We start from the raw sequence: 57,671 nt of genomic DNA, 5'->3' as shown, positions 1-57,671 counted from the left end.
CCTGCCCGCAGGCAGTTCATTTTATTATGCTCCTTTACCCATTTGCCCGCGAGCCAGAAGGTGAGCGCCATTGCGACGTGATTCACCAGTGTAAACCAGCCAAGCACGAGAAAGTCTTGCCGGGCTTTCCATAAGTACACATTCACGAAGGTACCGGACAATGCATTAGCAACAGCACACAAGCCATGAACCGTTAACAGCAGACGCGATTGAGAGGTCAATGGTTCCTTTTTCTGAGAGGGAGAAGTGGAGTTGGTATGCTTGCCCCGGTAATTCCATGAAGGCCGTTTTTCCGAACTCCGCACCCATTTTTGTGGAAAATCCTTAGTTCCAGAATGCATATGTATCCACCTGTAATTGAGAGATATGACGTCCTAAGTTAACCTTCCCCATTCCCCCATAAAACATGACCGAATGACAAAAAGAGGGAATTCCTCGACACCGAAGCGCCCTGAATTCCCTTTTATAGATTGATGATTTTCAGTTAACTTTTGCCATGCTCTTTCAATAGTTGTATCATAGCATTTCTGTCATCATCCGCTAAAATATAATCTATTTTAAAACAGGACGGACATACGTATACTTTCGATGTATGGGATGGTTTCAACAAAGGCTGTTTAAGCTTGGAGGGGACAACCGGCGTATAACCAGGCTCCATTGTTTGAGTACCGGCAAACAGCATCAGACTATGGCAGGACGAGCATTCGGGAGCCTCTTCCTGTGTATCCATAACCCGCTGAACACCTTCTTCGTAATCATCGAAGGTATCCGCCTCCATGTCCTCCAAATCATCGTCATCTATATCTTCTTCATCCAATTCCTCTTCATCTTCGTCATATAAGAGCTGCTCCCCGTCCGACTTCACTTTCAGAGATACGCTGCGGTATTCACCAAGCTCATTATAGCAATGAGGACACGTGTCCTCCGGCCCGATCTCAGGGTCCCACACGATCTCGGTTTGGCACCAAGGGCACAGATGGTCAAGCTGCGTCATCATCATTCCTCCGGTTTCTTCATACTAATACTACTAATACTTACTATGCGTGATTAATAAAATAATAGATCCCTGCGCCTAAAAAAACAAGCGCCAAAGCAAATAAGGTTCCCCACAAATATTTCATGCTATGCCTCCCGGGCTGTCTGCAAACCAATTACGAAACACTGGCGCCAATGACATAAGAAATCGAAATCGAAATAATCATTGAAAGAAAACCGACGGCTTTATTATCCTTTTGGATCTCATCATCAATTTTAAAATACGGAGTCAGAAATTCAAAAATAAAATACGCAACCATCAATAAAATAAAGCCGTATCCAGCCCATAGTAAAGAATGAAGAATAGAATCGTTATTTAAGATTGCAAAACGAAAGAGGTTGCATATCCCAAATATTTTACCCCCGGTTGCCATTGCCACGGATAAATTACCCTTTTTAATTTCTTCCCAGTCTTTGTACTTTGTAACCAGCTCGAATATAGCCAAAAATACAACCAAGGCTACAACAGCCACTGAAAAGAATGCCAATGTCTCGATATACGGATTGCTTAACAACACATCCACCTCTTCATTCATCGTATAAACCTCACCCTCATAGACAAGTAGTCTGGCGATTGGATTCTCTTCCCATTATAACGGATGAAGAGACTGTGGCAAAAGCCCCAGCCTCCTTAAGCAACTCCATATTAAATTTAAAGTTCTTTCTTTGCTTGCAACTTGGCTCTGAGAGCGGCCATCTCATCATCAAGACCGTCACTTTTATTTAATTGATTCAGTTCGTCATCCAGGCTGCGATCCTTGGAACGAAGCTCATTGCTAGCTTCCGCTTCTGCTTCCATTTGCAGTACCTTTTCCGACATGCGGTCAAAGCCTCTTGAAGCATTATCGACACCAAATCCGGACATTGCTTGATTGATTTGCTTTTGAGCTTTTGCTGCTTCTGCACGTGCTACCAACAAATCCTTTTTATTCTTCATTTTGGTAAGCTCGTCTTTCATTTCACTCAGCTGATTGCGAAGACGGTCCGCATTACCTTTGGCAATATCGTATTGCTTCTTCATTTCATCAAAACGAATTTGATGTTCTTTCTTATCCTGCAACGCTCTGCGGGCCAAATCCTCATTGCCTTGCTCCAAAGCCTTCAACGCTTGCTCTTCACGCTTCGTTACCATTTCACTTGATTCTTCAAACTGTTGTTTGAATTTCTTCTCAACGGCGATTTGCTTAGCTACCGCAACCTCGGCCTCGTTGATGTCCTCTTCCATATCACGTAAAAACTGGTTAAGCATCTTAACTGGATCTTCAGCTTTGTCCAGCAAATCATTGATCGAAGCCGCTGTTAAATCACGCAATCTTTTAAAAATTCCCATTGTTTATTTCCTCCCATGATTTATTAATTTTATAATAACATCAGAATTAAACCTTTTCGAGAAGCTTGTATTATTTCTGATGTTTCAAGAAAAAACTTTCATATAAATTGAGGGAACTGCATTAACAATGATGTGGATGTTTTTCATACTATACATACGTATAAAAAGAAAAGGAGTTTCAGAGCGTCTCAAAAATTTTTTGTCATTTTAGCTCAGCTACTGTTACCCCCATACCGCCTTCGTGGTAACTGCCGATTCGATAGCTCTTGACATGCTTATGCTTACGCAGAAATTCCTGGATACCCGTTCGTAATACGCCCGTTCCTTTTCCATGAATAATGTACACATTGCCGAAATTCGCCAAATACGATTCATCAAGGAAACGGTCGACTTCTATCATGGCTTCCTCCAGATTAGCACCGCGCAGATCAAGCTCCATTCGCGCGTTCTCATCTCGCGTCCGCTTCAAGCTGGCAGCTACCTGCTGCTTCTTGGGCGCTGGGGCTGCTTTAATCAGCTCAAGATCGGCCAATTGCACCTTCATCTTCATAATGCCAAGCTGTACGGTTGCTTCAAGGTCACCTACTAATTCTACAATGTGGCCTTTTTGGCGCAAGTTCGTCACCAATACTTCATCGCCCGCTTGCAGCTTATCAGGCTTGCTGGAGCCGCTCTTTACCGTAGCTTTTTTCTTTCTTAGCTCCGGTGCTGCTTGATCCAATCTTCGTTTCGCATCACTTAAGTGGTGATCCTTAACGCCAAGAACCGCTTCACGCTGCATACGCCTCAGCTCAGCGATGATCTCATCGGCCTCGCGGCGCGCCTTGGCCACCGCCTCTTGCGCTTCGCGCTCAGCCTTCTCGAACAGCTTGTCGCGCTGTTCCTCGAAGCGCTGCTGCTGCGCCTCCAGCTGGGCGCGCAAGGTCGCTACCTCGCGGCGCTGCTGCTCGGCGGTGTTCCTCTCGGCTTCTGCGATAAGCCGATTCTCCTCAAGCGTGGCGATCATCGATTCCACGCGCTGCTCCTCTTCGCCGACCTGCCCGCGGGCATGGTCGATGATGGATTTCGCGAGCCCGAGACGCTCGGCGATGGCAAATGCGTTGCTTCGCCCAGGAACGCCTACAAGCAGGCGGTAAGTAGGGCTCAACGTTTGCACATCGAACTCCATGCTCGCGTTAATGATGCCTTGACGATCGAAGGCATAAGCTTTCAGCTCGCTGTAATGAGTGGTTGCAACAATTCTGCAGCCCATCCTGTGTATGTACTCCAACAGAGCGATAGCAAGCGCGGAGCCTTCAGCCGGATCGGTTCCTGCTCCGAGCTCATCCATCAGCACCAAACTTTTCGGAGTCATATCTCTAAGAATGCTAATAATGTTGGTCATATGGCTTGAGAATGTACTTAAGCTTTGCTCAATACTTTGCTCGTCTCCAATATCCGCATAGATGGCATCAAAAACACAAAGCTGGCTGCCTTCCTCCGCGGATACAAACAGTCCTGACATAGCCATTAGAGAAAGTAAGCCAATCGTCTTGAGGGATACGGTCTTCCCCCCTGTATTAGGGCCGGTAACAATTATAGTTGTATAATTATTTCCCAGCTCAATATCTAGAGGCACTACCTTATCTGCAGCAATAAGCGGATGACGGCCGCGCTTTATCTTAATGAATCCACGGTCATTCAGCATAGGCAACGTTGCTTTCATCTCATGAGCAAGCCCGGCCTTGGCAAATGTGAAATCCAGCTCAGCCAAAACATCCAGACTCCCAAACAGCTCGTCAGCCACCTCAGCGACCAAAGCAGTCAGTATTTGCAGGATCTTCTCGATCTCCCGCTCCTCCTTAAGCTTCAGCTCGCGCACTCTGTTATTCAATTGGACAACCTGCTCGGGTTCAATGAACAGCGTTGCTCCTGAAGCAGACTGATCATGAATCATCCCGCCGAAATGGCCGCGGTATTCCTGTTTTACGGGTATGACATAACGGTCATTCCGAATCGTAACCAAATTATCCTGCAGCATCTTTTGAATCGATGGAGTGCGGACCATTTGCTCCAGCCGTTCACGTGCCCGAGTTTCGCTGCCGCGAAGCTCTTGACGAATCCGCGCAAGCTCAGCGCTCGCTGAGTCGACTACTTGGGCGTTATCGTCGATGCACAGCTTAATTTTATCCTCAGTAGTCTTTAGATCAGCTATCGACTCCGTAAGTGCGATCAGCAGCGGAATCGAGTACTCCTCATGTACGGTTTCTAGAAACCGTTTTAAGCGGCGGCCACCCGAGATCGTATTGGCTATATCAAACAGCTCAGCCGGATTCAGCATGCCCCCGATTCTGGCGCGGTGTACAGCTGCTGTAATATCCCGAATGCCGCCAAATGGCGCACTGCCTTTGAGCCTGTTTACATTTACGGCTTCATCCGTAGCCTTCAGGCGTTCCTTAACCTCTACAAAATCCCCGCTGGGCAATAGTTTTTCCAGGCGAGCCTTGCCTAAGCTTGTCGCCGCATGATGGGCGCATTTATGTAAAATGGCGGAGAAATCCAATGTCTTTAATATTTTGCTGTTCAATTCCGCTTCCTGCCTTTCTTTCCTATACACAGGATATTCGCTTAGCAACTAAAGCTTAATGCCAATATACCTGATATTGTAAAAACTTCTCTCTATTATATTATATCCAAGACAAGAGGGATTAGCTAATTTTCAAATAAAGTCATTTTCGCCCTGCAGCGACCAAATAATGGTCTACATAAGCAGTTTTCACAAGGAACATAATATGATGTGCACCGATTAAACGATGTCGAACACATTGACGAACAAAAGCCAATATAACGTGCTGCGGATCACGATCCGCTATTCCCAAAAGGAGGTATCAGCGATGCATTTGATTGGACATTTAATCCGGTTTATCGTATCTGCTTTGGTGCTAATGTTTGTGAGCTTTATCGTTCCGGCTTTTGAAGTTGGCGGTTTCTGGAGTGCCTTTTTCTTGGCATTGGTCATTGCAGTTGCCGCTTGGGTCATTGAGGGTATATTCGGCAAACGAATTACACCATTCGGCCGCGGAATTGTAGGTTTCATTACAAGCGCGGTCATCATCTGGCTTGCACAATTTATAGTCAGCGGTGTTACGACAAGTATTATTGGTGCGCTGCTGGCGGCACTGGTCATCGGGATAATTGATTTGTTCATCCCAGTCAAAACTCCCTTTGAACAAGGCCTCTCCGGTCACGAGAAACGCAATTAATCGCGTGCTTGTGGATGGACAGCGAAAAAATCAGCCTGCGGGATCATCTCGCAAGGCTGATTTTTTTGTATAGGTAGCGTTGTACATACAATCCGACAATTGTCCATGATTAATCGCATAGTGCTGGTTTTTGTTCGTAAATACATCATTTTTTTGTCACCTTATTGTCACTGCAAACCCTGCGCAGATCATGTAAGATTGCGTTATAAAATAAATTTATTTTTATAACGGAGGGTTATTTGATGAAAAAATTAATCGTATTAGCCATGGCTGTATGTTTGGTGTTCGCGATTTCCGCTTGCGGTAAAAAAGAAGAGGCAAAAGCGCCAACCGCTCCTGCTGGAGCAGCAGGCGGTGCAAGCTCCGCGGCTTCGCAAGATTTAAAGCTCGTTGCATCGAATTTCAAATTTGACCAAGCTGAATACAAAGTAAAAAAAGGCCAGGATATCAAAGTTACCCTGGAGAACAAAGAAGGAATGCATGGCGTTGAAATTAAAGGCTTGAGCGTTAAGCTTGACGGCAACACCAAGACAGCAACCTTCAAAGCCGACAAAGAAGGCACTTATGACATCATTTGCTCCGTCCCTTGCGGTCAAGGACACATGACTATGAAATCCAAGCTGATTGTTGAAAGCTAAGCTAAGCCTAACCAATCCATGTAATTACATAAGCCGACTATCCCTCAAGCTTGCAGCAGGGAAGTCGGCTTTTTTTGTGCGAATAAGAGTTCAACACCATTATTTCTTAAGAAAGTTCCCAAACAATTTCCTCTAATTGCATCCCTCGGGAGCCCTTTCGATAAGAACTCGCCAAATGCTGAAGAGCTGCTACGCAATCATCTACGAAGATTAATGGAATGTCTTGAGGCGGATCAGGTTGATCGTTTTGCCAAAGTGACGCCGCGGCACCTTTTAGAATGGCCTCTTTAACGTAATCATGCCCGTTTTTCAGCCTGACAATGGGCACAAACAAAGACCCCGCTTCAATAGTTCTTGAATCTATAGAAACGCCTTGAACCACTGTTTCTAAAAATGAGTCCTCCAAGCCTTCTCCGAAACACATTTCTTCTACTTGCCGAAGAGTACGTTGTATCACATTACTTCCCTCCCTAATTTCAAATGAATGTATTCATATATATATGATAGCTATTATAAAATTCGGTTAGTTTCACGATAGGTGCTATGGCTTCATTTTGCAGAAAAACTCAAAATAAAAAAACGGTTTTGTTCGCGAATCATTTCGCATAAAACCGTTTTTCCATTAACAATGGCTACTATATGGATGATATGGACTGTATAATGCCCTCAACCTTACTACTACACATTTTTCTTGTTCCACAGCTCATGAAGCTTATCCGTGACAGAAGGCAATGCGTTCAAAATATACGGGGCCGTTGTGGATCCCTTCAACAAGCGTTGTGCCGTATCATTCGGAATAACGGTCATTACTTGTACAGCAATAATTACAAGCAGCACTGCTTCAGCGAAGCCTAACAAACCGCCGCTCCATTTGTTAAACATTTTGATTCCCGGTGTCAATGCTATCCAGTTCAGTACCCGCCCGACTATGCTTAGTGCCAGCTTTACCCCGAAAAGCAGCAGAGCAAACGCAATGGCATTGTACATATAAGCATCCAGGTTAAGTCCTTTGACAAGAAACTCATATTTCTTGTAGGTCTCATATGAAGGCAAAGACAGCACCCCGGCAATCCAAGGTGCTGCATCGCGATAAAAGGCAAATGCCACAACATAAGCGATAAATAAACCTGCGACGGATACTAGCTGACTGACTAACCCACGGTAATACCCTAACATGGTGCCAGCTACCGTTAAAACAACGGCCGCCCAATCCAATCCGTTCATGCTGCTTCCTCACTTATGCCTTTATTCTATTCCTTTTCTACAAGCTCAATCCATTCGTTATATTCGGTCTGCAGCTTTTCATATTCGGATTTCAGTTCCCCGAGCTCCGTGAAAATCCGTTCAGCACGCTCTTGATGGCTCATGTATTCATTTTGCAGTGAATGATGCTGTTGAGTCTGTTCATCATATTTGTCCTGCAGCTCATTATATAGCTCTATTTGCAGCAGCAATTCTTCTTGCTGGCTTGTAAACTGACGGCGGATCTTCTCGGCCTCTCCGGATAATTCGTCCGTACGGGTCTGCCATTGTCTGGACTGCTGCTCCAAGAGTTCAATTCGTTCCTGTTGTTCCTCCTGAAGCTTATCCAATGCTTGGTTATGCTCCAATTGTTCGAGATATTCACGCTCAAGCGCTGCATATTGACCAGTACCTTGCTGCAGTTGAGCTTCAAGCGCTGCTGCTGCTTCCCCTTGCCCTTGAAGCTGTTCTTGCAGCGAATGGCAACGTTCTTCCAGCTTCATTATTGCTTCGCGGCTCTGACCCTCCTGCTGCTTTAAACTGGCTTGCAGTTCGGTAAACTGGCCTTCAAGCTCGCTGTAGAGCTCCTCTTGAAGTTCCAACTCTTCGCGTTGTCCATTCAATTGACTACGCTGCTCCTCGATCTGCTTGGTCAGTTCATCGCTGCGGCGCTGCCATTGACCGACAGTATCCTGCAGCTGCTGCTGATAAGCTTGCTGCTCACGGAATTGCGACAGTAATCCGCGCTGTTCCTCTTGCATAGTCGTAAGCTGCTGCTGCTGTTCTACAAGCCGTTCTCCACGCTGACGCAGCTCCTGCTCTAGAAGGGCATAGCGCTCATCCCGCTCGCGAAGTGCTTGTGCGCTTTGAGCATACTGCTCCTGAAGCTGCTTTTCTAGACTTTCATGCTGCGACTGCAGCTCATCTTGCAGCTCCTGCAGCAGCTGAGCCTCCTCCAACGCGCTATCCAGCTGACGCTGCTGCTCAGCGAATTGCCCGCGCTGCACTTCTAGCTGAGCCTGCAATTGAGCTGCAACTGCTTCATTTTGCATCCGTTGCTGCTCCAGTCGCTCCTGCTGCTCCATTAACGCTAGCTCGCTCGCTTCACGCTCTTCCGCCAGCTGTCGCTCCAGACGTTCTTGCAGCTCACGCTGCTCTCGCGCGCTTTGTTCGCGCACCTGCGCCAGCTGCTGCTCCAGTCGCTCCTGCTGCTCCATTAACGCTAGCTCGCTCGCTTCGCGCTCTTCCGCCAGTTGTCGCTCCAAATGTGCTTGCAGCTCGCGCTGCTCTTGCGCGCTTTGCTCGCGCACTTGCGCCAGCTGCTGTTCCAAGCTCTCTTGCTTCTCCTGCAGCGCTAGCTCGTTCGCTTCACGCTCTTCCGCCAGCTGTCGCTCCAGACGTTCTTGCAGCTCACGCTGCTGTTGCACGCTTTGCTCACGCACCTGCGCCAGTTGCTGCTCCAGACGCTCCTGCTGCTCCATTAGCGCTAGCTCGCTCGACTCGCGTTCTTCCGCCAGCTGTCGCTCCAGACGCTCTTGCTGCTCGCGCTGCTCTTGCACGCTTTGTTCGCGCACCTGTGCCAGTTGCTGCTCCAGTCGCTCCTGCTGCTCCATTTGCACCAGTTCGCTCGCTTCGCGCTCCTCCGCAAGCTGTCGCTCCAGATGTGCTTGCAGCTCACGCTGCTCTTGCGCGCTTTGTTCGCGCACTTGCGCCAGCTGCTGCTCCAGACGCTCCTGCTGCTCCATTTGCGCTAGCTCGCTCGACTCGCGCTCTTCCGCAAGCTGTCGCTCCAGACGTGCTTGCAGCTCGCGCTGCTCTTGCACGCTTTGTTCGCGCACTTGCGCCAGCTGCTGCTCCAGACGCTCCTGCTGCTCCATTTGCGCTAGCTCGCTTGCTTCGCGCTCTTCCGCAAGCTGTCGCTCCAGACGCTCTTGAAGCTCGCGCTGCTCTTGCGCGCTTTGCTCTCGCACTTGGGCCAGTTGCTGCTCCAGACGCTCCTGCTGCTCCATTAACGCTAGCTCGCTCGCTTCGCGATCTTCCGCCAGCTGTCGCTCCAGACGCTCTTGAAGCTCGCGCTGCTCTTGCGCGCTTTGCTCTCGCACTTGGGCCAGTTGCTGCTCCAGACGCTCCTGCTGCTCCATTAACGCTAGCTCGCTCGCTTCGCGATCTTCCGCCAGCTGTCGCTCCAAACGCTCTTGAAGCTCGCGCTGCTCTTGCACGCTTTGCTCGCGCACCTGCGCCAACTGCTGCTCCAGTCGCTCCTGCTGCTCCATTAACGCTAGCTCGCTTGCTTCGCGCTCTTCCGCCAGCTGTCGCTCCAGACGCTCCTGCAGCTCACGCTGCTCTTGCACGCTTTGCTCGCGCACTTGCGCCAGCTGCTGCTCCAGACGCTCCTGCTGCTCCATTAACGCTAGCTCGCTCGCTTCGCGATCTTCCGCCAGCTGTCGCTCCAGACGCTCTTGCTGCTCACGCTGCTCTCGCACGCTTTGCTCGCGCACTTGCGCCAGCTGCTGCTCCAGACGCTCCTGCTGCTCCATTAACGCTAGCTCGCTCGCTTCGCGATCTTCCGCCAGCTGTCGCTCCAGACGCTCTTGCTGCTCACGCTGCTCTCGCACGCTTTGCTCGCGCACTTGCGCCAGCTGCTGCTCCAGACGCTCCTGCTGCTCCATTAGCGCTAGCTCGCTTGCTTCGCGCTCTTCCGCCAACTGTCGCTCCAGTCGCTCTTGCAGCTCGCGCTGCTCTTGCACGCTTTGCTCGCGCAACTGTGCCAGTTGCTGCTCCAGACGCTCCTGCTGCTCCATTAGCACTAACTCGCTCACTTCGCGCTCCTCCGCAAGCTGTCGCTCTAGACGCTCTTGCAGCTCACGCTGCTCTTCCACGCTTTGCTCGCGCACCTGCGCCAACTGCTGCTCCAAACTCTCTTGCTTCTCTAGTAGCGCTAACTCGCTCGACTCGCGCTCTTCCGCCAGCTGTCGCTCCAGACGCTCTTGCAACTCACGCTGCTCCTGCAGCGCTAGCTCGTTTTTCGCTCTTTCCTGCTCCAGACGCTCTTGCAAAAGACGTCCTTCCTCAGCCTGATGGCCGAGCTGTACCTGCAGCTGCCGCTTCTGTTCATGCTGCTCTTGCAGCTGCTCCTCACTTGCACGACCACGATCCTGCTCTTGTTTAAGCTCAACCTGGAGCTCATTGTATAGTTCAAGCTGCAATTCATACTCTTGCAGGTGTTCGCGTACTTGATCCTGCAGTTGATCGTTCTGCAGACTCAGCTCCTCCAGCTGCTGCTGTCGGCTGTTGCAAAGAGCTTCCAGTTCCTGCACCTCGCCTTGCTGTTCCTCCAACTGGGACCGTAAGGTTTGCAGCTGTCCTTGTTCCTGCTGCAGCTGCTGTTCTAACTTCCGTTGTGCTTCCCCTTGTTTATTCAGTTGGCTTTGCTTCTCTTCCAATTGGCCGCGCAGGCTGCGCTGCTCCTTCAACTGCTGCTCAATCCGCTGATCCTGCTGTTTCTTCTCCTCGGACTGCTTCACCAATCGCTGTTCCAATGCAGCTGATCGCTCTGTTCCCGCCGCAAGCTCCGCTTCCTGTAACTTGTTCAGCTCCTGAAGCTCAGCGGCTTCCTTCTGTACAGCCTGCAGCTGTTCTACAGCTTGACTGCGGTTCTCTCGCTCGGTTCGATAATTCGCTTCCAACCGCTCCTGCTGCTGCTTCGATTGAATCGCAGCCTCGCGAAGCTTTTCCACCTCTGCTTTCACTTGCTTCTTCTCAGTTTCCAGACCTTGGCTTACTGATTCCAATTGCTGTATTCGTCCCTGCTCGCCTACCAACTGCTGCTGAAGCAGCGTATGCTGTTCTTGGAGCTTGCTGAGCTCCTCTCGGGATTGCTCCAGCTGCCGCTGTTTATCAAGAGATTGCTCCAGCTCCTCCTGCATTTTAAAATAATCACTAGCCATATGTACCGCCGCTAACACAGCAATCTTCGGCGTATCCAATCGCGGGGATCCCGCGGCAATTTTATGCATTTGTTCATTGACTTGCGCAGCTACCCGCTTCATATATGTAACGTTCGTCTGGGCAACCAGCTTATATTGGCTGCCAAATATATCTACCGTCATCCGGATTTTGTCTTCACTCACCTGTAAGCTCTCCTTTCGGACTTAACTTAATTCCCCTAAAGAGGTATAAACATCCTTACCAGCCTTTCGGCAATCTTCCCTGTTTCTAAAAAAAAACGATCTTTCTAAATTCATTTTAAGTAAAGTAAAGACGGCATAGTCCTATTGCTTTTCAGGAAATCCTTATACAAGGATAACATCTGCTATGTCCTTGGGGACAAGCACGTTTGTGTCAAGGTAAAGCGAAGGAAAGGTTTAAAACTTATACTTTCCAGCCACCCAAAAAAGCGGTCCCTCGTATCTCATGTTAATTCGATACGTTGAACCGCTTTTCCTGCTATTAAAGGCGTACTTTTGTTCAAATTCCAGAGACATTCTTACTATAAACTATTTACGCAACTCAGCTGCAAAAGTCTTCTCTAATGCATCAACGACCTTGGCATGCAATTCGCTTACCTCTTCATCCGTCAACGTACGTTCAGGAGTCCGGTAAACCAAAGAAAGAGCTACGCTTTTTTTATCAGCACCCAAACGATCTCCTGTGTAAATATCGAATACCTGGATGGATTCAAGCAGTTCAGCGGCAACTTCGCTTACTTTGGCAGTCAAATCACCGACCTGCACTTCGCGATTAACAACAACGGCAATGTCACGTCCTATAGACGGGTAACGAGGCAATTGCTTGTAAGTAATTTGCTCATCCGCATGTTCTGCCAGCACGGTGAATTCAACCTCTAATACGTACGTATCAGCCAAATCCTTCTGCTGTTGAAGTGTAGGATGAAGCTGCCCAAGCGTTCCAATTACTTTGGTACCTTCAGCCGTTGTCAAAGTGATATGTGCTGTACGTCCCGGATGGAGGCCTTCCGGCTGAGCTACTGTATATCCAACAGTGCCTGACAGCCCAAGATAGCTGATCAAGCTCTCAAATGCACCTTTTAAATCATAGAAATCGACATCTCTTGATTTACCGGCCCAATGAGTTTCCTGACGTTTACCGGTCAAAAGTATAGCCAACATCAAGCGCTCATCTGGCAAATGTGAAAGCGATGCTTCCTCCGTTACGAATACTTTGCCAATTTCAAATACTGCAACATCGTTTGTATTACGATTCCGGTTATACGAAGCCGCATCCAGCAAATGAGGGATAAGACTCGTACGCAATGTGCTGCGATCCTCACTCATAGGCATAGCAAGCGCCACCGGTTTAGCTTCTTTATAGGCGCCAGGGAAATCAACAATCTGCTGAGGATGTGTAAATGAATACGTAATTGCCTCATACAACCCACTGCCGGTAAGCAGATTGCGAGCCAGACGGCGAATCGTCTGCTCTTTATTAAGCGCTCCAGGTGTTGTTACACCTGACATAAGTGTTGTAGGAATATTATCGTAGCCATATAGACGCGCTACTTCCTCTATTAAATCAACTGTTCTTGTGATATCGCCACGACGGCTCGGTACATGAACCGTGAATAGATCGCCGTTAGCATCAGAAGTAAAACTTAAACGGTCAAAAATACTTTTCACCTGTTCAACAGTCAGTTCTGTACCCAAGTAATCATTGATACGTCCAACGGACAAATCAATCTTTACCGGTTGATGCTTCTGAGTCGTTGCTTCAACCGTTCCCACCGCTACCTGTCCGCCTGCGTACTCGCTAATAAGCGAAGCCGCACGATTCAATGCCGGCAGGACAGCCTCAGGATTAACTTCCTTCTCGAAACGCAAGGAAGCTTCCGAACGAAGCCCAAGCTGACGTGATGTTTTGCGCACTGTGCCGCCGTCAAATTTAGCTGATTCCAGTAAAATACGAGTTGTACTATCCGTAACCTCGGAGTTTTCCCCACCCATTACGCCTGCTATTGCTACCGGTTTAGTACCGTCAGTAATCAGAAGCATGTGGGATTCTAATGTACGCTCAACACCATCTAACGTTATAAGCTTCTCACCCTGCTTCGCCATACGAACGTCGATATGCCCATTGGAGAGCTTATCAGCGTCAAACGCGTGAAGCGGCTGACCATATTCAAGCATCACATAGTTTGTGATATCGACAATGTTGTTAATCGGGCGAATGCCTGCCGCCATCAGGCGGTTCTGCATCCATAGTGGCGATGTCCCAATGCTTACACCTTCAATCAATCGTGCAGCATAGTGAGAGCATTGCTCCTCCGCTGTAATTTCGACAGAGATGCGGCTGGATGCTTGAACAGCAGAAGCGCTGCCGGCAATACCCTGCTCTGAATCAGGAAGCTTCACAGGACGTCCAAGAATAGCACCGATTTCGTAAGCTGCACCCAGCATGCTTAAGCAATCGGACCGGTTCGGCGTCAAATCCAGATCCATTACATGATCGTTTATGGCAAGCACATCCAGGATCGGCTCCCCAACCTTGGTATCCGCCGGCAGTACCAGTATACCTTCTTGAATTTCCTTCGGCAGTAGCTTATCATTCAAGCCGAGCTCCTTGGCTGAGCAGATCATTCCCTGCGATTCCACACCACGCAGCTTCGCCCGCTTAATGTTCAAGCCGTCCGGCAGCTTCGCTCCAACGATAGCTACAGGCACTTTTTGCCCTGCATCCACATTTTTTGCCCCGCATACGATTTGCAAATCTTCTGCTTGGCCCACATCCACCGTACACACGCTCAGCTTATCCGCATCCGGATGCTTTTCACGCGTTTTCACGTAGCCGACGTACACGCCCTCCACGCCCTTGTTACGGTCCTCCACAAAATCTACTTCAATACCGCTGCGCGTTAGCTTTTCCGCTAGCTCTGCGGCTGTATATCCACTCACGTCCACATATTGGGACAACCATTGATATGATACTTTCATGTCCGCTCACGCTCCTCTCTTTTACAGATGTACAAATTGCTTCAAGAATCGAAGGTCGTTCGTATAAAAATGTCTAATGTCCTCAACGTCATACTTCAGCATCGCAATCCGTTCGACTCCCATTCCAAAAGCAAAGCCGCTATATTCCTCCGGATCATAGCCGGCCATTTCCAATACACGTGGATGCACCATTCCGGAACCTAGAATTTCCAGCCAACCGGTTTGCTTGCAAACTCTGCATCCCGCACCGCCGCACATCGCACAGGTCACATCAACCTCAGCGCTTGGCTCCGTAAAAGGGAAAAAGCTTGGGCGCATCCGAATTTGCGTCTGCTTGCCGAACAGCTCTTGTACGAACTGCAGCAAAGTTCCCTTCAAATCGCTCATACGAATATTCCGGTCGATTACAAGACCTTCAATCTGTGTAAACATATGGCTGTGAGTCGCATCATCATCATCGCGGCGGTATACACGTCCCGGACAAATGATTTTAACCGGCACCTCGCCTTTCATTTTCTCCATCGTCCGCACTTGTACGGGTGAAGTATGGGTGCGCAGCAAAATATCTTCCGTCACATAAAAGGAATCCTGCATATCTCTCGCCGGATGATTTTTCGGCAGATTCAAAGCTTCAAAGTTATAATAGTCCTGCTCAACCTCTGGCCCCTCTGCCACGGTATAGCCCATACCTACAAAAATATCTTCAATCTGTTGAATTACCTTGCTGATAGGATGCACGGCACCAAGACCCGCCGGTCTGCCTGGAAGGGTTACGTCGATCGTTTCCGCACGAAGCCGGGCCTCGGTTTCCGCCTTCAGGTACTCGGCTTGCTTGCTCTCAATAACCGCTTCGATGGCTCCACGCACATCATTCGCCACTTGGCCGATAACTGGGCGCTCCTCGGCGCTTAATGCTCCCATACCTCGCAGAACCTCGGTTAACGGTCCTTTCTTGCCTAAATATTTGACCCTCATGTCGTTCAATTGCTGTTGGTTCGTTACTTGCGCCAGCTCCTGCAGCGCCTCTGCTTTTAAAGCCTCTAAACGCTCTTTCATGATTCTTCTCCTCCTTCGAGTTTTGCCTTGGCAAAACTTTCTTCGTAAGCCTTATCGAGCTTTACTTTTACCAAGCTTTTTTCGTAAGCGGTATTTGTGTGCGACACAACGAACGCAAAAAAGACTTCCCCCATCCCGGATCAGGGACGAAAAAGTCGTGGTACCACCCTAGTTTCGAAAAGCCCCGCGTTTCCTTGCAGACCGGCAATTCCCCGGAATACAAGCAACAGTCGATACCTCTCGCTTCATTAAACATAACGGTTCACGCATGTGATGCGGCCGGTTCCCTCTACTTGCCGCGGATTTCACCGTACGGGTTCAAAGGTCTGCTCAGGAGCGAACTTCGGCAGCCTGTTTCTGTAGAACCGCTCTCAATCTCCGGCGGCTCCTCCCTGTATAGAGGCACTGCTTACTCTTCTCCGTCAACGCATTTCATTGTATGTAAGTATTAGCATATTATATGCAAATTCGATTAAAGATGCAAGCCAGGCAGTCCAGATACGGAAAGTACGCCTTGGAGAAATGGGTATTTGAAGCAGGGACAATCGAACAGACCAATTGGTCGAATGTAACGTATAGTGTCTTATACCCAATCAAAGGAGCTGAAGAAAATGGCTTTTTGTCCAGATTGCCCTACCAAAACTATTTTTGACCCACCGGTGACTATGTATGAGAATCACTTTCATCCTCAACTTGTTGAAGTCATTCATCCTATTGAGATCATTAACCAGCATCATTGCGTGCCTCATTACGAGCATATCTACACCGCTACCTCCAAAGACGTAATGTGCAGCGTATCCTCCGTCAAACAGAAAAAAAATCGTGCCGGCAAAAAAGTTGGCATATCACAGCGCAAAAACAAAAGAGGCTAATAAACTCTAAAAATCATACTAAAAACCTCCGTCAAAAATACTTTTGACGGAGGCGGCTTTCAAATATCAGCTTACTTGGGATCCAACACACCGATATCGGCAATTGGATAATAGCGAAACATCACTTTACCTACCAGCTTGTCCTTGCTCACAAATGGGGTCGGCCATAAGTGCGAGTCAAGACTGTCATTGCGATTATCGCCCAAGAAAAAATATTGATCCTCCGGCACTTGAACCGGACCAAAGCTGTATTTGATCGGTTCCTTTACATAAGCTTCCTCTATGATCTGTCCGTTACGGATTAGCTTACCCTGCTTGATTTCAATTGTATCTCCCGGCAGCCCTATCAACCGTTTAACAAATCGCTCCTCTTCATGGCCGGGAAGCGGAGGATAGAAGACAACAACATCACCGAATTGAAAATTGGTTAGACCTACCATTTTCTCTACCAGAATCTTGTCTTCGAGCTGAATAGTCGGCAGCATGGAACCGGTCGGCACGGTCATCCCTTGTGCTATATACGTATTGAAAGTGAAGCTTATCGCTATAGTTATCGCCAGAGTCGGCACCCATTCTTTGATCCATCGTTTTACTCGCTGCACAATACTCCCATCCCTTCGCCTGATCCTTATGTATACCTTACAAGATTCAGACAAAGGAAATATTAATAAAACATAAATTTTGTATATAAGGTTTATTTGGGGGCTGCAGCTGCCGATTTATTTTCCACCGTTACATATTCCTTTGTTCTTGTTTCACCGATTTTCCATTCAACAGCAACCTGTTCTGTGTCCTTCCAATTTTTAATAGCTCCTTTATCGACGAAGGTCAGCGGCTGGCCTAATTTGAACAAAGACGGTTCAGTAACAGGCAATGCTTTAGGTTCCTGGTCTTTATGATAGATGGTTGCCGTAACTTCTTCCATAGTTTGTTCAGTTATTGTTGTTTGCATGGACAGGATCTCGTCAAGCGCGTCTCCGTTAGTCACATATTGGATTTTTACCCTCCAATGCTCGGACTGACCCTCCAGCACTGCAGGACTTGCTCCTGTCTTGTCTATTTTCTTAGTACAAGCCGTTAACCCAGTGACAGCAGCGGTTAGTGCCAGCATCAAAATAATGATTTGTTTTCGCATTGTTGAACTACCTCCTAAGCCTTCGAAAAGCTCATTTCATCTTTTCTACTTCATAATTTGCATATTTAATCAGCATTTTATCCCAAAACTAATAGGCAATCAAGAAATTGGCTTTTTTGACTTCATGGAAATAATATCGTTAAAATATAGGAGAACACATATGATCATGGGAGGGATTCGATTTGAAATACCGGCGGTTAGGAACAACGAATTTGAAAGTATCCATCATTGGTGTTGGCACCTGGCAATTCGGAGGAGAATGGGGCAAGCAATTTCTTCAGCAAGAGGCCAATGCTATTTTGGATCAAGCCCAAGCTTCAGGCATTAATCTGATTGATACGGCGGAATGCTATGGGGACCATGTTTCAGAAGCGCTGATCGGTAATTATATTTCTCGAAAACGCCGTGAGGATTGGGTTATTGCAACCAAGTTCGGACATCACTTCAATGAAAATTTCAGCCGTAACCAGCTATGGTCCACCTCTGATGTGCTTAAGCAGCTTGAGGATTCGTTAAAGGCTCTGCGAACCGACTATATAGATGTGTATCAATTTCATTCCGGCTCAGATGAAGCTTTTGATAACGATGAGTTATGGACGGTGCTGGATAAACAGGTTCAAGCGGGAAAAATCAGGCACTTGGGCACTTCAATCGGCAGCAACGATAACCTGCACCAAACCGCGGCCTCAACCAAAGTTAACTCACAGGTCATCCAAGTCGTCTATAATCGACTGGACCGAAAGCCGGAGGAACGTGTATTCCCGTCCTGCCAGGAGCAGGATCTGGGTGTGCTGGCACGCGTGCCTTTAGCCAGCGGTTATTTGAGCGGCAAGTATAAGCCGGGAGCTGTATTCGCGGAAAATGACGTGCGCAATAACCATGACCGTGAACAGACGCTGCGTAAGCTTGAGGAAGTGTCGCATATTCGCGAGAACGAGGTGCCGGAAGGCGTCGATATGGCGACCTGGGCATTAGCGTGGTGCCTCAAGCACCCGGCAGTGACAGCCGTTATTCCAGGCTGCAAAAGCCCGGAGCAAGTGATCAGCAATGCAGCAGCGGCAGCCTATATTTCCGATTTACATCCTCAAAGCTGGAAAGAATGATCCATTATTCGCGATTATTTCCAAAGCATGATAATCCATGTTTTTCAGTAGCACCGTCCATGTAATTCGTCAACTTATCGAGGTATGCTAGTCGGAGAAGTCACTAACGGAGCTTATGCTCGACTCCGCAGCCAAGATAAGAAAGGTATTGAGAACCGATGAAGCTTTCAACCCGCATCTACCTGGACGCCGCATTGCAAAACATGAAAAGCGTATTCTTCTTCACCTTTTTGCAGGTATTAATCGCACGTTTAGGTGCAACCAATTTCCAAATAGCTTTGTCTAATTCACTTCCGCCTCTGTTCTGTGCATTGTCGTTAGCGTTTCTAACGCGACAGCTGCCGGTTACCAGAGGTGTTTTTCTTACAGGCGGTTATATCCGTCAGTTTGCATTTTTGTGCATGGCCTTTTCCGTCCTGCTTCCCAATCCAATCCCTTACTTGTTGTTTTTCTGGTCCGTCAATGCGGTATCCGTCATGGTGTCGGATGCTCAGAAGCCTGCTCTTATGCGCAGATGGGTGTCTCCCAATGATTTCTCGAAAATATTCAGTAACAATAAAATTATCGGGATCGTTATCGTCACTATCGGAAGCTTTACAATCGGGCATTTTCTTGATGCCTATAATTGGATGTTTCCAAAAAACTATGTATTTTCGATGCTAATCGGATGCTTATCCACATTTGCCGGAATGTCCCTTATGGCTGAGCTGGCTCCCAAAGAAAAACAACCGATCAAGCTTACCTGGGTACGTCCCTTTCAAGAATGTGACCGTAAAACGTGGTGGCTCGGGCTTAACAATGCGGGAATAGCCATGGTAGCTCCGCTGCTCGTCATTTATCATGTCAACGTATTGAAATTAAGCAATTCGCAGATCGCTTATTTTGTAGTCATAGCAGGTGTTGTATCGACACTGCTGCTGCCAGTTGCCCGCATGCTCATGGATCGCTTCGGCATGATGAAGGTATATGGAATAGCCATTATCGGCATGGCGCTTGCTTTACTGCCCTATGGATTTATCCATTCGTTCTGGCTGCTGCTCGTTATCCAAGGCTGGGTTGGAGTTTGCCTTGCCGTCAATGAAGTCGCTTCTCAAACCATTATGATGCGGGAAGCTGCCAAACACCGGAAAGAGATGGTCTACTTCTCTGACTTTCAGCTCGTTATGAATGCTGGTAACGGGATCGGAGCGCTCCTGTCCGGAGCACTGCTTGCCTTCTTGCCGATATGGGGCTGCTTTGTCCTCATTGCCATTACACGAGTTTTATTCTTCTTCAGCTACCGCTCGGCTGAAACCTCGGAGGCAGAAGATGTCGCGGCTGCTCACCAAAGCGTACAGCAAGGAAGCCCGGCACAATCAGCCAAAAGCTAATAAGGAAAACCATCCGGATAATCTGAATCCATACGTTGATGCATGGGGAGGAAATCCGTTGTCCTGACAACTAGCTGTGCTGCATCCACGTAAGTGGAAGCCCATAGCGGAAGGACTTGTTCCTTTACCCACCTTGGAAAGCACAAAAACAGAGAGATAACGGAACAGCCCATTCCGTTATCTCTCTGTTTTGTACATAATACTGATCATTCGCCCCAAATAGCGGAATTCCGACTTCCGCTATCACTTTAAATTGAAGGCGAGAGATTGAATAAAGGAACTTTAAGTTCCGTTCAAATCCTCGAGAGCCCCTGGCAGCTTCACCGCTCGCTAACCGTATAAATAGCCCCCAGACATAATACGTTTAAGCTCTTAAACTCTCATGTAAGTAAAGCGGTGAGCCTTTAGTGCCGTTTATAGAACGGCCATAGCTTAAGTGTTAGTACAGCCTTATTTGCTTCTGATAGACGGTCTCGTCATCATTGCTGTCCATAACACGAACCTCGATATCCCAATAGCCAGGATACGGCAGGTAGGCACCGCGCGCTTTGTACATGTGCTTTTTCATGTTATAAGATTCTTCATAAGCTTTCTCTTCTTCCGTAGTGAAGCTAAGCGGAACCTCTATGGGCGCAATTTCCGGTGTACCCTCGTTTCGCAGCTTGAGCAATACCTGCTTCGGCTTACCCAGCTTCTCCGGAAGCCACACCTTAACTGTAATGTCATTGATTCCTGGTACATTCGGTGTAATTTCTGTGGTCATGTGAATTTTCTCACCCATCACATGCCAATATAGCGGCGCGTTCGCCGGGAGCGGTGTCAGATAAGTAAATATACCGACAATACAAGCGATCAGAAGCGCTAAAACCGCATCAATCCGAAGCAGGTACGAAACCTTCTCGATGGTGCGCTTACGGTACAGGATACGCAGAGTCAGCCCGGTTAACATGACAAGCAGCACGAGGGCGCTTTTGACCAAAAGCATTTTACCCCACTGGGTTTCTACCAAATAGGCGATATCCGGCAGGAAAATCAGAACTATAAAAACACCGGATACGATCAATAGAGCCATTGAAGCCAGAGCAGCCGATGAAAACCGCAGAAAAAATACTTTCGCATCCTCTTTGCTACGGCGCCAAAGCACAAGCAGCATTAGTAAACCACCCATCCATATAGCCGCTGCTGCCATGTGGACCACATCAAGCATTATTGTTTGTGATTGAGGTGCAAAAGCAGCGGCATGGCCATTCAAGCTTTTAAACAGCCATAAAAGAACAACCCACAGCATATCCATCCATGTATTCCGATAAAGTACGATAAAACCAAGCAATGACAGTACAAGGCTGCTCAGCCATATGTACCCGATCCCCGTTGATGTAAACAGTGCTGCCATTGCTTCAGGGCCACCGTCTCCGACCATTGCGTAAATATGTGTAAACATGAACAACAGAAAAGCAATCAGGTAACCGCGCTGCAGCTGTACAGCCCAGCCTTCGAGCACAGGACGAACATTCCCGATATTTCTTAGACCAAAACGCAGCCATAGCACCCAGCCAGTAAACAGCAGCATTGTCACATAATAGAGAATACGGGACAAATAATTAACGATGTCCAAAATCCCCATTTCCTTGGATAGCCCTTGAGAATGCATATGCTCCATATTGGAAGGAACCATGCCTGGCTGTTGACTTAAGCTCTGTCCTACAGCAAATATATAGGTTCCTTCAACGGGATGACCGTCCGCAGAAATCACATGATAAGTTACTATGTAATTGCCTGTTTCCAGCTTGGGCAGCTCCAATTCCAACACCATTCGGTTTGCGTTGAGCTTGGCTTTGCTAGCAGTAACTGGCTTTTGCTTGGAGTCAAAAACCTTGATGTAATAAACCCCGTCCTCGAGCCTTTCATTAAAGGTTAGAATGACGCTTGGGGGGGCTTGCTGCAGCTCGGCATTGGCAGCCGGGACCGCATTCGTCAGGCTCGTATGGGCATAAGCTTGCTGCGGTGCTATTCCCCCTAAACACAACGAGAATACAAGTACAACCAGCAGAAAGACGCATAAGCTGTTCCATGAAAGCTTTCGTTGTTGTTTCGATGCTATGATTGCTATTGCGCTAGCCATTATGTCTATAAACCTCCTCCATCGTCTCCAGGCTATTCTTCAGTTAGCTTCCTTCTTCCTGCGAACCCATCATGAAGCCCGTGATAATGAGCGACACTTTCCTCGCCTTGACGCCAACAAAGCAGTACCTCCTGACCGTTTAACAAGGCCGGAAAATCTATCAGTCCTGAATCGATATCCTTTAATTGAACTCCTTTGAGCTCAAAGCTGCTAAGCAATGTATTTCCTTCCAGCTGCAGAAAATCCATTTCACACTCCAATGTAAAATAAGGATCACTGCCTTCCGGCAAGCCCCCTTGTTTTTGATGATAATCCTTCAGCTGGTGAAGCTCTTCATATTTATCACGGTATTGCTTCTTGATGCCTTGCAGTTTCTCCAGCTCCAGCTTCACCAAAGGCAGCAATGCGTTCGCTTCCGCCAAAGTAAAATAAATTTTCATACGGTTCTCCTCCGTTTTCGATCCGGTCTACTTGTCATGATTGTGACTGTGAGTGTGTGTATGATGATGTGCATGATCATGAACAGCAGCCTGCTCCTGTCCATCCACGTGCGTTACTGACAGCTCGGCATAGCTAACCCCTTTGAGCACCTGAATGCGCTGTTGAAGCTCGCGCAGTCTTCTAACAACGCCTCTTACTACAATAACCTCCAAGCATTGATGAGGATTCAGATGGATATGCATAGTGGAGTTAATCTCAGAATGATAGTCATGCTGCAGCTCCGTCAGAACAATAGGCAGATCGCTTACATGATGATCGTATACCATTACAATAGTTCCTGCCGCTAATTGCTCGGATACGATATGGGACGGTGCAAGCAGCGCTCTGCGCACCAAATCCCTGACCGCCTCGGAGCGATTGTCATATCCTTGATCAACAATTAAGGCATCGAACTGCTCAATCAGTGATTGCGGCATCGATATGCCGAACCTGACGAGTGATTCCTTCTCGGTCATTGTGCTCTCCCCTTTTCCGCTAACCATTTCTTCTTGCCCTAAATGTAGCACATTAGGAAGTACCAATCCAAGTTATTCACATATATGTAAAAAAGGCGCTGGAAATATGAGAGTTTCGAAGAGTGCTGCTTTTATAAAATTAAAAAAAGAGCTCCTTCCATCACGCAATGTGATAAGAAGTGCTCATTTTTGGAATCCTGTTAATCAATCCTTGACTGAGCCCTGCATCAGACCGGAAATAAACTGCCTGCTGAACAGAGTGAATACAATAACCAGAGGAACCGTCGCCATTAGTGTAGCAGCCATAACCATCGAATAGTCAGTGCTGTACACCCCGTTCATCGAGGCGATCAGCATTTGAATGGTGAATTTATTTTGTACCGAAATTACAACCAGCGGCCACAAGTAATCGTTCCAGGAGCCCAGAAAGGTAATGATGCCCAGCGTCGCCAGAGCAGGCCGTAAAATCGGCAGCGCAATGCGCCAGTACAGGTCGAACGTGTTGCAGCCGTCAATACGTCCGGCATTGATCAATTCGTCATGGATGACGGATTGAGAATACTGCCTCATCCAAAATATGCCGAACGCGCTTGCCGCTCCCGGTATTATCAATGCCTTCAGCTCATTAATCCAACCCAGCTTCTGCATGATGATAAACTGCGGGATCAGTCCCAACTGCTGCGGTACCATCATCGTGAGCAGCAAAAACATAAAGAGCGGGCCTTTGGCCGGAAAAGGGAATTTCGCAAACGCAAAGCCCGCCATCGAACAAAAGAAGAGTACGATTAACGTATGCAGCCCCGCCACAGTCAATGTATTGAAAAAGGATTGAAAGAAGTCGACTTTATTCAACACTTTACCGATATTGATGAGCAACTGGTCACTCGGCATCACGCGTGGCGGAAATCGGAACATATCTGACGTTGTGGCCGTAGACATTACAAGCAGCCAGTAGAACGGAAATAATGAAATCAGCGAGCCTGCGCACATGCCCGTGTATACGAAAAAGGTTCCCAGCCGAAAGGAAAACCTCGAAGTTATAGAAGGAGTTCTCAAGGCAGCTGACGCTTTGGATGCTGTAGAAGCCATCAGATCCCCTCCCCTCTGGAAACGAACTTCCAATTCAAGAATGAAAATACGGCAATAATCAGGAATAACATCCACGCTATCGCCGAAGCATAGCCGAACAAATGATTTCCGAACGCCTGATTATATAAGTAAAGCACGAGTGTAAGTCCGCCCTTCGTTGCACCGCCCGAAAGACCTACCAGTATGGCCGGCTCCGTGAACAGCTGCATGCCGCCAATCGTTGACAAAATAACGGTAAACAAAATAATCGGGCGCAGCAGCGGCAACGTGATATAAAAAAATTGCTGCGGCCTGCTCGCTCCATCAATCGTTGCAGCCTCGTACAGATCGCCCGATATACTTTGCAGCCCCGCTAAATAAATAATGGCGTTGTAGCCTGTCCATCGCCAAATCACCATGAGCGATATGGCCACCTTGACCCAGAACGTATCGTTGATCCAATCGATTGTGGGCAGTCCAATTGCGGAAAATAACCCGTTAAGCAACCCGAACTGTGCTCCGAAAAATGAACCGAAAATGATCGAAACCGCGACAATCGATGTAATATTCGGCAGAAAAAAGATGGCCCGGAACGTATTTTTAAACCTCATGAACGAAGCGTTTAACAAGAACGCAACTACAAGCGCCAAAAACAATTGAGGCAGCGTTGACAGAAACCAGATGATGAATGTGTTCCCTACCGAGTTCCAAAAATCCGGGTCATCCGTCAGCAGATTGCGGAAGTTGCGCAGCCCTACAAACTCCATCTGCCCCAGGCCGTCCCAGGCATGAAAAGCCAAATATAACGAAAACAAAATCGGAAACAGGCCAAATACAATAAACAACAAATAAAAAGGCGATATCATCAGATAAGGAGCCGCGTATTGTTTTAAAGCCTTCATCATTCACACCTCCTTAGTGTAAGAAAAGCTTCTGATCGAAGCCCTTTCGAGGAAGATACATTCGTGACTAAGTTGTAGCTTTTCTTGCAATATCAGACTTGTTCAGCTCTGCTGAAAATGTATAAAGTCTGATATTATAAAAAAGAAAGCAGAGTGAGCGTTGCAGGTGTTCCTGCACCTCACCCTGCCCTTAAGCAGCATTCATTTGCCGCTCAGTTACTTATTTTTCAGCTTAGCTTTGGCTTTCTCGATAAGCGCTGCAAATTCTTTATCAGGGTCCTTGCTCTTATCGACTGTAACAGCCTGCATCCCATCGCTTAATATCGTCTCAACCGTTTGATAATCCGGTCCTTTCCGTTGTACCTTAACCTCCTTGGCAACTTCCGAGAACAGAACGCCAAGCTTCTGGTTACCCCAGAACTCATATCCCTGCTCTGTAATCGCCTTGTCGCCGTAAACGGACGGAGCAGAAGGGAAGTTGCCTGACAGCTTGAACACTTCCAGCTGCTGTTGGGGTGAAATTAACCAGCTGATTGCCGTGTAAGCTTCTTTCGCATATTTCCCTTGCTTCGGAACGGTTAAGAAAGAGCCTCCCATGTTTCCTGTGCCTTCCGGTATTTTAGCGGCGCGCCATTTTCCTTTTGTATCAGGAGCCCGAGTTTCCACATGGCCACGTCCCCAGGCCGCCGATATATAAGTCCCGATTTTGCCGGAATTCAGTGCAGCAGAATATTCCTGCAGCGCATTTTTTTGGTCAAAAGAGCCGGCAATACCCATTTGATGCGCTTTTTTATAATATTCCAAAGCCTTTTTTACTTGAGCGTTTGTATCAATAATCAGCTTGTCGTCTTTGTCAAAGTAAAGCTCGTTGCCCTGGTCGCGGATTGCACCGTACAGTTCATACGGATTCGATAAAATATTAGTGCCCGTCTTCTCCTTAAGCACCTTGCCGGCTGCAAGGAAATCATCCCAGTTTTTAATTTTAGCTGCCACATCATTCGGTTCAAAAGGAAGTCCTGCTTGCTGGAATAGATCCTGACGGTAGTACAAGACCATCGGTCCGATATCCGTAGGTAAACCTAATTGCTTATCTCCAACCATGGATTGCTTCCATTTCCATTCCAAGTAATCTTTAGCAAGACCTTTGGCTCCGAATTCGTTCAAATCATAAAACTTATCGGGATATTTCAAAAACTGATCAATCTGCGAAATATCGATCATGGCGATATCCGGAGCACCCGACCCAGCCGACAACGCAGTCAGCAGCTTGCTGTGGGAATCTTCCCATTTATAAATTTGCGGAATAATCTCGATGTTCGGGTGTGTTTTGTTGAATTCAGGAATAATTTTTTCAAACGAAGCCCCTTGCCAAAACCACATTTGTAATTGAACCTTTTTGCCATCATTACTTTTTGCAGTCCCATCAGCCGACTTGGCAGCATCCCCTCCACCCATTCCACATGCGCTTAGAAGCAAAACAAGCGATAATAACACCAGAAAAAATGACTTTCCATTCTGCAGACTTTTCATCGATAGCGCTCCTTTCAATAGTCGGCCCTCTAAGAAAGCCCTTACATTTATTATAGGATGCGGTCTGTTTACGAGTATAGGTGACCATTCTTAGATTTCTTGCAGTATTGTTAGGAACTTACCGAGGCTGTCCGATAGTCGTTGGGCGACATGCCTTCCACCGTTTTAAACATGCGGCTGAAATATGCCGGATCCTTATAACCTGACAGCTCGCATATCTCGTACATTTTAAGATGTGTTTCCCGCAGCAGCCGCTTAGCTTGGGTTAGGCGATATTGCGTTAAGTATTGGGAATAAGTCAATCCTGTCTCCTGATGAAATAGATTGCTTAAATAATTGGCATTCACTTGGTAAGTTTGAGAAAAATCAGCAAGCTGGGCCCCGCCGGCATATTCATTGTGGACGTAGGCAAGCAGCGCCCGAACAATCGGGGCAATGGTTTCTCCGGTTTCCGTTCGTCTGGACAATTCCGTAAAGCCTAAGCTGATCATGCTGCGGATATACATCAGGCTGAGATCTTTGATTTCCGTTGCATAACCGCCGTAGCCGCTTTTAACTGGAAGACGCAGCTTTTCACTAATCCAGACGGCCGTCTCCTTCACCTGTCGATCCCAAGCTTCCTTATCAAAATTATCCGTAAATAAGACAACCGTAATGAGCCGGTCCTCAAGACAAACTACAGCCGATCCCAGCCTGCTAAAAGCCTCATACGCGCAGCTGCGGATAAAATACCGTACGCTGGCTTCGCCAAGCGATTGCAGTTCCTTCGTGGAAAAGGAAACGAGCACTATTTTATCGTAAGAAGGAATTAAATTCTCATCAAAGGTTGGAAGCGGTACATCGTGCAGCAAATCATGGATACGCTTCTCCAGCAGAGCTTGATTGCGAATTACTTTTACTTGCCGATCCTCCCGGCGCTGCCGGTATTTCATGTAAGCTGCGGCGTGGATCTCCTCGAGCTTTTTCTTGGAAAGCGGCTTCAGCAAATATTCCGTCACTTGATGCTGTACAGCCAGCAGCGCATATTCAAACTCCGCATGTCCAGTCAGCACATACACGTCGGTTTCCGGGTACTGCGCACGAATACGGGCTGCAAGCTGAAGCCCATCCACACCCGGCATACGAATGTCGGTTATAACTAATTGAATCTCATGCTGCTCCAGCAGCTTGATCGCTTCAAAGCCATCCTCAGCTTCGAATACCGTACTGACGCCCTCCATCATCGAAAGCACTCTGCAAACCGACATCCGCACATTCGGCTCATCATCCACGACAAGTGTACAAAACATGATTCACTCTCCTTTTGCTTGCTCATGAATTTGTTGGAGGACTGAAGTCCAGGCACGAACAGGATCCATACCTTCCCCTTCTACCCTGCGCAGTCCGTCTCTCACTATTCGGTCAATACGGCTGAAGTCCATTTCTTCATACTCGGCCTTATAACGAAGCGCTGAATATGAATACAATTGTCCCACTGGAGCATTATGGAAAAAAGGATCGCGGACATCAAGAAAGCTTGCCGACGCATACGATTCGGGGGTTGACGGAAAATTACCGTTTGCCATAAAATTGCTCAACTGCTGTTGAGGCGCTGTCAACCATAATGCAAGCTCATATGCCTCTTTCGGATAACGGCTCGACTTGGGGACTGACAGGAAGCTGCCCTGCCAATTGGAGGACTGGCCTGGAGCACGGGCCAGATCCCATTTGCCGCTTGTTGCCGGCGCATTCTTCTTCATCGCTCCATGCACCCAAGACGGAGCCAATACAGCGGCAAATTGCCCGGATACAGCTCCCTCTGCCCATGCCGGAGTTTGGGAGGGCAATCCTGCATTCAAGCCAAGCTTATGAAAGCGTACGGCCCGGTCCCAAGCTTCTTTCATACGTGTATTCATCGCTATATGACCCGAAACCTGTGCAGAAAATGGCGAATCCTCAAACTGGTTCATATAGGTGGAATAAACATTTGATAAATTATCGAATAAAAACACCCCGGTTTTCTCTTTCAACAGCAGCCCGGCCCTCTCAAAATCATCCCAGCTGCCAAACGCACTGCTTACCTCTGACCGCTCATAAGGCAAGCCTGCCGCTTGAAACAAATCGTGACGATACGCCAAAGCAACAGGGCCAATGTCGGCAGGCATTCCGTATAGAAATGTACCATCCTTGCTTTCCGCTTGACGCCACTTCCATTCCAGATAATGAATCCTCTCGTCCCCAAAGTCATACATGTTGTAAAAATACATCGGGAACCGTTTTAACTGGTTCAATTGTGAAACGTCCAACAAAACAATGTCAGGAGCATCGCTTCTGGTTGCGAATGAGGTTTTCAAGCTTGGCACCATATCATCGAATTGAGCGATAGTTACTTCGACATCGATATTATGATGGCTCAATACGTAGGCTTTAATGGATGTTTCAAGTCCACTGCCCGGCCATAGCCAGACACGGAGCGTTGTTGCAGGTGCCGCTGACTTCACGTTAGGAAGCGCAAGCTGCGGCGTACATCCGGTTAAAGCCATAAGAAGCGTCAGCAAGAGCATGACAGGAACAAAGCTATGGAAGCTACGCAGCGCCATCCCCTCCTTTACCTTCATTTCTGACCGAATCATGCCCGCTCGCATGGAGCGGTAGTGTCAATACGACACGCAAGCCTCCAACCGGGCTCTGCGACAGAGTCAAACCATAGGGCAGACCGAAGAAAGCCCGGATTTGCTTATGCAAATTTGTAAGACCGATGCCTCCGCCCTTTTCTTCCAGCAGATGCTCCGCATGAATCCGTGCTTCCAGAGCTCTCCATGCAGGCTCATCCATACCCTCACCATTATCCTCTACAGAGCAATACAGCATGTTGTTACTGCTGTATAAATGGACTCGGATGTACCAATGCCCCCCTGCCTTCCTCTCCAGCCCATGGTGGAACGCATTCTCAACAAGCGGCTGCAGCACCAGGCGGATCACCTGCTGATCCTCTAAGCCTGGCTCGATCTCCATATCCACGCTGAATTTCTCCCCATACCGCGAACGCTGGAGCAACAGATAGCGTTCCAGTTGGGCCAGGTCCTCCCGAAGCGTCACCAGCTCCGAGGACGGGTGAACGCTGTAACGAAGCAGATCGCTTAGCGCAAGAGTCATTTCCTGCGCTGCATCGTAGCGCTTATCTTCGATCGTCCAATAAATCAGATTCAGTGAGTTGTACAAGAAATGTGGACGGAATTGCGCCTTCAAAGCTACAAGCTGCGCACGCTGCTCACTTATTTGCTGTTCGGATAAACGTTCTATAACCTCTTCGAGCTGATTCACCATCCGGTTATAGTTATCATACAGAAATGAAATTTCACGGCTGGCAAACCGCTTTTTTATAGGGAGAATACGTTCAAGGCCTATGCGGTTCATTCCGCCTGCCAAATGTCGGATAGGCTTCGTCAAGCTCCACGTAAAATAAGCTACTAGTATAAGCGCTATCACAATGCCAACCGCAATCGTCAGCAGGGCATTGATCCAGATTTGTGCAGCGTCACCGTATACAGCCTCCCGCTTGAAGTAAGCTATAGTCGTCCAGCCGCTGTAAGAGGATGTGGCATAAGTCACATACATTCGCTCACGTTCTTCCCGTGTTGTCCATTCGAAGAACGGCTGCGCATTGCCCCCAAACTTCGCAAACAATCCTTGATCGGCCGCTGTCCCAATCTCGCGGTGCTCGGTTGAATAAACGATATTGCCCGAGGAATCCATCACTTGAACTTTCCGTTCGATACGCTGCCCCGTTTCTCCGATAATCCTGTTAATTTTTTCAACCGGAAAAACGACGAATTGATCGCCTATCACTTTCAAATCACGCTGATCCTTCAATTTTCTAGCCCCGATGATCGCCGGAATTTCCCCGTCCCGCCAAGCGGGTCCGTAAACCCAGAGCATACGGCCATCCATTCGGTCAACTTTGCCAAACCAGGTAACAGACCCCAGTTCATCATAGTTGCGCCAAAACAATTGCAGTGACTCATTCGAAGCGTAGGCAACTCCGTTAAGCCCAAACAAATGAATCAGCATATCATTTGCAATATAACGCACTTTCTCCGCCATGTACCTGTTAAGCCCGATTGTATCTGTAGCATCAGGAATGCCGGATGTCCCGGTTAATGTTTTTTGCACTCTTTCATCAAACGCCATCATTTGTGAAAATTGATCGTACTGTCGAAGCAATACATCGATTTTGGCTGAAAGCTGTTCCACCGATTCCTGGGTATACCCTGCAGACCGGTTCAGTACCATTTGAGAGGCGAGACGGTAGTTAAATATGTTAGTAAGAGCTATCACCAACACGGCTATAACGAACATACCGGCCAACAGCTGGACAAATATCGGCAGCGGACGGCGAAACATAGATGCTCACTCCTTTTCCGGTTATCTGGGTACAACAACAAACCAAACTTTTTATTGGAATAAATGGAAATTAATAGCGTACGAAAACAATTAATTCGCTCCTGTCAGCATGTATTCCTTCTTTTGTTTCTCACCTGTTGGCAGCTGTAGATTTGTCTTCAAATGACAAGTTAAAGGCAGTAGGTCTAATCACCTATTTTTTGTTTCTACGTCATTTTGTCACTTTTATAGTCATCTCTCGTTTTTATTCAAAAACCCTGTATTACTTCGTGAATGCTTCATTTTTGACGTTTTGAAATCGCTTCCATAACTCTTTTCTGTCGAAAATTAATAGATTGACAGGCACCATATATTGAGGTAAATTCTTCTTACGGCTTTATCGGCAACTAGATATTGTGGAATCACACATTCCTCACGTCAAATTTTGTCATTAGTAGTTTAATAGGGTGATCAACACAAGCCCCGTGCGGCCTCACAACCAATATTGAGGATATTATGTAACAAATCGCACTTTACTTCTAAGTCAGAAACTCCCTATTTACTAATAGACGCTATCTGCATATTGTGTGTTACATACGACAAGTCAGCAATGTCCTTGTGTTCGCATTAATGTTTAGTTCAACCCGAGAAAACAGGTATCAAACTCCGCATTGCTGCAAACCATCAATGGTTATTGGCATGTGCCTGCAAGGACAGGGGCGGCATGCTTTTTCATTTTATGCGGAACTAGATTTTGTTTATCCCATCTTTGCTCGAAAAGGAGTAGGTAGTAGGATGATTATTGTTAAAAGAGACGGTACTAAGGAAGAACTCGTATTTTCGAAAATGAAAAAGGTAATTGACTTTGCTAGTGAAGCTTATCCTGAGTGCGATCCGCTTGAGCTGGAAACCGCTCTGCTTCCGTTGTTCCGCAATGGCATTACCACAAAAGAAATTCAACGTCTATTAATCCAGGTTGCTGTTGAAAAAACCAGCGTGGAACAACCTACTTGGCAATACGTTGCCGCTAAGCTGCTCGCCTACGATTTATATAAAGAAGCCCGTACAAACCGTAAATACGGCCACTTCGGTTATGGGGACTTGTATTCCCTCGTTACGTATTTAACCGATATGGGATTATACGGCAAGTACATTCTGGAGCATTACTCTCGTGAAGAAATACAGGAGCTTGGAGCCTATATCAAGCCCGAGCGCGATTACCTGTTGAATTATATCGGACTCAAAACCTTATCGGATCGCTATTTGATCCGCGGCGTTGATAAAGAAGTGCTGGAGCTTCCGCAAGAGCTATTTATGGGCGTTGCTATGCATCTGGCTATGAAAGAAGCGGATAAGCTGAAATGGGCCAAGCAATTCTATGATGTCCTCAGCAAGCTGGAGATGACAGTAGCAACACCTACTCTTGCCAATGCCCGCAAACCGCTGCATCAATTGTCCAGCTGCTTCATCGATACTGTACCTGATAATCTATGGGGCATTTACAATGTAGACCAAAGCTTCGCGCAGGTATCCAAGCATGGAGGCGGCATGGGAATTTACGTTGGGAAAGTACGCAGCCGCGGCTCCAACATTCGTGGTTACAAAGGCGTAGCCGGTGGCGTTGTGCCTTGGATCAAAAACTACAACAATACCGCTATTGCGGTTGACCAATTGGGAGTCCGCTCCGGTGCAGTAGCCGTTTATCTGGATGTATGGCACAAGGATATTCTTGATTTCTTGAATCTCAAAACAAACAACGGTGACGATCGCATGAAGGCGCATGACATCTTCCCCGGCGTGTGCATACCCGATCTGTTCATGAAGACGGCTCAAGAAAGAGGCACCTGGTACTTATTCGATCCGCATGAGGTCCGTAAGGTCAAAGGCTATTCCATTGAGGACAGCTGGGGTGAAGAATGGGAAAGCCGTTACTGGGATTGCGTGAATGACGATAAGATTTCCAAGGATGAAATTCCGGCTATCGATATTATGAAGCGGATCATGACAAGCTCGTTCGAAACGGGCACACCGTTCCTATTCTTCCGCGATACCGTGAACCGTGCAAACCCGAACAAACATGCCGGAATGATTTATTGCTCCAACCTGTGCACAGAAATTTGCCAGAATATGAGCGCAACCGAGCTTGTTGAATCCAACCATGAAGACGGCATTATAACGAATCAAGTGAAGAGCGGTGACTTTGTTGTCTGCAACCTGTCCTCAACGAATCTTGGGCGTGTTTATACCAAAGAAGATATTGAACGGGTTGTTACCACACAAATCCGGATGATGGATAACGTTATCGATCTCAATTATTATCCAATCCCGCAAGCCGAAATTACTAATAAAAAATACCGTGCAGTCGGACTCGGTTCCAGCGGTTATCATCAAATGCTTGCACAGCTTAAAATTTTGTGGGAAACCGACGATCACATTGCCAAAGCGGATGAAGTGTATGAATGGATGAACTATTACGCGATCAAGGCCTCCATGGAAATCGCCAAAGAAAAAGGCGCCTTCCGAGTGTTCGAAGGCAGTGAATGGCAAACAGGCGCTTATTTCGAAGCCCGCGGCTATGATAGCCCGGAATGGCTCGAGCTCAAGGAGCAGGTTGCCAAGCACGGTGTGCGTAACGGCTGGTTGTTCGCTATCGCCCCTACTGCATCCACTTCATTGATCGCTGGTTCGACTGCCGGTATCGATCCAATCTTCAACAAGTTTTTCGTAGAAGAGAAGAAAAATGCCGTGATTCCGCAAACGGCTCCGAATCTTAATGCCGATACCATGTGGTACTACAAGGAAGCTCATCGTATTGATCAGCTTTGGAGCATTAAGGCTGCCGGTGCTCGCCAGCGCCATATCGATCAGGCTCAATCATTCAACTTATACATCACGCCAGAGCTGTCCGCCAAGGAATTCCTTGAGCTGTATATGGCCGCTTGGGAAAACGGCTTGAAAACCGTTTACTACGTTCGTAATAAAAGCCTTGAGATAGAAGATTGTGTAAGCTGCTCCGCTTAATGGCATACTAATTTTTGTCTGAGCTTGATCCAGAAGAGGTATGGTCTAGAGGGTCTAGACTTGGTAGTTGAAGTCCTTCCGGCGGCGTTATATTACGCCGCCAAAGCAGCAGCGAAGCGAACTGCTCATGTTTAAGGTTTAATGTTTGATCTTTAAATGGTTGCATCTATTAGAAGTAGAGCGTGTACTTACCGACAATTTGCCTTGTGCAAATTGTCGGTAAGTACGTAAGCGGGCCCTTCCACCCAATAAGCTCATAAACCAATGCACCAAACGTTAAGCGTGTAGGAGGAAGACAGGGCGCAAGCCCAAGTCATTCCTCCTACAGACGCGATCCGAACAACAAAAAGTAACTCCCAAACAACGGGGGTCCAGGGGGCAGCGCCCCATGGGGTCCCCCTTGCAGGGGGATTTAGGGGGTAGTCCCATGGACTTAAACAAGAAAAAGCTTTTCAACGAACACGGTGACCGTGACTGGGGAAAACGCCGCATGATTGGCGGAAACACAACAAACCTAATCGAGCTGAACAACGTCAAATATGACTGGGCCACAAAGATGTACCGGACGATGATGAACAACTTCTGGATTCCTGAGGAAATCCCTTTGGCTCAAGATGCTAAGGATTATAAGTTTCTTTCGCCGCATGAACGTCAAAGCTATGATAAGATTATCAGCTTTCTGATTTTTCTCGATTCTCTGCAGACCTCCAATCTGCCGAATATTAACGAATATATTACAGCTCCAGAGGTTAATCTTTGCTTAACCGTACAAACCTTCCAGGAAGCCGTTCACAGCCAAAGCTATTCTTATATTTTGGACAGTGTATGCTCTGCCGAAGTTCGTGATGAAATATACAATCAATGGCGAGAAGACAAGCACTTGCTGCGCCGCAACCGGTTTATAACCGACTTGTATGAAAGCTTTATCGAAGAGCCGACAACGCAAAATTTATTAAAAGCGATTATGGCCAATTACATATTGGAAGGCATCTACTTCTACAGCGGCTTCAGCTTCTTCTATGCACTTGGACGCCAAGGCAAAATGCTTGGAACGGTATCGGAGATAAAATATATTCAGCGGGATGAGCTGACCCATCTAGCTTTATTCCAAAATATTTTCCGCGAAATTCGCAAAGAAAATCCGGAGCTGTTCACCGAAGAGCTTGTTGAAGATCTGCGTAATATGATGAAAACGGCTGTTGAGCATGAAATAGAGTGGGGCCAATATATTACCGACAATCAGATCAATGGTCTTAGCAATGAGATTATCGAGCAATACATTAAATACTTGTCCAATGAGCGTATGCGCAAGCTTGGTCTTGACATCCTGTACCCAGAGATTGAAGATCATCCAATGAAATGGGTTGAAAGCTTCAGCAACATGAATAGTATGAAAACCGACTTTTTCGAACAAAAAGTAACGAACTACAGTAAATCCTCCAGCTTAAACTGGGACGATCTATAGTTCTTAAGCCATAATATACGTAAAAAAGGGGCTGTCCCAAAAGTCATTTTGAGACAACCCCTCCACCATTTTATCCTGAATAGATGGTAGCAAAAGAGCCCTCAATTCCACTTTAATAGTTGAAGGCTTTTTTGCATATTCTTGGGTATTCTTAGTGATGAATAAGATGAGATCGCTTTCCAGCGCGTGCTAATCGCTGATATCGGGTTCGTGGTACATGGCTCATGGTTCGGTTACGGCATTGCATGGCAGTCTTGCGCACTCTGTGCAATTATCAGGAAAATATCAAGTTAGTTACTCCGAAAATAGCGTTCCAAGCCTTATAGCTGGAATTTCTCATGCTAATTCTACGTATTTTGGCTGATATCCACCATATCACCTCTATTAGAGTTAGTTTTTTTTTTCCAGTTAGATGGATTTCAGGCGATATCCACGCTGGATTAGCGTTACAATTTCCATCTATTTCTTTTCCTTCCGCAGCGGCCCCGACAAATCCTGGTCTCCTCTAGATTGAAAGCAGCCTTTGAACATCGCTTCTCGCCCCATCCCTTAAGCAACATCCAAAAAGCGGCCGAACTCATTTATGGATTTTCAAACCCTCACTCTGAGGGGAATTTCCCTACAAAAAAGACGCTTCCATTTCCGCTTACATGGTGGTTTTGGAGGCGCATTTGTTCATAATTTGGAACTGATTCATTCATTGATACCCTTTTGGGACAGCCTCTTTTTTCTGTTCTGCGTATAAGAACAAACTCGTACATTTGTGCGTGATCCCCATTAAGCGGCAGATCACTCGCTTAGGGGAAGAGAGATGCGCTATTTCAATGTGTAAACGTTATTTTTCAAGTGAAACGGAACTAGGATCACTTATTTACTTAAAATACGGCATTTTCAGCTTATTAAATAGGGAATAGCGTATCGTAGTTCCGTGACTTGATGAATTTAGATCGGATACAAGATAATAGCGAATTGACGTTCCACTAGTAAGTTAACAAAAAAAAGAGACCGACTTTATCGATCCCCTGCTTCTCGTAGTACTTGGTTACTTGCTAAGCTCAAGAATTCTCTCCTCCAAATGCTTTGGCTCCACAACATTTATGATCTCTGTGACGTTCCCTTTTTTGTCAATTAGAAAGCTGGTCGGAATCGCTCTGTACTGATACAAATCCTGGCTTCGTCCCTGATAGTCCAGGAGCACTGGAAACTTGAAATCAAACTCCTTAACCATCTTCCTCGCATCCGCCAATTCATCCTGCGACGTTACATTAACCGCATAAATGTCGAAGCGATCGCTGTATTGATCGTACAGCCTCTTTAAATCCGGCGCTTCCTCCCGGCAGGGGACGCACCACGATGCCCAGAAGTTCAAAAGCAGAGGCTTTTCGCGCTCTCCCCCTACTTTGTAGGTTTGACCGTCCAAAGCAGGCAGCTCAAGCAATGGAGCCGCAAGCCCTGGCTGTGGACCCACACCTGCTGGCCTGGCGGCCCTTTCCTGGCGTATTGAGATCGTCTGAAAAACGGCCAAACCGGCGAGCACAACTAACACTCCCATGATGATCCAATTACGCTTCATAGCTAGCAGCTTCCTCCAATACCCGGCAATGCCTTCAACTGAATGCCATGCGGCTGCGCCCCAACCTTAATATGCTCGACGACCTCTTGTTTGATGGTATCGATTACAATCACCTCATCGGAACCGCTTAGCGTCACATAAGCTTTGGTCTGTTGGCGGTTATAGGAAATATGCCTCGCACCGGCCAAGCCGTTAATCGTCTTGAGTGTTTTACCATTGGTTAGATCAACAAAGCTGACAGCATTGCCTTCCATGCTTGTTACAATTGCGGTTAGTCCATCTTCAGAAACGGCAACATCAGTAGCTCCCTGTGCCACATTGATTTTACTCAACAGCTTCCCGTCAGCGGTATTGTATACCTCCAACGCATTATCTCCGGCGGTCGGGACATATAATTTCTTCCCATCATCACTGAGCCTGATGGCACGCGGTATTTTTCCAGTCGGAATGGTCATCATGACTTGTTTGCTTTTTACATTCACGACATATACTTTATGATTCTCATGGTCGCTCACGTACAGCTTATCTCCAAATAATACGAGGTAATTGGTTTTGGCACCTTGACCTAAATCAATGGTTCCAGCTTCCTTGCCCTCCTTCGTATCCACAAGGTAAACAAATTGGTCGGCAACAGCAGCAACATACAGCATTTTGTTATCGGGTGAGAGGACCATACCATGGGGCATCGGACCAACCGGCACTTCCTTCTCAACCTTTAGAGTTTGTGTATTGATAAAAGAAATGGTGCTGCTCATCATATTCGCAGCATAGGCTTCACGCATCGTTGTAGAAAACACGATTGTCGATGGCGCCTCGGCAAGTGGAATACTGCCAACCACCTTGCTCGATACCACATCAATCACGGAAAGCTTGTTCTCTTTTTCACTCGGCACATAGAATTGAACGCTCGTTAATTTACCGGCAGCGGATTGCGAATTATTCGCATTATCCCCGCCAGCCCCTGCTTTTGACTGCAAGCGCTGAGCAGCCTCTTGTTTGGTCTCCATCGCACAGCCGCTCATAACTACAGATAGGGAAACGGCGAGCATTATTAGTTTTTTGGCATCTAACATTTGCAGGCTCTCCTCACAACTTTAAAAAGTTCACAAAATTAATCATTGTAAATCAATCGGAATTAATGATATTATACAGGGTATAAAGCTTTGAAATCAAGAAAACATTTCATCTTGGGGGAAATCATATGAAAAAAACATTCATTCTCATTCCATTACTTGCATTAACGCTTGTCACCGCTGCATGTGGTCAGAAACAATCGGCCACTCCAGCATCAACACCACCGGCCTCTAACGCCGCCAAACCAGAAGCCGCTGCTGCAGCCATCAAGGCCACCGATCCATATCCTAACGCGGCACTGCTTGCTGATGTCAAGTGGACCGAAGAGCATCTGAAGGACGGCAAAGTGAAAATATTCGACACCCGTGCAAAAGGCTATGAACAAGGTCATATTCCAGGTGCATACGCTTTGAACTCCGGTCTATTAAAGGATTCGGCCAATAACTCAATTGCTTCAAAAGAGAAAATCACCGAGCTATTCCAAGGCCTTGGCGTTAACAGTGACACAACGGTGCTGCTATATGATGAAGGCAATTCCTTGAACGCAAGCCGTGTTTTTTATGCACTTGAATATTATGGACTCAAGGATCATGTTAAAGTATTAAATGGCGGCTATGCAGCCTGGTCAGCCGCAGCGAAGGAAGTATCCACCGATACGCCTCCAGCCCCTGTTAAAGGAAATTTTGCAGCTGTCCCCAATGATAAGCTAGTTACGACAAAGGAGCAACTTAAGGCACTGAATTTGCAGCAATGTGTGCTGCTGGATGTTCGTTCAGCCAAGGAATACAGCGGTGAAGACCTGCGCGGAAATAAAAAAGGCGGGCATATCGATAAAGCGGTCAACAGGGAGTGGAGTGACGCAATAGATGCCAACTCTTCCGACGGTGTGCCAAGATTCAAAAACTATCAGGAATTAAGCAAAGCATTCGATCAAACTGGAGTCGATAAAAGCAAAACTATCGTTCCTTATTGCCAAACCAATATCCGTGGGGCACACACTTACTTCACCCTTCGCCTGCTAGGCTACTCCGATGTTCGTCCTTATGAGGGCGCATTTGCAGAGTGGGGCAATGCGGATGATACCACGGTTGTGAAATAGAGAGGAGAAAACTCCATGGCTCAAATTATTGAAGGCATTTCACATTTGGACTCTCATGAGCTCAAAAATATTTTAGACCAAACTGACAATCCGGTGATTGTTATTGATGTCCGGGAGCCGGAAGAATATGAGGCTGCTCATATTTCCGAGCTTCCTCTAATCCCCATGGGCGACATTATTGATGTTATTGATCGTCTGGATAAGAACAAGGAATATGTCTTTGTATGCCGCAGCGGCCGCCGCAGCTTCGAGGTTGCCAAATATTTCAGTACTAATGGCTTTGAGCGTGTCCATAACCATCTGGGCGGGATGCTTGATTGGCAGCAGCAGGGACATGACATTGCGGTTGGTCCCTCCGACTTTGTAATAGAAAGTTTAAATCCTGAACAACTAGAAAGGAAGAACAACAGATGAGCTTAAATGAACAGCAATTACTTGAATTAAAACCGGATCATATAGTCGATGCAATCGGCGAAGTTTGCCCTCATACGTTGAATCTTGCACTTGCTGGATTGAAACGCGCCAAGTCAGGAGAAATCGTCGTTGAGATTACAGATCATTCCATTGCCACCAAAACAATTCCGGCGGCTGTTAAAATGAACAAATACGGGGAATTTCTCGGTGTCGCCAAAAAAGGCGGAAACTACCACATTTTCATCAAAAAGGCTTAGTTTATTTTAAAAGGTTAGGATGTTGACATCGATGGCTTATACTTGGGATGTATTTTTGTTGGCCGCCATCTTCGGGTTTCTGTACGGATTTCTATTGCAAAAAGCAGACTTCTGCTTTGTCGCCTCGATCCGCGACTGGATCAGCGTAAAAGATACGCGCATCTTGAATGGTGTGCTCGTTCTGATTGCAACAGCTCTGCTGGGCTGGGGTTTGATGCTGACGCTTGGAATTAAAAGCGTATCCGATATATGGACAGTACCTTTAGGCGGTGCTAATCTGCTCGGCGGTATTTTATTTGGAATCGGCATGACAATTGCCGGCGGATGCGGCTCGGGAACACTTTATCGCTGCGGCATGGGTTATGTTCAATTTTGGATTGTTCTATTCTTTGCAATTGCCGGCAATTTATTGTTCGCCCTTCTATATGATCCGTGGGCTCGAGATGCACTAAAGCCTCTTACTATTGCAGAAAACGGCTATACTCTGTTTGCATGGCCGCTGCCCTATTATGTACTTCCTGCTGCAATTGTGATTCTGATGCTGGTTATCGTCATTTATCGTTTCGGTATTTCCGGTCTGCTAAGTGGAATCAAATCGGCATTGACCGATTGGGAAGGCAGCCCGCTGAAGCAGTCTCACTGGGATATCAGACTAGTTGCCTTTTTGATAGGCGTTGTTGCAACCATTCAATTCGCTCTTATGTCCAATGTAAGCATTACAGGGCCAGAGACGAGAATCGGTGCCGTTGCTCTGGCACAGCTCCTGGGCGATGACTTTGTATTTAACAATACGTATCTTAATGCTTTGTTTGCCGAATTCCCGAGAATTGGGCTTGGTCCTGAGGAAACGCTTGTTATATTTCTCGTAATCGGATCATTCGCAGCTTCTCTCTTAAGCGGTAGCTTTAAATTACGTATCCCGCGTGCTTCGCGGATGCCCTTTGCTATAGGCGGCGGTTTATTGATGGGAATCTCCTCCCGTATCGCCCCCGGCTGCAACATCGCCAATGTCATTACGGGTATCGGCGGCTTATCCATAAGCAGCGTACTCGTCTTGATAGGCATGATTATTGGCATCGTCATTGTCGTTGCTTTTGTTTTCAAAATGCCGTTGATGCTCTTTCAGCGCAGCGATACTTTTCAAGATTGATAGCTCTGGCTGGTATAGCCCCCTACGTTTGTGCGTAGGGGGCTTCTTTTGTTTCATGCAAACACTATTTATGATAGAATAGTCTTCTAAAGTACGCACATTTATTTGAGGGGATACTCAAAATGGCTCAAAACCGTCGACTTATAACCGATCAAGATTTTCAAGAGGCACTGGAGAGACAACGCGCTATTCGTGTTTTTCAAGACGACCATGTCGTAGACTCAGGTGGGATCATCATCCGATTTGACGATAGTCTTATTGTTACTCAATCTGGAGTCAGTGAAATCTCCTATCATCAGAGGTCGCTTTGCGAATTTTTGAAATGAAAAAAAGATAAATTGAAAAAGTCCAACTCCAATACACTACAATAACTCAATACGTTCATAAACAGAGGAGTCCTGAGAATTATGAAAAGACATAAACTGTATGTAGGGGTATTATCGATAGCAATGTTGCTTGCAGGCTCCGTAGGAGTCTATGCGGGAAGCAACCTGCAAGAAATCAAAGCTTATTTAAACGGAGACATTACCTTTCAATTAAACGGCGCTGACTGGTACCCCCTGGATGAAACAGGCCAGAAAGTACTGCCCATAACTTATAACGGATCGACTTATGTCCCGCTTCGTGCCATATCACCAGCCTTCAACGCACCTATTGACTATGATGCCGACACGAATACGGTCATTTTAGGCAAAAGAGTAGACGGTGTTAATGAAACCTCGCCCTTGACAGCCATTACTTTTACGGCATCACAAAAAAGCTTAATCGCGCAGCAGTTCCAAAATCTCAGCGGCTTTAAAGCATATATCCCGACAAAAATAGTTGCTGGAGACAAATACAAAGGGACTGGAAGCTCCGAAGACTCCGTCCGTCATATATTTAATCATATGATTATCATGGAGAGTCCACGAGATTACTCCTCCTTATATGAAGGAACGGATGTAGCATTGTCCAACAACGTTTCTGCAAAATGGATTAAACCAAGTGATACGGATATGCTTGTGTTCAAACGTGGCGATACTTATATTTCTATTTTTTCCGAAGACCACACTTTAAGTAAAGAGCAATTACAAGACATTGCGGCCAGTATGGTTGAAGTATAATTTAATCCGATTGCATAGAAAATAATACATGAAAAAAGAGCATCTCGGGACCATTAAATGGCACGAAGTGCTCTTTTTATATGAATGCAATTCCGATAAAAGCACGGTTGCTTCGCTTCTAAATAAGTATAAGCAAAGTTATGCAAGCTCCAGCATCTGCTTCACCTTGAATTCCAGTTCAACCATCGAAAACGGCTTATGCATGTAAGCATTAACGCCTAGCTGCTGGCCTTTGGACATATCTTCATCACGGCTGCGACCCGAAAGCATCAGAATTTGAAGCTCTTCTGGCATTGCTTCTTCCTGCTTTAATCGATTCAACATTCCAAATCCGTCCAGCCTTGGCATTACACCGTCTAATATACACAAATCCACGGGCTGCGCTTTAATAATGGTGTAGGCTTCTTCACCGTCAACCGCCTCAATGAATTGAACCGGGAGATGCTGCAGCTTGGAAACTAGAATCGAACGCAGGATTCGATCATCATCGGCTATCAATACTGTCTTCTTGCGTGTCTCCACCCCAGCCGAAGCTTCAGAAAGCGCGGCTGACATATCATCCGCATACAATAGAACACGATCTCTCCCGCTTTGCTTAGCGGAGTACATAGCATCATCGGCTCGTCTAATCCACTCAGCTACCGACATGCCTTCGGACCATTCGCAAACTCCGGCCGAGAAAGTAATATGGAAGGCTTGGCCTTCATATTGGGCAACTGGGCCTGCATGGGTATGCTGCAGCATAGTTTCCATTACTTTTCTCGCATCCACTCCCGTCACTCCTGGAAGCACAATAACAAACTCTTCACCACCAAAACGCGCAAGTAAATCGGTTTCCCGCAAATGATTTTGAAGCAAATGCGCCAATCCCTGAAGCACAATATCTCCGATATGATGCCCGTGCGTATCATTGATTGATTTAAACCGGTCAATATCGATAAATGCTAACGAAATGGGCGAAGGATAACGTTGAATACGCTGCAGCTCAGCCAAAATTTGATGATCGAAGAAGCGTCGGTTATAGGCACCTGTCAACGGATCGCGAAATGCCATCTGCTCAAAATTTTTCGTCCGTTTTAACAGGCCGTATATTCGTGCGCTTAATTCTTCATACTGGAAGGGCTTGGTTATATAATCATCCGCACCCAAATAAAAACAACGAACCTTATCATTGATATCGCTGCGTCCGGAAAGCACCACAAGCGGCACCCATTTTAAGGTAGGATCCTCTTTCACAAATTCGAACAGTTCATAGCCTGATTGTGGATGCATCATCAAATCTATAGTAATGAGATCATATGTGAATTCTCGCAGCAGCCTTTGGGCGCTAGCAACATCTCTTGCATCATCTACTATATAACCTTCCAGAGTAAGACGACGGACAAGGTAAGAACGAAGTACCTCATCATCATCTATAACCAGGAGACGGCTGCCATGAGCAACGGCAGAGCCTTGCAATAGCTTCTGGTCCTGTTTATCATCCAAATCCAATTCCTGAGAATAAACATCCAATTCCATCGCAAGCTGTTGCAACCATACAGCTCCTTCAGAAACAGTTGATTGAAACCCAACTATTACGGACGTATTGGTGCTGGATAGCGTCTCTTGACCCTGCGCCCATTCCCATTGCTGAACAAGCTTTTCTGCAATATCTCCGATTCGTACAAATCCGAACATCGGCGCGCTGCCTTTTAAAGTATGTACCAACCGGTAAATCTGGAGAGCTGTATCGAAAGTTATGTTCTCGTCTGTAGCAGCAAACAGCTCTCGAAGCCTGTCCAACTGTTTGCGAAGCTCCACCACATAACGCTTTCGTCCTTCTTTCATCAATCTTGCTTCTTTTTGTATCCGCTCTTCTTGAGTTGTGTGCCGCAAAGCTGTTCACTTCCAGTCGTTTTCGATTTCAATTTAGCTACTCTTAAACAGGCGGCTCACTGTCTGCTTTCGATTAATTGTTGGACGGTGTCAACCAACTGCAAGGGGCTGAAGGGCTTTACAATATATGTACTAACTCCCGCAGCACTCGCACGTTCACGATCCTTCTCCAGCGCTTTGGCAGTCAGTAGGATTACAGGAGCCGTTTGATTCGGATTTTCATGGTTACGCAGCCACTCGCACACCTCAACACCAGTCAATTCAGGCATCATATAATCAAGAATAATCAGATCATATCTTTCCCGTTGAATATATCCGAGCGCTTCTTTCCCATCCTCCGACTCTGTAATCTCATACCCCTCATCTGCAAGGGTTTCAGTCAATAAAAATCGCAAAGCCAACTCATCATCAGCTAATAAAATTTTGTAATTGCCCATCTTCGGATCTCCCCAAATTTCGCCTCAAATTTTTGTTTTATTATATCATTTTACTCGCAAACTTTGTTGGAATATTTCACACAAGATTCTTACATTCAGGAAAAAATACTTATTTATAAGTAATACGAACTATGGTATTATATAAAGACAGGTTTATTTGATTAAAACTTAACCTTTATTGGATACTTTGAACTATAAAAGGAGAAGAACTTTATGGACAATATTGACCATCTTATAAAAAAAGTGTCGAAATATATCTCCTTCGGTCAACCGGTATCTTCAGGTTCTGTTTATAGTCAACGAATTTCAGACCCCCGAATCCCTATGTTGGCTTACTATATGTCCATGAAACTGCGCAATGAAGAAGAGCAGTATTATCATGAGATATGGCTAAAGAAAGAAGGACACTTCGCCATTACCGAAGCTTGGTATAAGGACTCCAACGTTTCTCGTAAAATATTTCAAGACAATGTCTCGTACGATGATATCAAAAGCACATTTAGTGAAGAAGACGCCCATGGACTGGCTATCCGTATGACAGAGATTATTAAGAAATCAGAAAAGGAAGACTGGAGTTCTACCAGAAAGAGAGCTTAAGGAGATACCCTTAGCTCTCTTTTTTGTTATAGGCTCTCCAAGAGCCCTCTTTTATTCTGTCATTGCCTCGAGGCTCTAACCAAACGTATATCCAGCCTTCCCTTTTGGTAAAAGCGTCATGAACCCACACTCTTTCATAGTCGTTGTCAGCTCCAGGGCCATAATATTCCTCAAGCACATCCATAGCAGACAAGCCTTCCTCAGTAACCGTAAGCCATTCGCCATGAACTACATGTGATCCCCCGCCTATTACCACAGCCGGATATGAACCGCAGCCATAGAGTTCTCCCAGCACAGCTCCAGCCTCAACTTCAAGCAAATGAGGAGCTACAACATGATGATTGGATTCTCCTACAAGCAAAGTGCCATACACAAACACTGATATCATCGGGATACTCCTTATTTCAGCGGATAACACCCTTATCTAAATCTTAAGCGCACGAACAGCAATACCGGCCAGCTCCAGCCTTTCGCGAATCTTTACAGCAAACTGCAAGGCATGCGGTCCGTCTCCATGAATGCAAACCGTATCAGCCATCCAAAACTCGCGGCTGCCCTGATGAATGCCGCTGTTCACCATTGCAATCACTTGATCGGCAGCAGCGTCTGCATCATGCAGCAGGGCATGCGGCTCGGTTCGCGGCGTCAAGGTTCCGTCCGCACGATACGTCCGGTCAGCAAAAATCTCTCCTGCGACCCGAAGCCCTATTCTACTCCCGGCCTTAACCAGCTCACTGCCTGCCAAGCCGAAGAGTATCAGCTCCGGATCAATGCGATACACAGCTTCCGCAATAGCCTCTGACAAGGCTGCATCAACTGACGCCATATTGTAAAGGGCACCATGCGGCTTCACATGCTGAAGAGCAGAACCTTCGGCGCGTATGAATCCCCATAATGCACCAATTTGGTACACAGTCATTTCGTAAGCTTCCTCCGCCGTTACTTGCATGGCACGTCTGCCAAACCCGGACAAATCAGGCAGTCCGGGATGCGCGCCAATGGCAACTCCATTGTCGAGGCATTTACGTACAGTTCGACGCATGACAGCGGGGTCCCCTGCATGATAGCCGCAAGCAATATTCGCAGAAGTAATATGCTTCATTAACGCTTCATCCTGCCCAAGCTGATAGGCTCCGAAGCTTTCACCCATGTCACAATTCAAATCGATGCTGCTCATTATTTCCCCCCTGAAAAGCTTGATCAGTCCCCTTATGCCTTGCTTGACCAAGGGAACTACATAACCAAGGATAAACGGATAAACGCGTCCTCGATGTACAATTTACGTTTTGCGGAAGAACTCGTTCCGTTATCCAAGTATAAACTTATATTTTCTACGCAACGAAAAAAAGCCTTCCGGCTTTTTTCAAGTGTATGGAAATCCGGCATATTGGTCAACTGCGTTCGTGCAGCTCCGGCTAGTGCTGATGCACAGCCATGCCGCGAGTCTTTACAATAATTTTGCGAATGCTGTCTTCGGACAAATGATATTTTTGTATCAGCTCCGGAACGGTCGAACCGTTCTCATAGAGCCGGTATATTTCGGTATTGCGCCGCTGAATCGTCTGGCGAGTGCCATTATTTTCTCCCCAGCCTGCACGAGTTTGTTCTTTTTTGGGAATATAGATAATCTCTCCCGAAATATAATCCTGCAATTGCTTAAGCAGGCTAGCGGGAAGAATATCCTTTCCGTTTTTGTACCCCATCGATGAAATCCTCCTTCCGTGCTTTAGTTGCAAGCGCCGCCGTGAAAGAGATAAGCATTTTCATCTTCACACCTCCTGAAGGTAGTTAGTAAGCTAACAAAAGCAAGTCATAATTGATCAAGCTTGGATCGTCAGCATGTAGGGTCACACATGAAAACAAAAAAACACGATCTGCCGTATCGTGCCTGGGTTCCATATTATATATTATGGTTCATGTCAATGACGTCAGGTGACGGTGATGGAGAAAATGCTTATTCAATTGTCACAAAACCCTTTATTGGTAAATGTGCCTTCATACATCGAACGCCACTCCTTTCGTCTTAGTTTCATGATTCCAAATACTTCCTTATTATACCTTATGTATATGTTTAATGTCCATGACCGAATTGTCTTTTAAGAAATAGAGGGAGGCTAGTAAAGCCTCCCCGTTTGTTATGGAGCCTCTGCTTACGCAGAGACCACCTCAAGTATTGTAATCATCGTTCACGATCACTCCTTTCCGTTAAATCGTTAGCTGGCCAGCTACACTACTATTAACACATAAATCCAGCTTCTAATTCAAGCTAAAAAATAATTATATTCGTTTTCTCCAAAACAAGGGTCTTTTGAACAGCCACTCATGAGCCGGCGATTTTTAAGCTGATAGCGGCGGCAAGCTCCCGCAGCTCCAGCTGCTGTTGAATATATAGCGCCTGGGCAGCAGCAAGTGATATTTCTTGGAAGCGCAGCATGCTTCCAGGTCGCATTTGAGCGAGAACTGGCAAATCAACCGCCGCCACCTGAGCCATACGGGGATACCCGCCAGTGGTTTGAGCGTCAGCCATTAGAATAATAGGCTGACCGTCCGGCGGAACCTGAACCGTGCCCATAGTCACGGATTCGGATATCATTTCGAGCGGCTCGGATAGGAGAAGACGCTCGCCGTTCAGTCGGTAGCCCATGCGATCCGACTGTGGGGTTACACGGTAGGGCGTGGACAGAAAGCTTTGCAGGCTCCCGCCTGCAAAGCTTTCTGCTTCACGCCCACGAGTCACGCGCACCACCGGATGCTCCGCATACGGCGGGCGTGCCTTTGGCGCGATCGCCCACGCAGCCGGGGCGATCTGTGCCTCTGGCGCAGCCGCGGCCAAGCGCGCGGCTAGCGCGGCAGCGGCCGCCGCAGGCGGGCCGACCTGCAGCCGGTCACCCGGCTGCAGTGCCCGGCCTGCGAGGCCGCCGAGGCGCGAGCGCACGTGCGTGCTGCGGCTCGCCAGCACAGCGGGCACGGCGATGCCGCCCGCCACAGCGAGGCACGCGCGCGCACCGCGGCGCGTGTGGCCGAGGCGCAGCGCGGTGCCGCCGCGCACGAGCACAGGCCGCCAGCCGGGCAGCGGCGGCCCTTCTTCATCGCGCGCGTCCATATCCGCGCCGCATAACGCAACGAGCGCGTCGTCGTGGAACTCGAGCGACGCGCCCGTGAGGGTCATCTCGAGCACAGCTGCGCCGGGCTCGTTGCCTACCAGCAGGTTCGCTGCCTGCAAGGCGAACCTGTCCATAGCACCGCTTGTGACGACACCGATACCGCGGTAGCCAAACCTTCCCCCGTCTTGTACCGTAGTGAACAGCCCCGCCTTAATGACTTCAATGGTCACTGCATAATCCTCCATCCTTAGCCTTAAGGTTTATGTAGCCTTAAACATTCCTGCAACCTAAGCCCCCTGTTGATCACAAAGTATCCCAGGAAGCTTATTCATATCGAATCTTGCAGTCATCCTATATAAGTCCGACACTCCCGTAAGGTTTTGCATCCAAATTATCTTTGGACTGCTGCGTCAAATTCGGCTACCGTTATTGGCATGAACCTGACATAATCTCCAGCACTAAACAGAGACGGCTGAGAAAGAGCAGGGTCAAATAACGTCATAGGCGTCCGTCCAATCAACTGCCAGCCTCCAGGAGTAGCCAATGGGTAAATCCCCGTTTGCTCACCAGCTATGCCTACAGAGCCTGCAGGTATTTCTCCCCGAGGAAAGCTGCGTCGTGGCGTCTGCAGACGCTGAGGCAAGCCTCCCAGATATGGAAAACCTGGGACGAAGCCTATCATATGTACCAAATAAGTAGTGGAGCAATACAGCTCTACAACTTCTTCTGGCCGCAAGCCTGTATGAAGCGCTACCTCGCCCAAATCCGGCCCGTGAACTCCACCGAAACAAACCGGTACGGTCTTAATACGGGCAGCAGGCTCAATTGCTCTACTTTCCAGACTATCCTCGCCGACATCCCCGGGCTGCTGCTCTCGCAAACAATGATGTATCCAGCGGCAAACCAGCTCATAGGGGGTTCTATTCTCATTCGGGTCATAGCCACGAGCAGATTTCAAATATAATGCAACAGGATCATAATAGACGGTCACAGTCCGATAAGCTGCAACCCATTCTATAAGTTCAGGGAACCGATGCCTCTCCAAGCTTTCTAAACAATGGTCTATAAGTCTCCAGGTTTGGTCATCAATACCGCCTTCCCAGCGAATAACAACAGCCTGTTCTCCTAAAGGATACAACTCATAGCTCGCTCCCGGGTTCCGTGTATAAGCCATCTCATCCTCCATGCTGATCATTGCGGGGATTTATTTTAAACCACAAGGTTACGAAATTAATCAGAAGACGGACTAAACCCTTGTCTCTTCAGCCAATCCGCACATAGCTCCGGCCATGCTCGTACACCAGGTTGTTCTGCTGCAAGACCGAGTCCATGCCTCCCGCTTTCAAATACATGCAGTTCATAAGGAACCTTATTACGGCTAAGAGACGAAGCAAAAATAAGACTATTCTCTACCGGAACTGAAGCATCATCTGCAGTGTGCCATAGGAATGCAGGAGGCGTCTGCTCTGTCACTTGATATTCACTGGACATATGCTCAACAAGAGCTGCATCTGGAGATTCGCCAAGTAGATTTTGCTTGGAGCCGGAATGTTTAAACGATATAAAGCTAATAACCGGATAGCACAATACAAGTAAATCCGGCCTGCAGCCTTCGCGTTCAATCGGATCTTCCGCATCAGGTTGACCATTGTCATAATGCGTTCCGGCAGAGGATGCCAAATGGCCTCCAGCAGAAAAGCCCAAAATACCAACACGGTTAGAGTCAATATTCCATTCCTTCGCTCTGCTGCGGACTGTGCGGATCGCCCTTTGAGCATCCAGCAGCGGATTGGGATGTTTATAGGGTGCAACGCGGTAATGTACAACAAAAGCGGAAATCCCCAAAGAATTCAACCACAGAGCAATTGGCTCTCCTTCATGGTCAGCTCTCCGAGCATAACCACCACCTGGACATACCACTACCGCAGCTGTAGGATGATCCACCTCAACCAGGTAAGGCACCAGGGTTGGTTTGTCCTCGGCAGCATCTCCCAACGCATTCGGTGTTCCATTCGGCCACAACAATAGACTCATTAAATAATCCCTCCTGAAATAATGTAATTGCTCAAATCTTATAAGCTTTGATTCGATCATACTACATCAATCAGCATATTTGAATCCAACCATTGGAAAAAATAGTATACTACCATCCGTAATTACCGCATAATTTCCTTCAAGCTTTCAAGCAAGCATTCATTTTCCTCCGGCAGCCCAACCGAAACGCGGATATGATGCGGGAGGCCCCAAATAGCGGCGTAGCGGACAATAATTCCTTTGGCAAGAAGCTGGTCATAAATAGATTTCGCTTCCGCTCCTAACTCCACCAGAACAAAATTACTCATACTAGTCGTGTAGTTCAAGCCAAGCTCGCTGAATCCCTTATACAGCTGCTCCCTACCCAAGTCGTTCACATGAACCGATGCTTGTACGTGTTCTTCATCCGTGATAGCTGCAGCTGCTGCTGCTTGAGCCAATGCATTCACATTAAAAGGCTCCTTCACCTTCAAAATAGTACTTATAACAGCTTCAGGAGCAACTCCAAAACCTACACGTATTCCCGCAAGTCCAAATATTTTAGAAAATGTTTGCAGTACGATAACCGGATATCCAGCTCTGACATATTCCAAACCGTTTGTATAATCATCTGCATAAGCATAGTAACTGTAAGCACTATCCACCATCAGGAGAACATGTTTGGGCAAAGCTTCAATGAGCCGCTTTAAGTCTGCAGCCGGAATATAAGTGCCCGTTGGGTTGTTGGGAGAGCATATGTACATAATTTTGGTCCGTTCCGTTACAGCTGTAAGCAGTGCATCGACATCATATTGGTAATTTTCCGCAAGTGGAACAGGCACAGTCCTGGCTCCCATCAAATGTGCGCCAAATTCATATTCACTGAAAGAAGGTGAAGGTACGACAACTTCATCACCCGCTTCCAGAAACGCTTCAGAAACTAGCGAGATCAGCTCATCTCCACCGTTCGTTACAATAATTTCTTCCGCTTTAATATCTAGCTTAGCTGCTATAGCAGCACTCGCAAGCTTAGCCCCTGCATCAGGATATCGGTGTATTTCCGTCACAAAGCTGTTAATAGCGGCAATCGCCTTAGGCGAAGCACCCAGCGGATTTTCATTAGAAGCCAGCTTGATAACCTTGGTCAGGCCTAGCTCGTTTTGCACTTCCCAGATCGGCTTGCCTGGTGAGTAAGGCTTGATTTTTTCGAGAGTTTTACGAGGGACAATGTTGATTTCCTTTAAATTTTCCATGAAGTCAGCTCCTAATCTAAATTTATGTTACTTCAATGCTTTAATTCGATAATACATCACCGCGTTCATTAAGTAAATATATTTCCAAAAAAATCTGCTTAAATCTATAGAAAAAAGCAACTAGCGCTGAAACAGCCTAGTTGCTTTTGGGTATCATTTATGGTCGATCATAATTAGATACATGCTCTCAAAACGATAACAAGAAGGATGAACAATACTAAAATAACACCTGTGCTAGTAAATATACCTCCAACTCCACAACCAACTCCACCTTCTAATCCCAATCCCATACGTTAACCCTCCTTTTCACAATGGATTAATGTATAGTATGTGGGCAAGTCTCTTATGGTTTGGACTATCCCTGCCTATCTATAACAAGTGTTCCAATTGCCTACCATATAACTTCCCAATTCGAGTTTAAAGCAGCTTCTATGGTGCCCTTTTCCATAATATAGGTAGCTAACAATTCAGCCATATCGGTTGGAATATCACGGACAACCGGTTTCCCTTGAAACATTGCATAGTTGCCTCCGCCTCCGGCACGGTAATTATTCATCACCACATCATATTCACGGTTACGGTCAATAGGCTGACCCTCATACGTCAAATGGACAACCCGTTCCCCTTCCGGCCGCGAAATATTGAGCTTGTATTCGATGCCCTCCCACATGTCGTAATTATAATGCTGTGGCTTGGGATCACTAAAGGCCGGATTAACCTGAACCGATCCGCCTGTGTACGTGGCAAAATATGATGCAGAGCGCTCGAGAGCATCCTTAATATCTTGTCCGGTTATCCGTATCACCTGCAGCGTATTCGGATATATGTAATTGGATACAATATCACGCATCGTGATGTCTGGAGGAAATCCCGGAGAAATATTATCAAATAATGCAGTATTGGAAATACTCGCACCCGAGATATCCATCTGCACCCGATTTATAAACTCAATCAAAGGATGTTCCTTCAGCCGAACCTCCATAGGATCCGTTATTAACATATTACCAAGCAGCTTGCCAATAGGTTGATCAAGCCATTGCTGGGTAAGTCTCTCATCAGCTTGCAGCAAATCAATGATCTTCTCTACCGGCTTCGCCCCGCTTGCTGATAGCAGCTCGGAAGACGCGGTTACTATTTTCCACTGGTCATTTTCTTGTTCTAAATGAAGCTGAACCTTCCCTAGGTAGGCGCCTTGACTTCCTGGCTGCACTACCACAACATCATTAATACTAAGGCCGGATATTAAGCGGTGCTGGTGTCCGGTAAGGAGCACGTCAATGCCTTCGACTTGTTGGCACAAGGCATAGCCTACATTTTCACCTGTCTGCGGTTCCGTAGGTTCACCAGTCTCAAGATTACGTTCGAAGCCTCCATGATATGAGACAACAACTACATCAGCTTTTTCCTCATCCCTCAGGTGAGCAACCCATTTCTGTGCAGTCTCTAGCACATTTTCAAACCGCAATCCTGCAATATGCTCCAGCTTTTCCCAATGAGGAATATAATTAGTAGTTAATCCGAGAATAGCAACGCGAGGGCCGTTATCAAAAGCTTTCATTATGTAGGGTTTACCGAAAAAGGGTTCGCCACTCACCTCATCCACAATGTTAGCGGCCAGCCACGGAAAAGACGATTCCTTTACTGCTTTATTCAACAAGGGGAGCCCGTAATTGAACTCATGGTTGCCAAGAACAGCCGCATCGTACTGCAGCTCGTTCAGACAACGTATCATCGGATTCTCCACATTTGCATTCAAACGGGCGTGATGATAGGCTAATGGAGTTCCTTGAATCAAATCCCCATTATCAATGACGATCAAGTGGGGATTACGAGCCCGTTCTTCAGAAATCAAAGCAGCCAATTTGGCAAATCCTTGCTCAGTGGGCTCATTATTTGCATATTGAATGGGTAACATATAACCGTGAATATCACTGGTCTCCAAAATGGTTATCTTAATTTTCGCATTTTTTTCCATATCCGAATCAGCTCCAACTTTGAAATACTCTTCTTTTACAAGCTCAACTACTTCAATATATCAAAGAAACGATTGGGAATTCAATGTCTAACTGGCCAATAAGTGGATGGGAGATTCATTTACATCAAGTTTACAAACTTTTTACTGATGAGTATTCTATTATATGCTATAGTAGTATATGGATTCGATTCCACAATTAACAGGAGGTCAAAAAAAATGTTCAAGAAATTTGCAGCGGTAAGTTTAACACTAATGTTATCAGCAGGAATCGCTGCTGGCTGTGGGAGTAAAGTAGAGAATAAACCAGCCGCACCAGCTCCTGCACCGGCACCTACAGAGAAAGCAGCGCCTGCAGGCTATGCACCTAAAGAGCTTACAGTACAGTTCGTTCCTTCCCAAAGTGCTGAAACACTCGAAGCCAAAGCAAAGCCGCTAGAAAAGCTGCTTGGCGACCGTCTCGGCATACCAGTAAAAGTATCCATTTCCACTAACTACAACACTATCATTGAAGCAATGGCTTCCAAAAAAGTGGATATCGGCTTCTTGCCTCCAACTGGATATGTATTAGCGCATGATGAGAAAAAAGCAGCAGATCTATTGCTTCAAGCACAACGTTATGGCGTTGATGATGCAACAGGTCAAGAAGATAAATCCAAGCTTGTAGATTCCTACAAGTCCATGATCATCGTAAAAAATGATTCCCCAATCAAAACGATTGAAGATCTTAAAGGTAAAAAAGTGGCTTGGCAGGATGTAACTTCTTCCGCTGGTTACATTTACCCAGGTCTTGAGTTGAAGAAGAAATCAATCGATCCGGATAAAGATGTAAAAGGTATCGTTGTTAAAGGTCATGACAAAGGCGTTCTTGCTGTATTAAATGGTGAGGTTGATGCTGCTGCCGTGTTCCAGGATGCTCGTTTGAACGTTGTTAAGGATGTTCCAGACGTGTTCTCCAAAACTCGCGTTCTGTTCTTTACAGCACCTATTCCTAACGACACTATCGCTGTTCGTACAGACATGAGTGAAGAATGGCGCAAAAAGATTTCCGATGCTTTCATCGCTATCGGTAAAGATCCAGCTGGTCAACAAATCATCTATGAAGTATATTCCCACCGTGGTTATACAACATCCGATGACAAGAAATTTGATGTTGTTCGTGACGCTAACAAACAAATGGGCGGCAAATAAGCAGCCTATAACAATAATAAAACAAGACCGTACTCGGAATTTATTCCGGTACGGTCCTTTTTTTTGTAAGCTGCCCTTACCTTTACCTTATCGACTAAGTCCAGCAGATGCGGTTAAAGCCCTGCCTGTTTGCTTCCTGATATATAGGTAGACTGTCAGCGTCACTATACATTCGGATAGTGGAATCGCGAGCCAAATACCGTTTATGCCCCAAATATGAGGCAGTGTAAATAGAAAAGCAATCATCAGGAGCATTTCCCTTGCAATCGTAATCCAGATAGCCATTTTGACCTGTTCTGTCGCTTGAAAATAAGTCATCATCACAAAGTTAATTCCCATAAATAAGTAAGCGATGAAAAACAACCGAATTCCCGTAATAGCCAGCTCCCGGACATCAGCTGAAAAATCCCCGAACATTGATACAATTGCATCCGCGGCAAAAATGCCGACCAGTAATATTCCAATTCCTGTACCCAACGCTGTTTTGACAGCAATTCGGATCGTTTCTCGCTCCCTCACACGCTGCTTCGCTCCACGATAGAAGCTGATTAGCGGCTGGATAGCCGAGCCCATACCAATGAACATCATAAGCATCACACTGTGCACATAATTCAATATGGAGAACGCGGATACTCCTACCGTCCCCACCCAATGAGCCATAGCAATATTATAGCCTGCTGTAAAAACAGCTATCCCAACTTCCGCAATGAAGCTCGGGAATCCAATGATCAGAGTGTTTCTTGTTAACTCCCATGAAAAGGTTGGCTTGCTAAATTTGAGCGTGCTTTCTTTTCGTAAAAAATGAGTAAACAATACACATGAACCAATCGCAGCCGCACCGATTAGTCCCCATGCGGAGCCCGCTACGCCGAAATCCAATACGAACAAAAATATATAATTCAAAATTACATTGGAAATGGCTGTGACCACCATCGAGATCATAGCAAGATTAGGATTGCCATCGTTTCGGACAAACACGCTGAACGAATTTTGTACTGTAAAAACAAAGCCGCAGGATAAAAGCACATTCATATAATCCATTACATAGGGCATTGTTTCCGCGTTAGCACCGAGGAAAAGCGCCACCGGTTCACGCAGCATGAAGGCAATAAATCCAATAACAATCGTTATGCTAAAAATCAATGTAAGTGAATGTGTAAATATGGACTGCGCTTTGGTATATTGCTTGGCGCCTAAAGCTTTGGAATAGAGTGCCGCTCCTCCAATACCAATCCATAATGAAATGGCCATATAAATCGAAAATACTGGGAAAGAAACGTTAATTCCAGCCAACGCTACCGATCCGAACCGATGCCCCACAAATATCCCGTCTATAACTACATTGATGGACATCATGAACATACCGATAAGAGATGGAATCAAGTAACGGAAAAACACTTTTGCCACGGAATCGGTTTCCAGTGATTGTAAACTTCTGTTTTGATTTTGCATGGTTATACCTCTTAACTATTTTTCTTGTATTGTATTCCTTCCCATAGAAGGGAGAAGGTTACCTCTGATGCGTGTACAAAGCGCTCGGGACTTTCAAATATTAATTTTGCCGTCAAGCCATCATAGATTGTGTGAACAGCCAACGCCGCTTTTTTCGAATCAACCGAAATAGAAGAATCGTCACTGAAAGCCAGCTCAAGCAATTCTAATAATTGCCTCGAATAAGCTTCATATAAGGTGAGAAATAAATCCTGTAATCCCTCAGGAGGAATAAAAGCCATTAGAAACATAAGCTTCACATTTTGCTTATCCAAATAACGGTCTTTCATTTCGAGAATGAATATGTGAAGAATATCCTTCATGGATTTTCCCTTATGTTTATCAAAAAAAGCAAGCAAATAGGCCATTTCCTGTTTCATCGCTTCTTCGTGGATTTCAATAACCAATTCCTTCTTATCCTTGAAATGGGCGTACATGGATTGTTTTTTGATGCCTGCCTCACTTGCTATATCAGCAAGCTTCGTACCTTCGTAGCCAAATTGTAAAAGATGGCTCACTGCAATTTTCTTAAGTTCCTCTCGTCGACTCATTTATTCCCTCCTTGCGCAGCATTTCAACCTCATTACCTTACCACAGTCAGGTAAAAAATAAAAGTCATTTCCAACTATTCACTTTTGGTATATAAGCAAACCTCGCGTGGGGTTCGACCTACCGCCATGCAATCCCGCAACGCGCGCCCGGGATTCGCGCGCGTTGGAAAATATCACGGCCTAATCCATTACCATTGTAGTATTCCCTATGTACCTTCACTGCTAAAGCGGTGGCGTGTCTTCATCCCCTTTAACACTGCTGATCACTCGCTTGGGAGGAAATGAGGTGCGCTATTTCATTGTTTTCACGTTAGTATTCGAGTGAAACGGAACTAGGATCACTTATTTGTTTAAAAATAAGGCATTTCAGCCTATAAAAATTGGAATAGCGCATCGTAGTTCCTCGACTTCATGAAATGGGATCGGTTTGCAACCAATAGAGGATTCACGTTCCGTTAGTCAGCGGGATTCATATTAGATGGATCCAAAGACATAGCATAGGATGGATTCCCTTCAATGCAAAGAAAGACTTCCCCTCTACTGTATATAGAGTTGGCTATCCGTACCTGATCGAAGGCCCGTAGACTCATTGAAATCTATTTGCTTCCATACATTCGAGTCCGACCTTTACCTTACCCAAAATTGAAATAAGGAGTAAGCTTCGCTCACCCCAAAACATATCCAATATGACGTGTAAGAAAAACCATCAAGAAATTTACCCTGATTGTCCTTATTCTATAAACTCATACGTATGTACGTGTGGAGGGATGGATGTGAGATTACGGACGCTATTGTTGAGGTGATTTTACTTAGTATCGTTGGCTTGCAGCGGTGGGGATACGAGCTTCAAATGACCGCAATAAACTGCTAAAATAAGGGGCAGTCACATCTACCATTTTATCTTCGATATATGGTTGCGAAGAATCCTCACATCCCTTTCCAACGCGCGCGAATCCCGGGCGTGCGTTGCGGCGATACATGGCAGCCTAGTAAACCCCACGCAAATATCAGGAAAAATGGATCTCTGTCAAGAAAGTAGACACTCAAATAAGAGATATCACACAACCTTTTTGTAATACATGGCCTCGTATTGATCCGGTGAAACATAGCCCAAAGAACCA

51 protein-coding genes (1 of these 51 running past the window's edge) are annotated in these 57,671 nt (G+C 46.6%); 15 read left to right on the top strand and 36 right to left on the bottom strand.

Features of this window, described 5'->3' with window-relative positions:
- From ACFQ0C_RS17020 to ACFQ0C_RS17000, 5 genes are all read right to left on the bottom strand, one after another.
- Window positions 1-341, bottom strand: partial view of an MFS transporter gene (locus ACFQ0C_RS17020; protein ID WP_379368262.1) — the 5' end (the start) only. The gene continues 994 nt to the left of window position 1, outside the view; 341 of the gene's 1,335 nt are visible here — the first part of the coding sequence; its start codon is at window positions 339-341; the stop codon falls past the left edge of the window.
- A 143-nt stretch (window positions 342-484) separates the two neighbouring features.
- Entirely contained in the window at window positions 485-994 is a 510-nt protein-coding gene (locus ACFQ0C_RS17015) for a hypothetical protein (protein WP_379368261.1), read from the bottom strand.
- A 157-nt stretch (window positions 995-1,151) separates the two neighbouring features.
- Complete coding sequence (locus tag ACFQ0C_RS17010; RefSeq protein ID WP_258218039.1) at window positions 1,152-1,571, bottom strand: DUF350 domain-containing protein; 420 nt, start codon at window positions 1,569-1,571, stop codon at window positions 1,152-1,154.
- Window positions 1,572-1,687: 116 nt separating this feature from the next.
- Window positions 1,688-2,365 carry a PspA/IM30 family protein gene (locus ACFQ0C_RS17005; protein ID WP_258218038.1) on the bottom strand — a complete coding sequence of 226 codons (678 nt, stop codon included), beginning with the start codon at window positions 2,363-2,365 and terminating at the stop codon, window positions 1,688-1,690.
- 202 nt (window positions 2,366-2,567) lie between these two features.
- Window positions 2,568-4,931, bottom strand: a complete 2,364-nt coding sequence (locus ACFQ0C_RS17000) for an endonuclease MutS2 (RefSeq protein ID WP_379368260.1) — start codon at window positions 4,929-4,931, stop codon at window positions 2,568-2,570.
- 307 nt (window positions 4,932-5,238) lie between these two features.
- On the opposite strand from ACFQ0C_RS17000, the gene ACFQ0C_RS16995 reads away from it, so the two are divergent.
- Window positions 5,239-5,607 carry a phage holin family protein gene (locus ACFQ0C_RS16995; RefSeq protein ID WP_258218036.1) on the top strand — a complete coding sequence of 123 codons (369 nt, stop codon included), beginning with the start codon at window positions 5,239-5,241 and terminating at the stop codon, window positions 5,605-5,607.
- Window positions 5,608-5,849: 242 nt separating this feature from the next.
- On the top strand, window positions 5,850-6,245 hold the full coding sequence (locus ACFQ0C_RS16990) for a cupredoxin domain-containing protein (protein WP_379368259.1): 396 nt from the start codon (window positions 5,850-5,852) through the stop codon (window positions 6,243-6,245).
- 106 nt (window positions 6,246-6,351) lie between these two features.
- On the opposite strand, the gene ACFQ0C_RS16985 is transcribed toward ACFQ0C_RS16990, so the two are convergent.
- The 5 genes from ACFQ0C_RS16985 to pheS form a co-directional block, all read right to left on the bottom strand.
- Entirely contained in the window at window positions 6,352-6,702 is a 351-nt protein-coding gene (locus ACFQ0C_RS16985) for a Mur ligase domain-containing protein (RefSeq protein ID WP_379368258.1), read from the bottom strand.
- 221 nt (window positions 6,703-6,923) lie between these two features.
- Window positions 6,924-7,469: a CvpA family protein gene (locus tag ACFQ0C_RS16980; RefSeq protein ID WP_379368257.1), complete on the bottom strand. Its 546-nt coding sequence runs from the start codon at window positions 7,467-7,469 to the stop codon at window positions 6,924-6,926.
- A gap of 26 nt (window positions 7,470-7,495) precedes the next feature.
- Window positions 7,496-11,617 carry a hypothetical protein gene (locus ACFQ0C_RS16975; protein WP_379368256.1) on the bottom strand — a complete coding sequence of 1,374 codons (4,122 nt, stop codon included), beginning with the start codon at window positions 11,615-11,617 and terminating at the stop codon, window positions 7,496-7,498.
- Between the two features lie 366 nt (window positions 11,618-11,983).
- Window positions 11,984-14,434, bottom strand: coding sequence for a phenylalanine--tRNA ligase subunit beta (gene pheT / locus ACFQ0C_RS16970; protein WP_379368255.1), 2,451 nt, complete (start codon window positions 14,432-14,434; stop codon window positions 11,984-11,986).
- A gap of 21 nt (window positions 14,435-14,455) precedes the next feature.
- The gene (gene pheS, locus ACFQ0C_RS16965) at window positions 14,456-15,490 is read right to left on the bottom strand and encodes a phenylalanine--tRNA ligase subunit alpha (RefSeq protein ID WP_379368254.1); all 1,035 of its coding nucleotides are present in this window, start codon (window positions 15,488-15,490) and stop codon (window positions 14,456-14,458) included.
- Between the two features lie 611 nt (window positions 15,491-16,101).
- On the opposite strand from pheS, the gene ACFQ0C_RS16960 reads away from it, so the two are divergent.
- Window positions 16,102-16,362 (top strand): hypothetical protein, encoded by a 261-nt coding sequence (locus tag ACFQ0C_RS16960; RefSeq protein WP_379368253.1) that lies wholly within the window; start codon window positions 16,102-16,104, stop codon window positions 16,360-16,362.
- Window positions 16,363-16,433: 71 nt separating this feature from the next.
- Here ACFQ0C_RS16960 and lepB read toward each other — a convergent pair whose 3' ends face one another.
- Together lepB and ACFQ0C_RS16950 are read right to left on the bottom strand one after the other, a co-directional pair.
- Window positions 16,434-16,964: a signal peptidase I gene (lepB, locus tag ACFQ0C_RS16955; protein WP_258218029.1), complete on the bottom strand. Its 531-nt coding sequence runs from the start codon at window positions 16,962-16,964 to the stop codon at window positions 16,434-16,436.
- Window positions 16,965-17,056: 92 nt separating this feature from the next.
- The gene (locus ACFQ0C_RS16950) at window positions 17,057-17,497 is read right to left on the bottom strand and encodes a hypothetical protein (protein ID WP_379368252.1); all 441 of its coding nucleotides are present in this window, start codon (window positions 17,495-17,497) and stop codon (window positions 17,057-17,059) included.
- A 182-nt stretch (window positions 17,498-17,679) separates the two neighbouring features.
- Here ACFQ0C_RS16950 and ACFQ0C_RS16945 point away from each other — a divergent pair, with 182 nt between their 5' ends.
- Entirely contained in the window at window positions 17,680-18,600 is a 921-nt protein-coding gene (locus tag ACFQ0C_RS16945) for an aldo/keto reductase (RefSeq protein WP_379368251.1), read from the top strand.
- A 158-nt stretch (window positions 18,601-18,758) separates the two neighbouring features.
- A complete protein-coding gene (locus tag ACFQ0C_RS16940) occupies window positions 18,759-19,970 on the top strand; it encodes an MFS transporter (protein ID WP_379368250.1) in 1,212 nt (403 codons plus the stop codon).
- Between the two features lie 439 nt (window positions 19,971-20,409).
- On the opposite strand, the gene ACFQ0C_RS16935 is transcribed toward ACFQ0C_RS16940, so the two are convergent.
- From ACFQ0C_RS16935 to ACFQ0C_RS16895, 9 genes are all read right to left on the bottom strand, one after another.
- Entirely contained in the window at window positions 20,410-22,092 is a 1,683-nt protein-coding gene (locus tag ACFQ0C_RS16935) for a copper resistance CopC/CopD family protein (protein ID WP_379368249.1), read from the bottom strand.
- A 32-nt stretch (window positions 22,093-22,124) separates the two neighbouring features.
- Window positions 22,125-22,532 (bottom strand): DUF2203 domain-containing protein, encoded by a 408-nt coding sequence (locus ACFQ0C_RS16930; RefSeq protein WP_258218177.1) that lies wholly within the window; start codon window positions 22,530-22,532, stop codon window positions 22,125-22,127.
- A gap of 27 nt (window positions 22,533-22,559) precedes the next feature.
- Window positions 22,560-23,048 carry a nickel-responsive transcriptional regulator NikR gene (gene nikR / locus ACFQ0C_RS16925; RefSeq protein ID WP_379368248.1) on the bottom strand — a complete coding sequence of 163 codons (489 nt, stop codon included), beginning with the start codon at window positions 23,046-23,048 and terminating at the stop codon, window positions 22,560-22,562.
- 204 nt (window positions 23,049-23,252) lie between these two features.
- The gene (locus ACFQ0C_RS16920; RefSeq protein ID WP_379368269.1) at window positions 23,253-24,038 is read right to left on the bottom strand and encodes a carbohydrate ABC transporter permease; all 786 of its coding nucleotides are present in this window, start codon (window positions 24,036-24,038) and stop codon (window positions 23,253-23,255) included.
- A gap of 98 nt (window positions 24,039-24,136) precedes the next feature.
- A complete protein-coding gene (locus tag ACFQ0C_RS16915) occupies window positions 24,137-25,021 on the bottom strand; it encodes a carbohydrate ABC transporter permease (RefSeq protein ID WP_258218175.1) in 885 nt (294 codons plus the stop codon).
- Window positions 25,022-25,234: 213 nt separating this feature from the next.
- Complete coding sequence (locus tag ACFQ0C_RS16910) at window positions 25,235-26,548, bottom strand: ABC transporter substrate-binding protein (protein WP_379368247.1); 1,314 nt, start codon at window positions 26,546-26,548, stop codon at window positions 25,235-25,237.
- 110 nt (window positions 26,549-26,658) lie between these two features.
- Window positions 26,659-27,837: a response regulator gene (locus ACFQ0C_RS16905; RefSeq protein ID WP_379368246.1), complete on the bottom strand. Its 1,179-nt coding sequence runs from the start codon at window positions 27,835-27,837 to the stop codon at window positions 26,659-26,661.
- Between the two features lie 3 nt (window positions 27,838-27,840).
- Complete coding sequence (locus ACFQ0C_RS16900; protein ID WP_379368245.1) at window positions 27,841-29,127, bottom strand: ABC transporter substrate-binding protein; 1,287 nt, start codon at window positions 29,125-29,127, stop codon at window positions 27,841-27,843.
- Window positions 29,114-30,931 carry a cache domain-containing sensor histidine kinase gene (locus ACFQ0C_RS16895; protein ID WP_379368244.1) on the bottom strand — a complete coding sequence of 606 codons (1,818 nt, stop codon included), beginning with the start codon at window positions 30,929-30,931 and terminating at the stop codon, window positions 29,114-29,116. Before ACFQ0C_RS16895 ends, ACFQ0C_RS16900 begins: the two co-directional genes overlap by 14 nt.
- A gap of 774 nt (window positions 30,932-31,705) precedes the next feature.
- On the opposite strand from ACFQ0C_RS16895, the gene ACFQ0C_RS16890 reads away from it, so the two are divergent.
- Both ACFQ0C_RS16890 and ACFQ0C_RS16885 read left to right on the top strand, forming a co-directional pair.
- Window positions 31,706-33,931 carry a ribonucleoside-diphosphate reductase subunit alpha gene (locus ACFQ0C_RS16890; protein ID WP_258218170.1) on the top strand — a complete coding sequence of 742 codons (2,226 nt, stop codon included), beginning with the start codon at window positions 31,706-31,708 and terminating at the stop codon, window positions 33,929-33,931.
- A gap of 427 nt (window positions 33,932-34,358) precedes the next feature.
- Complete coding sequence (locus ACFQ0C_RS16885) at window positions 34,359-35,396, top strand: ribonucleotide-diphosphate reductase subunit beta (RefSeq protein ID WP_379368243.1); 1,038 nt, start codon at window positions 34,359-34,361, stop codon at window positions 35,394-35,396.
- A gap of 1,042 nt (window positions 35,397-36,438) precedes the next feature.
- Here the strand turns inward: ACFQ0C_RS16885 and ACFQ0C_RS16880 are convergent.
- Window positions 36,439-36,969, bottom strand: coding sequence for a TlpA family protein disulfide reductase (locus ACFQ0C_RS16880; RefSeq protein WP_258218168.1), 531 nt, complete (start codon window positions 36,967-36,969; stop codon window positions 36,439-36,441).
- Window positions 36,970-36,971: 2 nt separating this feature from the next.
- Window positions 36,972-38,042 carry a YVTN family beta-propeller repeat protein gene (locus tag ACFQ0C_RS16875; protein ID WP_379368242.1) on the bottom strand — a complete coding sequence of 357 codons (1,071 nt, stop codon included), beginning with the start codon at window positions 38,040-38,042 and terminating at the stop codon, window positions 36,972-36,974.
- A 128-nt stretch (window positions 38,043-38,170) separates the two neighbouring features.
- On the opposite strand from ACFQ0C_RS16875, the gene ACFQ0C_RS16870 reads away from it, so the two are divergent.
- From ACFQ0C_RS16870 to ACFQ0C_RS16845, 6 genes are all read left to right on the top strand, one after another.
- The gene (locus ACFQ0C_RS16870) at window positions 38,171-39,142 is read left to right on the top strand and encodes a sulfurtransferase (RefSeq protein ID WP_379368241.1); all 972 of its coding nucleotides are present in this window, start codon (window positions 38,171-38,173) and stop codon (window positions 39,140-39,142) included.
- A 15-nt stretch (window positions 39,143-39,157) separates the two neighbouring features.
- The gene (locus tag ACFQ0C_RS16865; protein ID WP_379368240.1) at window positions 39,158-39,556 is read left to right on the top strand and encodes a rhodanese-like domain-containing protein; all 399 of its coding nucleotides are present in this window, start codon (window positions 39,158-39,160) and stop codon (window positions 39,554-39,556) included.
- Window positions 39,553-39,813, top strand: a complete 261-nt coding sequence (locus tag ACFQ0C_RS16860; RefSeq protein ID WP_171650010.1) for a sulfurtransferase TusA family protein — start codon at window positions 39,553-39,555, stop codon at window positions 39,811-39,813. The genes ACFQ0C_RS16865 and ACFQ0C_RS16860 overlap by 4 nt, the downstream gene beginning before the upstream one ends.
- Window positions 39,814-39,844: 31 nt before the next feature.
- On the top strand, window positions 39,845-40,963 hold the full coding sequence (locus ACFQ0C_RS16855) for a YeeE/YedE family protein (protein WP_379368239.1): 1,119 nt from the start codon (window positions 39,845-39,847) through the stop codon (window positions 40,961-40,963).
- Window positions 40,964-41,085: 122 nt separating this feature from the next.
- Window positions 41,086-41,289 carry a hypothetical protein gene (locus ACFQ0C_RS16850; protein WP_379368238.1) on the top strand — a complete coding sequence of 68 codons (204 nt, stop codon included), beginning with the start codon at window positions 41,086-41,088 and terminating at the stop codon, window positions 41,287-41,289.
- Window positions 41,290-41,370: 81 nt separating this feature from the next.
- Window positions 41,371-42,066 carry a stalk domain-containing protein gene (locus ACFQ0C_RS16845; protein ID WP_379368237.1) on the top strand — a complete coding sequence of 232 codons (696 nt, stop codon included), beginning with the start codon at window positions 41,371-41,373 and terminating at the stop codon, window positions 42,064-42,066.
- A gap of 138 nt (window positions 42,067-42,204) precedes the next feature.
- On the opposite strand, the gene ACFQ0C_RS16840 is transcribed toward ACFQ0C_RS16845, so the two are convergent.
- Together ACFQ0C_RS16840 and ACFQ0C_RS16835 are read right to left on the bottom strand one after the other, a co-directional pair.
- Window positions 42,205-43,893 carry a diguanylate cyclase gene (locus tag ACFQ0C_RS16840; RefSeq protein WP_379368236.1) on the bottom strand — a complete coding sequence of 563 codons (1,689 nt, stop codon included), beginning with the start codon at window positions 43,891-43,893 and terminating at the stop codon, window positions 42,205-42,207.
- A 104-nt stretch (window positions 43,894-43,997) separates the two neighbouring features.
- Window positions 43,998-44,378, bottom strand: coding sequence for a response regulator (locus ACFQ0C_RS16835; protein WP_258218160.1), 381 nt, complete (start codon window positions 44,376-44,378; stop codon window positions 43,998-44,000).
- Window positions 44,379-44,591: 213 nt separating this feature from the next.
- On the opposite strand from ACFQ0C_RS16835, the gene ACFQ0C_RS16830 reads away from it, so the two are divergent.
- Entirely contained in the window at window positions 44,592-44,975 is a 384-nt protein-coding gene (locus tag ACFQ0C_RS16830) for a hypothetical protein (protein WP_379368235.1), read from the top strand.
- A gap of 10 nt (window positions 44,976-44,985) precedes the next feature.
- On the opposite strand, the gene ACFQ0C_RS16825 is transcribed toward ACFQ0C_RS16830, so the two are convergent.
- The 9 genes from ACFQ0C_RS16825 to ACFQ0C_RS16785 all read right to left on the bottom strand — a co-directional run bounded on the left by ACFQ0C_RS16825 (window position 44,986) and on the right by ACFQ0C_RS16785 (window position 53,320).
- A complete protein-coding gene (locus ACFQ0C_RS16825) occupies window positions 44,986-45,363 on the bottom strand; it encodes a gamma-glutamylcyclotransferase family protein (RefSeq protein ID WP_379368234.1) in 378 nt (125 codons plus the stop codon).
- A 36-nt stretch (window positions 45,364-45,399) separates the two neighbouring features.
- Entirely contained in the window at window positions 45,400-46,152 is a 753-nt protein-coding gene (locus tag ACFQ0C_RS16820) for a LamB/YcsF family protein (protein WP_379368233.1), read from the bottom strand.
- 238 nt (window positions 46,153-46,390) lie between these two features.
- Entirely contained in the window at window positions 46,391-46,678 is a 288-nt protein-coding gene (locus ACFQ0C_RS16815; RefSeq protein ID WP_258218156.1) for a CD3324 family protein, read from the bottom strand.
- A gap of 617 nt (window positions 46,679-47,295) precedes the next feature.
- Window positions 47,296-48,309 carry a 5-oxoprolinase subunit C family protein gene (locus ACFQ0C_RS16810; protein ID WP_379368232.1) on the bottom strand — a complete coding sequence of 338 codons (1,014 nt, stop codon included), beginning with the start codon at window positions 48,307-48,309 and terminating at the stop codon, window positions 47,296-47,298.
- A gap of 161 nt (window positions 48,310-48,470) precedes the next feature.
- Window positions 48,471-49,253, bottom strand: a complete 783-nt coding sequence (pxpB, locus tag ACFQ0C_RS16805; protein ID WP_379368231.1) for a 5-oxoprolinase subunit PxpB — start codon at window positions 49,251-49,253, stop codon at window positions 48,471-48,473.
- A 56-nt stretch (window positions 49,254-49,309) separates the two neighbouring features.
- On the bottom strand, window positions 49,310-50,113 hold the full coding sequence (locus tag ACFQ0C_RS16800; RefSeq protein ID WP_379368230.1) for an alpha/beta hydrolase: 804 nt from the start codon (window positions 50,111-50,113) through the stop codon (window positions 49,310-49,312).
- Window positions 50,114-50,235: 122 nt separating this feature from the next.
- Window positions 50,236-51,345 (bottom strand): histidinol-phosphate transaminase, encoded by a 1,110-nt coding sequence (gene hisC, locus ACFQ0C_RS16795; RefSeq protein WP_379368229.1) that lies wholly within the window; start codon window positions 51,343-51,345, stop codon window positions 50,236-50,238.
- A gap of 173 nt (window positions 51,346-51,518) precedes the next feature.
- Complete coding sequence (locus ACFQ0C_RS16790; protein ID WP_379368268.1) at window positions 51,519-51,629, bottom strand: YjcZ family sporulation protein; 111 nt, start codon at window positions 51,627-51,629, stop codon at window positions 51,519-51,521.
- A 107-nt stretch (window positions 51,630-51,736) separates the two neighbouring features.
- Entirely contained in the window at window positions 51,737-53,320 is a 1,584-nt protein-coding gene (locus tag ACFQ0C_RS16785; RefSeq protein ID WP_379368228.1) for a bifunctional metallophosphatase/5'-nucleotidase, read from the bottom strand.
- A gap of 216 nt (window positions 53,321-53,536) precedes the next feature.
- Between ACFQ0C_RS16785 and ACFQ0C_RS16780 the strand changes: the two genes are divergently transcribed.
- Entirely contained in the window at window positions 53,537-54,508 is a 972-nt protein-coding gene (locus tag ACFQ0C_RS16780) for a phosphate/phosphite/phosphonate ABC transporter substrate-binding protein (protein WP_258218149.1), read from the top strand.
- Between the two features lie 87 nt (window positions 54,509-54,595).
- On the opposite strand, the gene ACFQ0C_RS16775 is transcribed toward ACFQ0C_RS16780, so the two are convergent.
- The gene (locus ACFQ0C_RS16775) at window positions 54,596-55,960 is read right to left on the bottom strand and encodes an MATE family efflux transporter (RefSeq protein WP_379368227.1); all 1,365 of its coding nucleotides are present in this window, start codon (window positions 55,958-55,960) and stop codon (window positions 54,596-54,598) included.
- 11 nt (window positions 55,961-55,971) lie between these two features.
- Window positions 55,972-56,550, bottom strand: coding sequence for a TetR/AcrR family transcriptional regulator (locus ACFQ0C_RS16770; protein WP_379368226.1), 579 nt, complete (start codon window positions 56,548-56,550; stop codon window positions 55,972-55,974).
- Window positions 56,551-57,671: the final 1,121 nt, after the last annotated feature.

Origin of the sequence: Paenibacillus sp. GCM10027630 (assembly GCF_042676305.1) — a bacterium.
Classification (GTDB): Bacteria; Bacillota; Bacilli; order Paenibacillales; family NBRC-103111; genus Paenibacillus_S.
This window is presented reverse-complemented; position numbering and strand designations above follow the sequence as displayed.

Bases quoted from the DNA above. Each gene is read 5' to 3' on its own strand.
- ACFQ0C_RS17015 (WP_379368261.1), bottom strand. From the start codon at position 994: ATGACGCAGCTTGACCATCTGTGCCCTTGGTGCCAAACCGAGATCGTG.
- ACFQ0C_RS17010 (WP_258218039.1), bottom strand. From the start codon at position 1,571: ATGAATGAAGAGGTGGATGTGTTGTTAAGCAATCCGTATATCGAGACA.
- ACFQ0C_RS17005 (WP_258218038.1), bottom strand. From the start codon at position 2,365: ATGGGAATTTTTAAAAGATTGCGTGATTTAACAGCGGCTTCGATCAAT.
- ACFQ0C_RS16995 (WP_258218036.1), top strand. From the start codon at position 5,239: ATGCATTTGATTGGACATTTAATCCGGTTTATCGTATCTGCTTTGGTG.
- ACFQ0C_RS16990 (WP_379368259.1), top strand. From the start codon at position 5,850: ATGAAAAAATTAATCGTATTAGCCATGGCTGTATGTTTGGTGTTCGCG.
- ACFQ0C_RS16980 (WP_379368257.1), bottom strand. From the start codon at position 7,469: ATGAACGGATTGGATTGGGCGGCCGTTGTTTTAACGGTAGCTGGCACC.
- pheT (WP_379368255.1), bottom strand. From the start codon at position 14,434: ATGAAAGTATCATATCAATGGTTGTCCCAATATGTGGACGTGAGTGGA.
- pheS (WP_379368254.1), bottom strand. From the start codon at position 15,490: ATGAAAGAGCGTTTAGAGGCTTTAAAAGCAGAGGCGCTGCAGGAGCTG.
- ACFQ0C_RS16960 (WP_379368253.1), top strand. From the start codon at position 16,102: ATGGCTTTTTGTCCAGATTGCCCTACCAAAACTATTTTTGACCCACCG.
- ACFQ0C_RS16950 (WP_379368252.1), bottom strand. From the start codon at position 17,497: ATGCGAAAACAAATCATTATTTTGATGCTGGCACTAACCGCTGCTGTC.
- ACFQ0C_RS16940 (WP_379368250.1), top strand. From the start codon at position 18,759: ATGAAGCTTTCAACCCGCATCTACCTGGACGCCGCATTGCAAAACATG.
- ACFQ0C_RS16935 (WP_379368249.1), bottom strand. From the start codon at position 22,092: ATGGCTAGCGCAATAGCAATCATAGCATCGAAACAACAACGAAAGCTT.
- ACFQ0C_RS16930 (WP_258218177.1), bottom strand. From the start codon at position 22,532: ATGAAAATTTATTTTACTTTGGCGGAAGCGAACGCATTGCTGCCTTTG.
- nikR (WP_379368248.1), bottom strand. From the start codon at position 23,048: ATGACCGAGAAGGAATCACTCGTCAGGTTCGGCATATCGATGCCGCAA.
- ACFQ0C_RS16920 (WP_379368269.1), bottom strand. From the start codon at position 24,038: ATGTGCGCAGGCTCGCTGATTTCATTATTTCCGTTCTACTGGCTGCTT.
- ACFQ0C_RS16915 (WP_258218175.1), bottom strand. From the start codon at position 25,021: ATGATGAAGGCTTTAAAACAATACGCGGCTCCTTATCTGATGATATCG.
- ACFQ0C_RS16910 (WP_379368247.1), bottom strand. From the start codon at position 26,548: ATGAAAAGTCTGCAGAATGGAAAGTCATTTTTTCTGGTGTTATTATCG.
- ACFQ0C_RS16905 (WP_379368246.1), bottom strand. From the start codon at position 27,837: ATGTTTTGTACACTTGTCGTGGATGATGAGCCGAATGTGCGGATGTCG.
- ACFQ0C_RS16900 (WP_379368245.1), bottom strand. From the start codon at position 29,127: ATGGCGCTGCGTAGCTTCCATAGCTTTGTTCCTGTCATGCTCTTGCTG.
- ACFQ0C_RS16895 (WP_379368244.1), bottom strand. From the start codon at position 30,931: ATGTTTCGCCGTCCGCTGCCGATATTTGTCCAGCTGTTGGCCGGTATG.
- ACFQ0C_RS16890 (WP_258218170.1), top strand. From the start codon at position 31,706: ATGATTATTGTTAAAAGAGACGGTACTAAGGAAGAACTCGTATTTTCG.
- ACFQ0C_RS16885 (WP_379368243.1), top strand. From the start codon at position 34,359: ATGGACTTAAACAAGAAAAAGCTTTTCAACGAACACGGTGACCGTGAC.
- ACFQ0C_RS16880 (WP_258218168.1), bottom strand. From the start codon at position 36,969: ATGAAGCGTAATTGGATCATCATGGGAGTGTTAGTTGTGCTCGCCGGT.
- ACFQ0C_RS16875 (WP_379368242.1), bottom strand. From the start codon at position 38,042: ATGTTAGATGCCAAAAAACTAATAATGCTCGCCGTTTCCCTATCTGTA.
- ACFQ0C_RS16870 (WP_379368241.1), top strand. From the start codon at position 38,171: ATGAAAAAAACATTCATTCTCATTCCATTACTTGCATTAACGCTTGTC.
- ACFQ0C_RS16865 (WP_379368240.1), top strand. From the start codon at position 39,158: ATGGCTCAAATTATTGAAGGCATTTCACATTTGGACTCTCATGAGCTC.
- ACFQ0C_RS16860 (WP_171650010.1), top strand. From the start codon at position 39,553: ATGAGCTTAAATGAACAGCAATTACTTGAATTAAAACCGGATCATATA.
- ACFQ0C_RS16855 (WP_379368239.1), top strand. From the start codon at position 39,845: ATGGCTTATACTTGGGATGTATTTTTGTTGGCCGCCATCTTCGGGTTT.
- ACFQ0C_RS16850 (WP_379368238.1), top strand. From the start codon at position 41,086: ATGGCTCAAAACCGTCGACTTATAACCGATCAAGATTTTCAAGAGGCA.
- ACFQ0C_RS16845 (WP_379368237.1), top strand. From the start codon at position 41,371: ATGAAAAGACATAAACTGTATGTAGGGGTATTATCGATAGCAATGTTG.
- ACFQ0C_RS16840 (WP_379368236.1), bottom strand. From the start codon at position 43,893: ATGAAAGAAGGACGAAAGCGTTATGTGGTGGAGCTTCGCAAACAGTTG.
- ACFQ0C_RS16835 (WP_258218160.1), bottom strand. From the start codon at position 44,378: ATGGGCAATTACAAAATTTTATTAGCTGATGATGAGTTGGCTTTGCGA.
- ACFQ0C_RS16830 (WP_379368235.1), top strand. From the start codon at position 44,592: ATGGACAATATTGACCATCTTATAAAAAAAGTGTCGAAATATATCTCC.
- ACFQ0C_RS16825 (WP_379368234.1), bottom strand. From the start codon at position 45,363: ATGATATCAGTGTTTGTGTATGGCACTTTGCTTGTAGGAGAATCCAAT.
- ACFQ0C_RS16820 (WP_379368233.1), bottom strand. From the start codon at position 46,152: ATGAGCAGCATCGATTTGAATTGTGACATGGGTGAAAGCTTCGGAGCC.
- ACFQ0C_RS16815 (WP_258218156.1), bottom strand. From the start codon at position 46,678: ATGGGGTACAAAAACGGAAAGGATATTCTTCCCGCTAGCCTGCTTAAG.
- pxpB (WP_379368231.1), bottom strand. From the start codon at position 49,253: ATGGCTTATACACGGAACCCGGGAGCGAGCTATGAGTTGTATCCTTTA.
- ACFQ0C_RS16800 (WP_379368230.1), bottom strand. From the start codon at position 50,113: ATGAGTCTATTGTTGTGGCCGAATGGAACACCGAATGCGTTGGGAGAT.
- hisC (WP_379368229.1), bottom strand. From the start codon at position 51,345: ATGGAAAATTTAAAGGAAATCAACATTGTCCCTCGTAAAACTCTCGAA.
- ACFQ0C_RS16785 (WP_379368228.1), bottom strand. From the start codon at position 53,320: ATGGAAAAAAATGCGAAAATTAAGATAACCATTTTGGAGACCAGTGAT.
- ACFQ0C_RS16780 (WP_258218149.1), top strand. From the start codon at position 53,537: ATGTTCAAGAAATTTGCAGCGGTAAGTTTAACACTAATGTTATCAGCA.
- ACFQ0C_RS16775 (WP_379368227.1), bottom strand. From the start codon at position 55,960: ATGCAAAATCAAAACAGAAGTTTACAATCACTGGAAACCGATTCCGTG.
- ACFQ0C_RS16770 (WP_379368226.1), bottom strand. From the start codon at position 56,550: ATGAGTCGACGAGAGGAACTTAAGAAAATTGCAGTGAGCCATCTTTTA.